General features: G+C 69.8%; 49 protein-coding genes and 2 tRNA genes. 24 read left to right on the top strand and 27 right to left on the bottom strand.

What is annotated here, in order from left to right; translation table 11 throughout:
• The 4 genes from VGV06_12350 to VGV06_12335 form a co-directional block, all read right to left on the bottom strand.
• Positions 1-278: hypothetical protein (locus tag VGV06_12350; GenBank protein ID HEV2055947.1), on the bottom strand; the 278-nt coding region annotated here is incomplete at its 3' end.
• 4 nt (positions 279-282) lie between these two features.
• Entirely contained in the window at positions 283-807 is a 525-nt protein-coding gene (locus tag VGV06_12345; GenBank protein HEV2055946.1) for a hypothetical protein, read from the bottom strand.
• Between the two features lie 117 nt (positions 808-924).
• Positions 925-1,869 (bottom strand): replication-relaxation family protein, encoded by a 945-nt coding sequence (locus tag VGV06_12340; protein ID HEV2055945.1) that lies wholly within the window; start codon positions 1,867-1,869, stop codon positions 925-927.
• Positions 1,870-1,997: 128 nt separating this feature from the next.
• Positions 1,998-2,075, bottom strand: a tRNA-Asp gene (locus VGV06_12335).
• Between the two features lie 202 nt (positions 2,076-2,277).
• Here VGV06_12335 and VGV06_12330 point away from each other — a divergent pair.
• From VGV06_12330 to VGV06_12305, 6 genes are read left to right on the top strand one after another with little or no spacing between them, the layout of a single operon-like run.
• Positions 2,278-3,003 (top strand): GntR family transcriptional regulator, encoded by a 726-nt coding sequence (locus VGV06_12330; GenBank protein HEV2055944.1) that lies wholly within the window; start codon positions 2,278-2,280, stop codon positions 3,001-3,003.
• 52 nt (positions 3,004-3,055) lie between these two features.
• Positions 3,056-4,342, top strand: a complete 1,287-nt coding sequence (locus VGV06_12325) for an ABC transporter substrate-binding protein (GenBank protein ID HEV2055943.1) — start codon at positions 3,056-3,058, stop codon at positions 4,340-4,342.
• 58 nt (positions 4,343-4,400) lie between these two features.
• Positions 4,401-5,276: a branched-chain amino acid ABC transporter permease gene (locus tag VGV06_12320; GenBank protein HEV2055942.1), complete on the top strand. Its 876-nt coding sequence runs from the start codon at positions 4,401-4,403 to the stop codon at positions 5,274-5,276.
• A gap of 4 nt (positions 5,277-5,280) precedes the next feature.
• Positions 5,281-6,282 (top strand): branched-chain amino acid ABC transporter permease, encoded by a 1,002-nt coding sequence (locus tag VGV06_12315; GenBank protein ID HEV2055941.1) that lies wholly within the window; start codon positions 5,281-5,283, stop codon positions 6,280-6,282.
• Positions 6,279-7,046, top strand: coding sequence for an ABC transporter ATP-binding protein (locus tag VGV06_12310; GenBank protein HEV2055940.1), 768 nt, complete (start codon positions 6,279-6,281; stop codon positions 7,044-7,046). Before VGV06_12315 ends, VGV06_12310 begins: the two co-directional genes overlap by 4 nt.
• Entirely contained in the window at positions 7,043-7,771 is a 729-nt protein-coding gene (locus VGV06_12305; GenBank protein ID HEV2055939.1) for an ABC transporter ATP-binding protein, read from the top strand. The genes VGV06_12310 and VGV06_12305 overlap by 4 nt, the downstream gene beginning before the upstream one ends.
• Positions 7,772-7,781: 10 nt before the next feature.
• Here the strand turns inward: VGV06_12305 and VGV06_12300 are convergent, their stop codons facing one another.
• Positions 7,782-8,468 (bottom strand): TVP38/TMEM64 family protein, encoded by a 687-nt coding sequence (locus VGV06_12300; GenBank protein ID HEV2055938.1) that lies wholly within the window; start codon positions 8,466-8,468, stop codon positions 7,782-7,784.
• Between the two features lie 165 nt (positions 8,469-8,633).
• On the opposite strand from VGV06_12300, the gene VGV06_12295 reads away from it, so the two are divergent.
• On the top strand, positions 8,634-9,302 hold the full coding sequence (locus tag VGV06_12295; protein HEV2055937.1) for a cyclase family protein: 669 nt from the start codon (positions 8,634-8,636) through the stop codon (positions 9,300-9,302).
• A 23-nt stretch (positions 9,303-9,325) separates the two neighbouring features.
• Here the strand turns inward: VGV06_12295 and VGV06_12290 are convergent, their stop codons facing one another.
• From VGV06_12290 to VGV06_12260, 7 genes are all read right to left on the bottom strand, one after another.
• Positions 9,326-9,568 carry an ABC transporter substrate binding protein gene (locus VGV06_12290; GenBank protein HEV2055936.1) on the bottom strand — a complete coding sequence of 81 codons (243 nt, stop codon included), beginning with the start codon at positions 9,566-9,568 and terminating at the stop codon, positions 9,326-9,328.
• 34 nt (positions 9,569-9,602) lie between these two features.
• On the bottom strand, positions 9,603-10,217 hold the full coding sequence (locus VGV06_12285; GenBank protein HEV2055935.1) for an intradiol ring-cleavage dioxygenase: 615 nt from the start codon (positions 10,215-10,217) through the stop codon (positions 9,603-9,605).
• Positions 10,218-10,221: 4 nt separating this feature from the next.
• Positions 10,222-11,271, bottom strand: coding sequence for a potassium channel protein (locus VGV06_12280; GenBank protein HEV2055934.1), 1,050 nt, complete (start codon positions 11,269-11,271; stop codon positions 10,222-10,224).
• Between the two features lie 45 nt (positions 11,272-11,316).
• Positions 11,317-11,916 carry a PqiC family protein gene (locus VGV06_12275; protein ID HEV2055933.1) on the bottom strand — a complete coding sequence of 200 codons (600 nt, stop codon included), beginning with the start codon at positions 11,914-11,916 and terminating at the stop codon, positions 11,317-11,319.
• Positions 11,913-12,899, bottom strand: coding sequence for an MlaD family protein (locus tag VGV06_12270; protein ID HEV2055932.1), 987 nt, complete (start codon positions 12,897-12,899; stop codon positions 11,913-11,915). Before VGV06_12270 ends, VGV06_12275 begins: the two co-directional genes overlap by 4 nt.
• The gene (locus tag VGV06_12265) at positions 12,896-13,666 is read right to left on the bottom strand and encodes an ATP-binding cassette domain-containing protein (protein HEV2055931.1); all 771 of its coding nucleotides are present in this window, start codon (positions 13,664-13,666) and stop codon (positions 12,896-12,898) included. The genes VGV06_12270 and VGV06_12265 overlap by 4 nt, the downstream gene beginning before the upstream one ends.
• A gap of 73 nt (positions 13,667-13,739) precedes the next feature.
• Entirely contained in the window at positions 13,740-14,873 is a 1,134-nt protein-coding gene (locus tag VGV06_12260) for an ABC transporter permease (protein ID HEV2055930.1), read from the bottom strand.
• Between the two features lie 36 nt (positions 14,874-14,909).
• Here VGV06_12260 and VGV06_12255 point away from each other — a divergent pair, with 36 nt between their 5' ends.
• Entirely contained in the window at positions 14,910-16,301 is a 1,392-nt protein-coding gene (locus VGV06_12255) for an FAD-binding oxidoreductase (GenBank protein ID HEV2055929.1), read from the top strand.
• Positions 16,302-16,331: 30 nt separating this feature from the next.
• On the opposite strand, the gene VGV06_12250 is transcribed toward VGV06_12255, so the two are convergent.
• From VGV06_12250 to VGV06_12215, 8 genes are all read right to left on the bottom strand, one after another.
• Entirely contained in the window at positions 16,332-16,688 is a 357-nt protein-coding gene (locus VGV06_12250; protein ID HEV2055928.1) for a hypothetical protein, read from the bottom strand.
• A gap of 23 nt (positions 16,689-16,711) precedes the next feature.
• Positions 16,712-17,695 (bottom strand): ABC transporter substrate-binding protein, encoded by a 984-nt coding sequence (locus VGV06_12245; GenBank protein ID HEV2055927.1) that lies wholly within the window; start codon positions 17,693-17,695, stop codon positions 16,712-16,714.
• Positions 17,695-18,678, bottom strand: coding sequence for an ABC transporter substrate-binding protein (locus VGV06_12240; GenBank protein ID HEV2055926.1), 984 nt, complete (start codon positions 18,676-18,678; stop codon positions 17,695-17,697). The genes VGV06_12245 and VGV06_12240 overlap by 1 nt, the downstream gene beginning before the upstream one ends.
• On the bottom strand, positions 18,675-19,655 hold the full coding sequence (locus VGV06_12235) for an ABC transporter substrate-binding protein (GenBank protein ID HEV2055925.1): 981 nt from the start codon (positions 19,653-19,655) through the stop codon (positions 18,675-18,677). The genes VGV06_12240 and VGV06_12235 overlap by 4 nt, the downstream gene beginning before the upstream one ends.
• Entirely contained in the window at positions 19,652-20,635 is a 984-nt protein-coding gene (locus tag VGV06_12230) for an ABC transporter substrate-binding protein (protein HEV2055924.1), read from the bottom strand. Before VGV06_12230 ends, VGV06_12235 begins: the two co-directional genes overlap by 4 nt.
• 63 nt (positions 20,636-20,698) lie before the next feature.
• Positions 20,699-20,774, bottom strand: a tRNA-Val gene (locus tag VGV06_12225).
• A gap of 12 nt (positions 20,775-20,786) precedes the next feature.
• The gene (locus VGV06_12220) at positions 20,787-21,611 is read right to left on the bottom strand and encodes an endonuclease/exonuclease/phosphatase family protein (GenBank protein ID HEV2055923.1); all 825 of its coding nucleotides are present in this window, start codon (positions 21,609-21,611) and stop codon (positions 20,787-20,789) included.
• Between the two features lie 122 nt (positions 21,612-21,733).
• Positions 21,734-23,554, bottom strand: a complete 1,821-nt coding sequence (locus VGV06_12215) for an aldehyde ferredoxin oxidoreductase family protein (GenBank protein HEV2055922.1) — start codon at positions 23,552-23,554, stop codon at positions 21,734-21,736.
• 59 nt (positions 23,555-23,613) lie between these two features.
• On the opposite strand from VGV06_12215, the gene VGV06_12210 reads away from it, so the two are divergent.
• Positions 23,614-23,742 carry a hypothetical protein gene (locus VGV06_12210; protein ID HEV2055921.1) on the top strand — a complete coding sequence of 43 codons (129 nt, stop codon included), beginning with the start codon at positions 23,614-23,616 and terminating at the stop codon, positions 23,740-23,742.
• Positions 23,743-24,144, top strand: coding sequence for a peroxiredoxin-like family protein (locus tag VGV06_12205; GenBank protein ID HEV2055920.1), 402 nt, complete (start codon positions 23,743-23,745; stop codon positions 24,142-24,144).
• 12 nt (positions 24,145-24,156) lie between these two features.
• Here the strand turns inward: VGV06_12205 and VGV06_12200 are convergent, their stop codons facing one another.
• Both VGV06_12200 and VGV06_12195 read right to left on the bottom strand, forming a co-directional pair.
• Positions 24,157-27,138, bottom strand: a complete 2,982-nt coding sequence (locus tag VGV06_12200; protein HEV2055919.1) for a tetratricopeptide repeat protein — start codon at positions 27,136-27,138, stop codon at positions 24,157-24,159.
• Positions 27,135-28,505, bottom strand: a complete 1,371-nt coding sequence (locus VGV06_12195) for a tetratricopeptide repeat protein (GenBank protein HEV2055918.1) — start codon at positions 28,503-28,505, stop codon at positions 27,135-27,137. The genes VGV06_12200 and VGV06_12195 overlap by 4 nt, the downstream gene beginning before the upstream one ends.
• Before the next feature lie 175 nt (positions 28,506-28,680).
• Between VGV06_12195 and mgtE the strand changes: the two genes are divergently transcribed.
• The 9 genes from mgtE (at position 28,681) to murG (ending at position 37,557) form a co-directional block, all read left to right on the top strand.
• Positions 28,681-30,027: a magnesium transporter gene (gene mgtE, locus VGV06_12190; GenBank protein HEV2055917.1), complete on the top strand. Its 1,347-nt coding sequence runs from the start codon at positions 28,681-28,683 to the stop codon at positions 30,025-30,027.
• Between the two features lie 137 nt (positions 30,028-30,164).
• Positions 30,165-30,371, top strand: a complete 207-nt coding sequence (locus VGV06_12185) for a hypothetical protein (GenBank protein HEV2055916.1) — start codon at positions 30,165-30,167, stop codon at positions 30,369-30,371.
• A gap of 9 nt (positions 30,372-30,380) precedes the next feature.
• Positions 30,381-31,451 carry a GntR family transcriptional regulator gene (locus tag VGV06_12180; protein ID HEV2055915.1) on the top strand — a complete coding sequence of 357 codons (1,071 nt, stop codon included), beginning with the start codon at positions 30,381-30,383 and terminating at the stop codon, positions 31,449-31,451.
• Positions 31,452-31,455: 4 nt separating this feature from the next.
• Positions 31,456-32,091 carry an HAD family hydrolase gene (locus VGV06_12175; GenBank protein HEV2055914.1) on the top strand — a complete coding sequence of 212 codons (636 nt, stop codon included), beginning with the start codon at positions 31,456-31,458 and terminating at the stop codon, positions 32,089-32,091.
• Between the two features lie 76 nt (positions 32,092-32,167).
• On the top strand, positions 32,168-33,490 hold the full coding sequence (locus VGV06_12170; GenBank protein HEV2055913.1) for a replication-associated recombination protein A: 1,323 nt from the start codon (positions 32,168-32,170) through the stop codon (positions 33,488-33,490).
• Entirely contained in the window at positions 33,487-34,785 is a 1,299-nt protein-coding gene (locus VGV06_12165) for an MFS transporter (protein HEV2055912.1), read from the top strand. Before VGV06_12170 ends, VGV06_12165 begins: the two co-directional genes overlap by 4 nt.
• Before the next feature lie 9 nt (positions 34,786-34,794).
• Positions 34,795-35,904, top strand: a complete 1,110-nt coding sequence (locus tag VGV06_12160) for a D-alanine--D-alanine ligase family protein (GenBank protein HEV2055911.1) — start codon at positions 34,795-34,797, stop codon at positions 35,902-35,904.
• Positions 35,905-36,098: 194 nt separating this feature from the next.
• Positions 36,099-36,413 carry a hypothetical protein gene (locus VGV06_12155; GenBank protein HEV2055910.1) on the top strand — a complete coding sequence of 105 codons (315 nt, stop codon included), beginning with the start codon at positions 36,099-36,101 and terminating at the stop codon, positions 36,411-36,413.
• Between the two features lie 22 nt (positions 36,414-36,435).
• Complete coding sequence (gene murG / locus VGV06_12150) at positions 36,436-37,557, top strand: undecaprenyldiphospho-muramoylpentapeptide beta-N-acetylglucosaminyltransferase (protein ID HEV2055909.1); 1,122 nt, start codon at positions 36,436-36,438, stop codon at positions 37,555-37,557.
• On the opposite strand, the gene VGV06_12145 is transcribed toward murG, so the two are convergent.
• Positions 37,532-38,197, bottom strand: coding sequence for a hypothetical protein (locus VGV06_12145; protein HEV2055908.1), 666 nt, complete (start codon positions 38,195-38,197; stop codon positions 37,532-37,534). The genes murG and VGV06_12145 overlap by 26 nt on opposite strands.
• A gap of 11 nt (positions 38,198-38,208) precedes the next feature.
• On the opposite strand from VGV06_12145, the gene VGV06_12140 reads away from it, so the two are divergent.
• Positions 38,209-39,192: an ABC transporter substrate-binding protein gene (locus VGV06_12140; protein ID HEV2055907.1), complete on the top strand. Its 984-nt coding sequence runs from the start codon at positions 38,209-38,211 to the stop codon at positions 39,190-39,192.
• Here the strand turns inward: VGV06_12140 and VGV06_12135 are convergent.
• Genes VGV06_12135 through speD form a run of 3 tightly spaced genes read right to left on the bottom strand, consistent with a single transcriptional unit; the run spans position 39,189 to position 41,148 of the window.
• Entirely contained in the window at positions 39,189-39,770 is a 582-nt protein-coding gene (locus VGV06_12135) for a Maf family protein (protein HEV2055906.1), read from the bottom strand. The genes VGV06_12140 and VGV06_12135 overlap by 4 nt on opposite strands.
• Complete coding sequence (speE, locus tag VGV06_12130) at positions 39,767-40,687, bottom strand: polyamine aminopropyltransferase (protein ID HEV2055905.1); 921 nt, start codon at positions 40,685-40,687, stop codon at positions 39,767-39,769. Before speE ends, VGV06_12135 begins: the two co-directional genes overlap by 4 nt.
• Positions 40,688-40,689: 2 nt before the next feature.
• Positions 40,690-41,148, bottom strand: a complete 459-nt coding sequence (gene speD, locus VGV06_12125) for an adenosylmethionine decarboxylase (protein HEV2055904.1) — start codon at positions 41,146-41,148, stop codon at positions 40,690-40,692.
• Between the two features lie 315 nt (positions 41,149-41,463).
• Here speD and VGV06_12120 point away from each other — a divergent pair, with 315 nt between their 5' ends.
• The 4 genes from VGV06_12120 to VGV06_12105 all read left to right on the top strand — a co-directional run bounded on the left by VGV06_12120 (position 41,464) and on the right by VGV06_12105 (position 44,894).
• Complete coding sequence (locus tag VGV06_12120) at positions 41,464-41,946, top strand: arginine decarboxylase, pyruvoyl-dependent (protein ID HEV2055903.1); 483 nt, start codon at positions 41,464-41,466, stop codon at positions 41,944-41,946.
• 126 nt (positions 41,947-42,072) lie between these two features.
• The gene (gene speB, locus VGV06_12115; GenBank protein ID HEV2055902.1) at positions 42,073-42,930 is read left to right on the top strand and encodes an agmatinase; all 858 of its coding nucleotides are present in this window, start codon (positions 42,073-42,075) and stop codon (positions 42,928-42,930) included.
• A 4-nt stretch (positions 42,931-42,934) separates the two neighbouring features.
• Positions 42,935-43,708: a class I SAM-dependent methyltransferase gene (locus VGV06_12110; protein HEV2055901.1), complete on the top strand. Its 774-nt coding sequence runs from the start codon at positions 42,935-42,937 to the stop codon at positions 43,706-43,708.
• Positions 43,709-43,733: 25 nt separating this feature from the next.
• On the top strand, positions 43,734-44,894 hold the full coding sequence (locus VGV06_12105; protein ID HEV2055900.1) for a class I SAM-dependent rRNA methyltransferase: 1,161 nt from the start codon (positions 43,734-43,736) through the stop codon (positions 44,892-44,894).
• Positions 44,895-45,035: 141 nt separating this feature from the next.
• Here the strand turns inward: VGV06_12105 and VGV06_12100 are convergent.
• Positions 45,036-45,366, bottom strand: a 331-nt coding sequence (locus VGV06_12100) for a copper resistance protein (protein ID HEV2055899.1), incomplete at its 5' end; no start/stop codon positions are given.

Below are 45,366 nucleotides of genomic sequence, written 5' to 3'. Positions count from 1 at the left end.
CCGGACACCGCGTCCCAGAACGCCTCTTCCGGTTTCTTCCCTTCTTGCACGCCCGCGCGGAATGGCTCGCGGAGGAACGGGAAGTAGCGGTCGAGATCTTCAAGGATCTCTTCCCTGGCCCGCTCCGTTTGCTCCTGCTCGTGGGCGGCACGGCTCGCTTGGCGTTGGGCCTCGTCGGCGGCTCGCTGATGTTGGCGCACGCGATAGATTAGTACCGGCACGCCGATGAAGAGCGCGCAGATGAGCGCGAGCGAGAGAAGTGCCCCTAGGGCTTCCACGCGCTCATGCCGACGCGAGCCCGCTCCGGCTCCGGCGCTCGAGCCTCGTCAGGTCCAGGTTCCGCTGCTGCATGACTTCCTCGACAGACCGGAGCACCGACGAGTGCCCTACGGTGACCCAGCCTGAGAGATCCTGTTGGTCGAAGACGTCGAGCGCCTTGGCTAGGAGATACATGCCGGCCGGCGCGCCCGCCCAGGGTATCCGCGCCAGCATCCGCACGAGATCACTCCGTTTGGTGCCCGTGAGGTACCACGAGACCTGAAGGTTGCTCCCGTAGTCGCGTGCGCTGATCGCCATCAGGTAGTCCTTGAATCGCTTGTGGCTCAGGAGCAGGAAGTCGCGCCGCTTGCCGAAGAATCCTTTGAGCCAGCCCGGCGCGATGTTCTCGCGGCGCCAGGTCAGACCGGGGGCTTTGTGTTTCCGGAGGCGCCCGTCGATGGCCTGCAGGAGTGCTTCGGCCTCGCCCTGGCTCTGCTCGATCAAGGTGGACCACTCGTCGACGATCCGACCGCTCTTGAGGGTCACCATGGCCGGCCCCTCCGACGCCGCTCCGAGTTCGCGAAGCTGCACGGCAAGATGATGGCGGGGGATGCTTCGGCGAGACGATCAGGGCTGACCATCGCCTTCGTCGCCTCCTACGGCCGATCAGGGAAGGAGACTCTGGGAGTGTCCTGGGCGGTCCGCTGTCTCCCAGATCGCCCCTAAAATAGCCGATCCGCTGGGTGGAGTAAAGCGGGTTTCTGAGGTGAACCAGAAGCGGGCGAGATCGCGGCGGATCCCCCCGGACCCCGCGGCGGCCGACACGAGGCTTCTCAGCCGCTCCTCGGATCTGGTAACCGTGAGCACGCGGAAGTTCTTGATCCCGAGCTTGGCGGTATGGCCGCCCGCGTCGCACCAACCTTGGTACGCGACGAGCTTCTGGACGAATCGTTCCCTCGTCATGGTCGACCGGTCGGCCTCGAGCATGAAGAAGGCGCGGTTCCGTCCTTCCGGCAAATCGGGAAACTGAAGGCTGAAGAAGCCATCAGGGCGGACCGGTGAATCCCGCCCGTCGAAGGTCTTCCACGTGAAGGCGAGCTTCTCCTCGTTCGCCGCCAGCGTGAGCGCGATCCGGGCGTTGCCGATCATGAGCTGGTGGGGCACGTACCCGTCGCCGACCTCCTTGCGGACCGGAACCTCCAGAACGTCGGCGCCGCGTCTCGCGAGCGCGTACAGCATCGGTGCGTTCGGATTCGTCCCGATCCGATCGAGATACCCGTGATGGAAGAGCTTCTGGAGCCTACGGTAGATCCCGTCTTTGCTGTCGTCTCGGTAGAGCTGTAGGAACTGAGGAGTGGTGATGAGACGGTACTCGTAGGCAGTCCGGAGGAGGTCGAGGTCTCGGTCTTGAAGTGCGAGCGGCGGTCGGTGCGAGCGCTTCGCACGGATGAAACGAGGTAGACGACGGTGAAACGAAGGAGTAGGTCGAAGTCGGGGGGTGGAAACGTCCGAGAACGATCGATCCGACGTGGAGTTGTGCGGAGAAACGGTTTCGAGAGTGGTTTGGAGGGTCGTTTCCGGACCACGCGCAGTCGTCTGCGGCGCGGTCATTCTCTTGTGCCCGCCTTGTGCCCAACCGAGCCGGAAACAGCCGGATGAGGGCGGATCACTCGAGACAGAGCCTGAAAAGAGAAACGGCCCAAAGCCCTTGATTCTTGAGCTTTAGGCCGCGTTTTGAATGGCGGGCTCGACGGGATTTGAACCCGCGACCTCTGGATTGACAGTCCAGTGTGCTAACCAGGCTGCACCACGAGCCCACAGTGGGAGATCGATTTATACCATGCGTGCCGCATCGTGTCTAGGTTCGGCCGCCTGCGGCGCCCCAGACCTGCGTGAGATTGCGCAGGCTCTCCGTCGCGATGCGCTCGGGGCCCGGCGTGAAGTCGAACGCCCTGACGACCGGCGGTCCGGCGGAGGGGCTTGACAAGCCCCCAATCGTATATTGTATACAATCAGTCCATGCGGGCCCGGGCGGCGACACGGCGGCCGGCATCATTAAAGAAGGGCGCCTCCCGCGCGGTCGGGCGCGACCTCTTCCCCGCCCTGGCGCAGCACCAGACCCTCGAGGGCTCGGCCTACCACGACATCCGCCGCGCCATCGTCGGGGGGCGCTTCGCCCCGGGGCAGCGCATCGTGGCCGCGGCCGTGGCGGCGGCGGCCGGCGTCAGCCGCATCCCCGTCATGCAGGCGCTCCGCCGGCTCGAGGCCGACGGTTTCGTGCGCATCACGCCCCACAAGGACGTGGTCGTGACCGGCCTCTCCCCCGCCGAGTTCCGCGAGCGCTTCCTGCTGATGGCCGCGCTGGAAGGGCTCTGCGTCCGCGAGTCGGCGGGCAAGATCACGGCGGACCTGCGGGCGCGCCTCCACGCGCTCCAGAAGGAGATCGCGGCGGCGCGGGCGCAGCAGGATGCCGCGCGCGCCGTCCACGCCGACAGCGAGTTCCACCGGCTGCTGTGGGAGGTGTCCGGCCTGCCGCAGGTGATCCAGATTCTCCAGAACGTCTGGGACCGCGGCGAGTACTACTGTGTCATCATGCATGCCCGGCGCGGCGGCTTCGCCAAGGAGTCCCTGGCCGAGCACGGGCAGATCCTCAAGGCTCTCGACGCGGGCGACCCCGCCCGCGCGGCCAAGGCGATGGAGCACCACCGGATGCGGTCGATGCAGCGGCTGCAGCAGACAACGTGAGCAGGCGGGCCGCCGGCTCCGGCGGCCCCGACACCCACAAAGGAGGGGTCTCATGGACGAGAACGGTTACCGGCTGACACGGCGCGCGCTTCTCAAGACGGTGGTGGGCATCGGCGCCGGCGTGGGCTTCATCGGCCCGTGGCGCTGGGCCCGCGCGCAGGCGAAGAAGCCCATCGTGATCGGGCTCACCTGCGACGCGACCGGCACCTTCGCCGACAGCGGCCAGGCCGACCGCCGCGGGATGATCCTCGCCATCGAGGAGTTCAATGCCAAGGGCGGCGTCCTCGGCCGGCCCATCGAGCACAAGTGGGAGGACACCGAGACGGACGCCTCGGTGGCCGTCCGCAAGGCCCAGCGGCTCATCGAGCGCGACAAGATCGACTTCATGATCGGCGCGCTGTCGAGCGGCGTCGCGGCCCCGCTGTCCGAGCTGGCCCAGCGCTACGGCCTCATCTACTTCAACAGCAACTCGAGCGCCGACACGGTCACCAACGAGAAGTGCCAGCGCGTGAACTTCGTGTGGGACGCGAACAACTGGATGTTCGCCAACGCGCTGGGGCCGCTGGTCGCCAAGAACCTCGGCACGAAGTGGTTTATCCTCACGCACGACTACGTGTGGGGCAAGAACGCCACGGGGGCCACGCGCGAGAACATGAAGAAGGTCGGCGCCGAGGAGCTGGGCGAGCTGATGGTGCCGCAGGGAACGCGCGACTTCAGCGCGCAGCTCCTGCGCATCCGCAGCGCCAAGCCCCAGGTGGTGATCGCCAACGTCGCGGGCATCGAGCAGACGGCGCTCCGGGAGCAGGCCTACGAGTTCGGCTCCGACAAGGACGCGGCCTGGGTCTTCCCGCAGCAGGACTTTCCCGACATGGTCACGCTCGGGCCCAAGAAGGCCTTCGGCTACTTCTGCACGACCTGGCACTACACGCTCAACGAGCCCGGCGTCAAGGAGTTCACCGAGCGCTTCAAGAAGCGCTGGGCGAGCGCCCCGATCCCCGTGCCGGACAATGTCTCCTCGAACGGCTACATCGCCACGCGCGAGCTGCTGCGGGCGATCGAGCGCGCCGGCACGACGAAGAACCACGACGTCATCAAGACCCTCGAGGGCCACGTGATCAAGGACAATTTCCGCAAGTACCCCTCGACCATCCGGCCGTGGGATCATCTGGTCGGGCAGATGCTCTACCTCGCCAAGACCAAGAAGGAAGGCGAGATGAAAGAGAAGTGGGACATGATCGAGATGATCAGCGAGGTCGCGCCCGAGGTGGCGGCGCCGCCGCAGAGCATCAGCAAGTGCAAGATGCAGTCCCTCGCCGAGACGCCGGTGTACGGCGGGTAGGGCCAAGCCCCCTCACCCTAGGCCGCAGGGCCGGGGTGAGGGGGCACGACCACCATCCATGCCCGATCTGGCCGAGCTCGTCACGCAGCTCCTGAACGGCGTGGTGCTGGGCCTGCTCTACGCCCTCATCGCGCTGGGCTTCATGCTTATCCTCGGCACCATGGAAGTCATCAACTTCAGCCACGGCGTCCTCTTCGCGCTCGGCGGCTACTCGGCGCTGGCGCTGGGCCCGTACGTGGGCTGGTGGGGCGCGCTCCTGCTGGCGCCGGTCATCGTGGGCGGCGTCGGCCTCCTCCTCGAGTTGGGCGTCCGGCGCACGTACGGGCGCGACCCGCTCTTCGGCCTGCTCTTCACCTTCGGCGCCGCGCTGGCGCTCGAGGAGATCATTCGCATCGTGTGGGGCCCGCGGGGCTACACCGTGAGCGCCCCCGCGTTCGTCGCCGGCCCCTTCCACTGGGGCTTCCTCTTCTACTCGAAGTACCGGGTGCTCGTGGCGGTGCTGGCGATCTTGCTGCTGGTGCTCGTGTGGGCCTTCCTCGAGCGCTCGCCGTACGGCGCCATGATCAAGGCCGGCGCGCACGACCACGAGATGGTGCGGGCGCTCGGCATCAACCTGACGCGGCTCCGGAGCCTGGTCTTCGCGCTCGGCGCCGCCATGGCGGGCGTGGCGGGCGTGATCGCCGCGCCGATGTGGAGCCTCAAGCCGACCGTGGGCGCCGAAGCCGTCATGCCGGCCTTCATCGTGGTGGTAATCGGCGGCATCGGCTCGTTCTCGGGCGCCGTGATCGCGGGCCTCTTGCTCGGGCTCACGAGCGGGCTGAGCAACCTGGTCGTGCCGCGGGGCTCGATCCTCGTGATGTATCTCCTCATGACAACGGTTCTCCTCTGGCGCCCGAGGGGCCTCCGCGGCCAGAAGAGCATGCTCGAGCTCTGAGGCCGTGCGCGCCGCCCTCGACGACTGGACGCCGCCGCCGATGCTCGCCATGTTCGGCGTCTTCCTCGTGCTGCCGGCCATCCTGCCGTGGATCGGCGGCTACACCTACCTCGGCACCGAGGTGATGATCTGGGCGATCTTCGCCCTCGGCTACAACCTCCTGCTGGGCTACACCGGGCTGCCCGCTTTCGGCCACGGCGCTTTCTTCGGCATGGCCGGATACTTCTTCGCCGCGAGCCAGAAGTGGGTGACGGGCGGCCTCTGGCTCCCGCTCCTGATCGGCATCCTCGCCACCGCCGCCTGCGGCGGTGTGGTCGCCCTGCTGGTGGCGCGCAAGCGCGGCATCTACTTCTCGCTGCTCACGATCGCCTTCGGCGTGATGTTCTGGTTCCTCGTCTTCGTCCTCGACACCTGGACCGGAGGCGAGGACGGCCTCACCGGGCTCCAGCGGCTCTCGGTCGGCGGCATCGACCTCCGCGGCAACCTCCCCCTCTACTACTTCGTGTACGCGTTCTTCGTGGCCTCGACGATCCTCCTATGGCGCATCGTGCATTCCCCCTTCGGCCAGGTCATCGGCGCCATCAAGCAGAGCGAGACGCGCGCCCGGGCCGTCGGCTACGACACCCCGCGCTACAAGTGGGCCGCCTTCACCCTCTCGTGCGCCTTTGCGGGTCTGGCCGGCGGCCTCTACGCGCTCGCACGCTTCGGCGCCTTCCCCGAGCCCATGAGCCTGCAGCAGTCGGGCAATGTCGTGCTCATGTGTCTCATCGGCGGCGGCTTCGCAAGCTTCTACGGACCCGTCTTGGGCGTGGCCGTATTCCTCGTGCTGCGCGACGTCTTCTCAACCCTCACCGACCACTGGATGCTGCTGTACGGCGGCCTCTTCATGGCGATCATCCTGTTCATGCCTGAGGGCATCCTGGGCGTGGTCAAGCGCCTCCGCCAGCCGCCGGCGTTCCACGACACGGACGAGGCCGAGGCGGCCCGCACGGGAGAGGCGCGGTGAGCGCGCCCCTCCTGGCCGTGCGCGGACTTCGCAAGGCCTTCGGCGGCCACGTCGTGCTGGACGGCGTGGATCTGGCGTTCGCGCCGCGGCGGCTGTCGGCCCTCATCGGACCCAACGGCGCGGGGAAGACCACGTGCTTCAACCTGCTGACCGGCTTCCTCGCCCCGGACGCGGGCCAGATCATCTTCAACGGTGGGGATATCACGAGGCTCAGCCCTGACCGGCGGGCGCGGCTCGGCATCTGCCGCTCCTTCCAGATCCTCAATCTCTTCGACCACTTCACCGTGCTCGAGAATGTCCGCGTCGCGGTGCCGGCCATGCGACGGCGCGGCCTCGACTGCTGGACGCCGGCGGGCGCGGTCAGCGAGGCCGAGGACAGGGCCGCCGCCATCGTCCGCCTCGTGGGCCTGCACGGACGCGAGCAGGTGGCGGCGCGTTTCATGTCCTACGGGCAGCGGCGCCTGCTCGAGATCGGGGTGGCCCTGGCCGGCGAGCCGGAGGTGCTGCTGATGGACGAGCCGACGAGCGGCCTCGGCAGCCGCCCCATGGAGACCCTCCGCGAGCTGGTGCAGCGGCTCGCCGAGGACCTGACCATCGTCGTCATCGAGCACGACATGGACTTCGTGCTGCGGCTCTCGCACCACGTCGCCGTGCTCCACCGCGGCCAGGTCATCGCGGAAGGGCCGCCTGAGGCGGTACGCGACCACCCCGAGGTGCGCGAGGCCTATCTGGGCACGCTCCGGTACACGAGGACTCGGACGTGAGCGCGGCCGGGCCGCTCTTGGCCCTCGAGCGCATCAGCACCTTCTACGGCGGCGCGCGCGTCCTCGACGGGCTCTCCCTCGAGATCGCCGCCGGCGAGACGGTGTGCCTCCTCGGCCGCAACGGCCGCGGCAAGACCACGACCATCAAGAGCATCCTGGGTCTGGCGCCCGTGCGCGCGGGGCGCATCGTCTTCGACGGCGCCGACATCACGCGTCTGCCCACCCACGAGATCGCCCAACGCGGCATCGCCTGGGTGCCGGACAACCGGCGGATCTTCCCGACCCTCACCGTGGAGCGCAACCTGGCCATGGCGCTGAACCGATCGCTGCCGCGAACGGCGGCAGGTGAAGGCTGGACGCTCGGGCGGGTCTACCAGCGGTTCCCCATCCTCGACCGGCTCAAGCAGCGGAGCGGCGAGCACCTGTCGGGCGGTGAAGCCCAGCTGGTCGCGATCGCCCGGGCGCTGCTGATGCATCCACGCCTGGTGCTGCTCGACGAGCCGTCGCAGGGCCTGGCGCCCAGGATCGTGGAAGACATCATGGCGGTGATCGAGGAGATTCGCGACGAGGGCATCGCCATCCTGCTGGTCGAGCAGAACTCGACCATGGCGCTCAGCATCGCCCACCGGGCCTACGTCATCGACGACGGTCGCATCGTGCACAGCGCCCGCGCGGCCGACCTCGAGGCCGACCAGGCGCTCAAGCACCGTCTCCTGGCCGTCTGAGGCCGCGGCGTCAGCGAGAGAGCGTTCGCCTGCTCTTGGCGAAGCGCACGGCGAGCTGCGGCAGGACTGCGAGCATGCCGAGCGCGGTCAGCGCGAGGAGCACCCGCACGAGCGTCTGCGAGATCGTCCCCTCGCCCGCGATCGCCTCGCCCCCCGCCCAGCCCGCGTAGACGTAGACGGCGGCGGCCGGCGCCATGAAGACGAACGAGGCCAGCACGTAGGGCACGAGTCGGATGCGCGTGAGGCCGAGGGCGTAGTTGAGCAGGTTGAAGGGGATGACAGGCACGAGGCGCACGAAGGCGACGAACTCCCAGCCGCTCTTGTCCACGCCCTCCTTGAGCTTCTTCAGAGGCCCCGAGAGCTTCTCCTCCGTCCAGTCCCGCCCGACGGTGCGCGCGGCGAGGAAGGCGACGGTGGCGCCGGCGGTGGCGCCGACGAGGGAATAGACCGTGCCCCAGACGGGCCCGAAGAGGATGCCGGCCGCCAGGTCGAGGGGCAGGCCCGGCACGAGGAAGGCGGGGCCGACCATGTAGACGAGCATGAAGGCCAGCGGCCCCCAGGGGCCCAAGCTCGCCACGAAAACCTGGATCTGGGGCACCGTGAGGTAGCGGCGCCAGGTGAATGCGCAGGCGATGCCGGCCAGCAGCACCGCCAACAGGACGAGCCGCCTCACCGTGACGCCGCGCGGTCGTGGCATGGAGCCGCCATTGTCGCGCCACGGCGGTGAGGAACGCAACCGCCGCCGCCACGCCGCCGTAGGAACTCACAATTGAAGGTTACCCTCCTGTTCTCGTCAATTCATAAGTCAGGGTTACTAGGGCGCGATTGACAAGGGCAGTCCCCGCGCGGCACCATGCGGCCCGTGCGCATCGTTGACCTTTCCTTCCCGCTCAAGCCCCACTTCCGCTGGACCGTCTCGAGCGAGCGCCGCTCGACCCACGAAGGGGGCGCGCTCTTCCAGTCCACGGTGTTCACGGCGAGCTGCCACGCCTACACTCACGTGGACGCGCCCGTGCATTTCCTGCCCGGCGACCGCGACATCGCGCAAATGCCAGTAGACCAGTGGATGGGGCCGGCGGCGGTGGTGGATCTCACGCATCTGGCCGAGAACGGCGAGGTGACGGCCAGAGACCTCGAGCGGCGGGCCGCCCACGTCGAGCCCGGCGACATCGTGCTGCTGCGCACGGACTGGCCGAGGAAGTGCCCGGTGGAGAGCGAGCGCTTCTGGCGCGAGGCGCCCTTCACGGGGCGGAGCGCCTGCGAGTGGCTGGTGGCGAGGCGGGCGAAAGCCGTCGGCTACGACTACCCACCCGACTACTCGATCCGCACCATGATCTTCGAGCCTGGAACAGCGGTGACGCGGCACGACTGCACCACGCACGACGTCTTCTTCCCTGCCGGCATCACCGTGATCGAGTACTTCAACAACCTCGACCAGATTGGCGCGCCGCGCTGCCGCTTCCTCGCCCTGCCCCTGAAGCTCGAAGGCGCCGACGGCTCGCCGGTCCGCGCCGTTGCGATCGTAGACTAGGCGCCCCGGGGCCGCGTCGTCAGCTACCGGACCACTGTATCCGCCCGCGCCAGGATACTCTGGGGGATCGTCAGCCCTATCGCCTTGGCGGTCTTCTCGTTGATGGCCAGCTCGAACTGAGTGGGCTGCTCGACGGGAATCTCCGCGGGCTTGGCGCCTTTGATTATCTTGTCTATGAAGACAGGCACGCGCCGGATCATGCCCACGAGGCTCGGCCCATAGGACATGAGCCCGCCTTCGTTCACGAACTCGCGGACCTCGTACATGGCCGGCAGCCCTGCCGTCGTGGGGCGGTCATGCTCACCGCGCCGGGACGAGCACGATGTCGAAGCGCGCGCTGAGGGCGCCCGGCTCCGCGCCGTCGGCGGGGTAGAGCGTCACCGAGAGCGCGTCGCGGACCCGCTGGCCTCCGAAGTAGGCGGGGTTCTCGCGTCCCGGCTCGCCCACCACGTACATCTGGGTCACGAGGGCACGGAAGCGCGAGTGCGTGACCTGGAAATGGATGTGAGGAGGCCGGGACTCGTACGGCACCGGTCGGATCGTCCGAAACTTGTACGCGCCCGCGGCATCGGTGCGGGCCTGCCCGTAGCCCTGGAAGTTCGGGTCCCGCTGCCCCGGGGTGCCATCCTTCGGGGGCAGGTAGCGGCCATAGACGTCGCTCTGCCAGATTTCGACCCGCGCGTCGGCGACGGGGTCGCCGCTCGTGTCGGTCACGCGCCCCGTGAGGTGAAGCACGGTGCCCTGCGCCCGGGCAGCCCGGCCCTTGATCACGAGGAGGTCCGCGTCGCGGTCCTCGGGGAGCACGCTCGGGTAGAAGGGGCCGACCGTCTGCTCCGGAGTCGGCGCGAGCGACGCCGCCCACGCGGCTCCCGCGAGCAGAAAGGCGACCGCCAGCGCGACTATTATGCTTCGCATGGAATCAGCTCCGCCCGGCGAGCACGCGCTCGACGCTTGCGAGCTGCTCCCGCGTGCCGAGCGCCAGCAGCCGGTCGCCGGCGGCCAGCGCCATGTCGCCCGGCGGGTTCACCACGGGGTTGCCGTCGCGCATGATGGCCAGCACCGTCGCCCCCGTGGCCTGCCGGACGGCGAGCGCTTCGAGCGTGCGGCCCGCCGCCGGACTTTCGACGCCCACGGCCAGCGCCTCGATGTTGAGCGCCTCGTTGCCCCGGCGCAGGGCCGTCTCGAAGAAGTCCACGACCGTGGGGCTCAGGATCAGGTGCGCCAGCCGGTGACCACCGATGGCGTACGGGCTGATCGCGCGGTCGGCGCCGGCGCGGGTGAGCTTGGACACGCTCGACTCGTCCACGGCGCGCGAGACGATGTAGAGCTTCGGGTTGAGGACACGCGCCGAGAGCACGATGTACATGTTCGTGGCGTCGTTGGCCGTGGTGGCGATGAGCCCGCGCGCGCGCCGGACCCCGGCCCGCTCGAGCACCGCGTCGTCGGTGGCGTCGCCCTGCTGGCACAGCCAGCCGCGTTCCTCGGCCTGATGCAGGGTCGCATCGGAGGGGTCGACCACCAGGAAGGGCACGCGCGCCTCGGCCAGCTCCTGCGCGGCCTGCCGTCCCACGCGGCCGAGGCCGGCCAGGATGATGTGTCCGCTCAGCGCCTCGATGTGCTTCTCCATCTTGCGTCTCCCCATCGGATCGGCCAGCCGCACCGCGACGAGGTACTCCATCACCACGCCGAAGGTGTAGAAGAGGCTGCCGACCCCGACGATCGCGATGAACATCGTGAAGATGCGGGCGGCCGAGTCGAGCGGCTTGACCTCGCCGTACCCGACCGTGGTGATGGTCGTCACCGTCATGAAGAGCGCGTCGAGCCACGTGCCGCCCAGGTCGCGCCAGAGCCAGAAGTATCCCAGCGTCCCTCCGACCACCACCGCCGCCACGAGCGATAGCGGCAGGATGAGGCGAGCGCGGAGCCTCGGGATGTCTGCAACGGGAAACGCCTGGCCACCGTCCGCCACGGCCCTACCCTACTCCATCATGTCGAGGAGCGCGCGCCGCCGCCGCTACTTGGGCAGCGCCGCCAGCGCCTGGGCGATCTCGCGGCTGAGGGCCGCCAGCACCCGGCTCATGGCCGACACCGTCGCGCTGTACCCGGCGCCGCCCGTGGGCTCGGCGAGGCGCGTGGTCTTGACCGCGACTTCCTTGCCCGCGGCGTCCAGGATACGCCAGCGCGCCTCGAGGGCGAGGTCGCCGCCCGCCGGGCCGTCCAAGCGCGTCACGTCCACGATTACCTGGTAGCGAACGCTCTCCAGGCTCCGCCACGGGAAGATCGAGATCCGCGCCGAGGGCATCTGGCGCGCCAGATCCTCGGCGAGCACGCGGGAAATCCCGTCACGCAGCGGCTCACCCCACTGGTCGAACTCACCCAGGTCGATCTTGTCCGCCGCCGGCCGCGTCACGATCTGCGGCCTGTCGAGATAGCCGGGCACGCCCACGGGGCCGACGCCGACGGACGTCGCGCCGGCCACCGGCACGGCCGGGATCTCGCCCGGTGCGAGCACGTAGAAGCGGGTCGCGGCGCTGCCGCCGCCGAGGCAACCGGCGCCGACCAAGGCCGTGACGAAGAGGAGCGCGTAGAGGGGACGGCGGGCCGGGGTGATCATTCGCTGTCTGAGCCTCCCTTGCCGCGAAGAAGGGCATCCGGGTGCCGCTCGAGGTAGTCGGCCAGCGCCTTCAGCGACCGGGCGGCGTCCGCGACGTCCCGGAGGGTGCGGAGCGCCTCGTAGCCCAGGCGGGAGTCGCCATCCACCGCGCGGTCCACGGTGCGGAGCGTCCCCTGGGCGGACGTGCTGGCGTCCTTGATCGAGGCCGCGAGCGGACCGATCTGCGCGTCGACGTTCGCCAGGAACTTCCTCGTCTCGGCCAGGAGCTCGCGCGTCTCGACGAGCGTGGCGTCGGTCTTCGAGCCGAGAAGCTCGAGCTGCGCGTCGAGCCGTTTCAGCGTCTTGTCGGCCTGCTGGAGCGCGGTGTTCGCCGAGACGACGGCGGCCTTCAGCTCGGGAGAGGCCATGAGATCCTTCGCGCCCTTGAGCGTCAGGCTCACGTCGTTGATCAGTTCGTCGAACTTGACCTTGTCGAGCTTGTTGAAGATCGCCTCGACCTGCGCCTGCAGTCGCGCGAGCGTCGTCGGGACCGTCGGAATCTCCGGCACGTCTGGGTCTAGCCCGACCAGCGCGACCGAAATGCCAGGAAAGAAATCCAGGTAAACCAGGAGCTGCCCCGTCAACATGCTCTGCGTCTTGAGCTGAGCCCTGAGACCCTGCTTGATCAGGTCCTCGACGGCCTCGGCGTTCTGTCTGACCTTGCCGCCCCTGGGCAGGAGCGAGGGGTCGATGTTGACGTAGACCCCGATCCTGTTGGTGTTCGCGAAGAGGCGGATCTTCGTGACCGCTCCGATCTTGACACCCCGGATCTCGACCGGAGCGCCGACGTCGAGCCCGCCGAGGTCGCCGTCGAAGAACATGACGAAGGGCAGCTCCTTCTTGAAGATCTGCATCCCGCCGAGAGTGATGATGCCCACCACCGCGAGCGCCACGGCGGATACCACGAAGGCGCCGATGGCGGTCGGGTTCGCGCGCTTGCTCATGACTTGCCTCCAGTCGACCGCCCCGAGGATGCGCCGGCCGGTGCGGCGCCGGCCTCCTGCCCGCCGCGCGTCAGGAACGCGTGGATCCTGGGATCCTTCGACTCCGCCAGCAGGGTCCGGGGGTTGCCCTGGGCGAGCATGGTCCGGGTCTCGGCGTCGAGGTAGACGGAGTTGTCGGCGATGGTGAAGATGCTCGCCAGCTCGTGCGTCACGGCGACCACGGTGCAGTTGAGGCTCTCCCGCAGCTCCAGGATCAAATCGTCGAGCAGACGCGAGCTGACCGGGTCGAGCCCGGCCGAGGGCTCGTCGAGGAAGAGGATGTCGGGGTCGAGCGCCATGGCCCGCGCGAGGCCGGCGCGCTTCTGCATGCCGCCGCTGATCTCGGACGGGTAGAAGTCCTCGAAGCCGCCGAGCCCCACCAGCGAGAGCTTGAGCGAGGCGACCTCGCGGATCTGGTCGGGACTTAGGTCGGTGAACTCGCCGAGCGGCAGCCCGATGTTCTCCGCGAGCGTCATCGAGCTCCAGAGCGCCCCGCTCTGGTAGAGGACGCCGAAGCGGCGCGTCATCAGCTGGCGCTGCTCGTCGTCCGCGCCCCAGAAGGTCTCGTCGTCGAAGAACACGTCGCCTTTCGCCGGCCGTATCAGCCCGATGAGGTGCCGCAGAAGCGTGCTCTTGCCGCAGCCGCTGCCGCCCATGATGATGAAGACTTGGCCGCGCGCGACGTCGAAGGTCAGGTTGCGCTGGATGACGAAGTCGCCGTAGGCCATCGTCAGATCCACGACGCGGATGCGCGGCCCGGCCGCGCCGCCGTTGGAAGCCCCGCGGTTAGAATCCCCGCTCTTAAAATCCGATGGCATCGTAGACCACCGTGAGGATGGCGTCGGAGACGATGATGAAAACGATGCCGGTCACGACGGCAGACGTGGCGGCCAGCCCCACCGCGGCCGAGCTGCGCCCGCACTGCATGCCACGCAGGCACCCGGCGATGGCGATGAGCACGCCGAAGACGACGCTCTTGATCATGCCGGCGGAGAAGTCGGCGAGCGACGCGGCGGCCCAGGTGTGGTTCCAGTAGGGAATGATGCCGACCTTGAGCATGCCGACCCCGACCACGGCGCCGCCCGCGATGCCGACCAGGTCCGCGTAGATCGTCAGGAGCGGCATCATGAGGATGAGGCCGAGCATGCGCGGCAGCACGAGGAACTCGAATGGGGAGATGCCCATGGTGCTCAGCGCGTCGATCTCCTCGTTGACCCGCATCGTCCCCAGCTGGGCCGCGTAGGCCGCCCCCGTGCGGCCGGCCATGATGATGGCCGCCATCATGGCGCCCATCTCCCGGGCCATGCCGATGGCGACCAGGTCCGCGATGTAGATCTGGGCGCCGAACTGGCGGAGCTGGATGGCGCCCACGAAGGCGAGGATCAAGCCGATCAGGAAGCTGATGAGCGAGACGATGCCGAGGGCGCTGACCCCGGCCTCCTGAATGTTGAGCACGAGGTCCACGCGCCTGAAGCGCGCGCGGCCGACGGCGGCGCGCGCGAGCGCGAGCGAGGCCTCGCCGACGAAGGTGACCATCTCCCGAGCGCCGTCTCCGGCGCCCGCGGCCGCGCTGCCTACCCTGGCGAGAAGGGGCTGCTCCGCGCCGCCGCGCTTCGTGTCGCGCTCCGGCACCGCCGCAGCCAGGTCGAGAAGCTTACGGACGCCCTCGGGCAGCCCTGTGCGGTCCGCCGTGATGCCGCGCGGCGTCCCCGCCTCGATCACCTTGAGCACGAACACCAGGAGTCCCGTGTCCCACGCGCTGACCTCGCGCGTGTCGAAAGCCAGCCGGCGCGCCGAGGACCGGGCGCCGATCTTCGTCTCGACCTCTGCCGCGGATGGCAGGTGATCCTGCATTCGCCAGGAACCGGAGAGGCGGAGGACGAGGCTGCCGTCGGCGGCGGGGTCGAGACTCCAGCTCCAGGGCGCATCGGGCATGAGGTCGTTAAACTACCACGGCGGCGAGCGTGAGGTATGCTCGCGGACACGATGGCACAGGCTTCCGCGGACGTCGTGATCTGCGGCGCGGGCATCGCCGGCGTCGCCGCCGCCTATCACCTGGCGGTGCGCCGCGGTGTGCGCCGCGTCGTGGTGGTCGATGAGAGGCCGCCCCTCACGCTGACCAGCGACAAGTCCGCCGAGTGCTACAGGAACTGGTGGCCCGGGCCCGGCGACGACCAGGTCGCCCTCATGAACCGCAGCATCGATCTCCTCGAGGAGCTGGCCCGCGAGAGCGGCAACGTCTTCCGGCTCAACCGCCGCGGCTACCTCTTCGCCACCGCCGAGGCCGGGCGCGTCGCCGAGTTCGAGCGAGCGGCTTCGGCTGCGGCCGCCCTCGGCGCGGGCCCCCTGCGCCTGCACGCAACGGCGGCGAGCGACTACCAGCCGGCGGCGGCCGAAGGATTCGACTCGACGCTCAGGGGCACGGACGTCATCACGGAGCCGTCGCTCATCAGGCGCCACTATCCATGGCTGGCGCGCGACACCGTGGCGCTGCTTCACGCCCGCCGCTGCGGCTGGTTCAGCGGCCAGCAGCTCGGCATGTACCTGCTCGAGCGCGCGCGCGCGCACGGCGTCCGGTTGGTCGAGGGCCGGGTGGAGCGGATCGACACGGCGGGCGGCCGCGTGCGCGGCGTGACGGTGCGTGGGACGTCCGGCACGCAGACGATCGGGACGGCGCGCGCCGTCGTAGCCGCTGGGCCGTACTTAAAGGACGCCGGACGGCTGCTCGGCGTCGACCTGCCGGTCTTCTGCGAGCTCCACGCGAAGATCGCCTTCAACGACACGCTGGGCGCCATGCCCCGCGGCGCGCCGATGACGCTCTGGGCCGATCCGATGAGGATCGACTGGTCCGAGCAGGAGCGCGCCGAGCTGGCCGCGTCCGTCAAGCACCGGCGCCTGGTCGACGAGCTGCCGCCGGGCGCGCACGGCAGGCCGGAAGGCACGGGCGAGAGCACGTCCGTCCTCGGCGTCTGGACTTATGACGTCGAGCCGGTCGAGCCCACCTTTCCGCCGAACTTCGATCCAGCGCACCAGGAGGTGGTCCTGCGCGGACTCGCGCGGATGATCCCCGCGATGGCGCCCTACCTGGACCGCATGCCGCGCTGCTTCGTGGACGGCGGCTACTACACCAAGACCCGGGAGAACCGCTTCCTCGCGGGTCCATTGCCCGTCGAGGGCGCATACGTCATCGGCGCGCTCTCGGGCTACGGGATGATGGCGTCCAACGGCGCGGCGGATCTGCTCGCCGACTACATCGCCGAGCGCCCCCTGCCCCGCTACGCCCCTGCCTTCCGCCTCGACCGCTACGACGACCCCGCCTACGTCAAGCTCCTCGAAAACTGGGGCGACTCCGGCCAGCTCTGAGCGGCCGTAATGATGGGTGGGCCTGCCTCTCTAGCGGACTTCGAGCATCGTCCTCAGCTCGCCTCGGTTGCCGCCGTGCTCGCACGTCACCACGACGGGCCACTGGCCCGGCGTGGTCTTGGAGCCGACCCGCCACCGCCACGTGACGAAGCCGGAGTGGTCGGCCAGCTTCGGATCGAGCCCCTTCGCTCTCGACGGCCCCGACTTGTAGAGCACCGTGATGGCGCAGGAGGCGGCGGGGGCGGTCTTGACGGTGATCGAGGCGTCGGTGAACCGCTCCACGGGTGACGACAGCTGAACCAGCGAGACGGGCAAGCCCGCAGCCCAGACGAAACCGTGAAGGACCACGAGCAGCAGTGCAACCAGGGTGAACCGGGGCGCTCGCATCAGTGGAATCACCCGCCCGCCGCTTACTCGATCACTCGGTCCGCTCGCACCAGCAGCGACGGTGGGATCGTCAGGCCGAGCGCCTTGGCGGTCTTGAGGTTGATGACGAGCTCGAACTTTGTGGGCCGCTCCACCGGCAGGTCGGCGGGCTTGGCGCCTTTCAGGATCTTGTCCACGTAGGTGGCGGCCCGTCGGAACAGGGCAGCCCTGCTCGCGCTGTAGGCCATGAGGCCGCCGGCCTCCGCGTGCTCCGACAGCCCGTATACTGCCGGCAGGCGGCTCTTAGCCGCGAGGTCTGCGATGCGTGTTCGGTGGTCAGTGAACATCACGTCCAACAGGACAATGAGTGCCCCCGCCTGCTGCCTGATCATCGCCGCGAAGGCGCCGTCGAAGTCGTTGGGATCACGCGCCTCGACGGGTTGAAGCCGCACTCCCAATGTTCGGGCCGCAGCCTCCGCCTCTCGCAACTGTGGTGCGTTGCCTGGATTTGCCGGATTCCAAAGGACGGCCACCCGGGAAGCCTTGGGAACGACCTCCTTGAGCATCTGCAACTGCTTTCCCACGAGCTCGGGGGCCATATTGGACAGCCCCGTGATGTTCCCCCCCGGCCGCGCGAGACTGGCGACGAGGCCAGTCGCCACAGGATCAACAACGACCGCCATGACGATGGGGATCGTGCTCGTCGCTTCTTTGGCTGCCCGGATCGCTGGCACAGCCGCGGTAACGATGACGTCCACCTTCAGACGGACCAGCTCGGCCGCGAGACCCGGGAGCCGGTCGTACTTGCCCTCCGCCCAACGGGACTCAATGGCGATGTTCTGACCTTCTACATAGCCCAGCTCGCCCAATCCGTGCCGGAAGACTTCGAGGGAGTGCTGCATTGGCGGGTCAGAAGGAGAGCTCGGCGATAGAAAGCCTATTCGGGAGATCTTCGCCGGCTGCTGCGCCTCGGCGGCGAGCGGCGCGGCGAGAAAGCCCAGGACGCTCAGAAATGTCCGCCGATCCATCACTGGACCACCTCGTCCGCCCGCAGCAGGAGGGACTGCGGGATCGTCAGCCCGAGCGCCTTCGCCGTTTTCAGGTTGATCACCATGTCAAACTTGATCGGCTGCTCCACCGGCAGGTCGGCGGGCTTGGCACCCTTGAGGATCCTGTCCACGTACACGGCGGCGCGCCGGTACATCTCGGGAACGCTGCCGCCATAGAACATGAGGCCCCCGGCGTCCACGAACTCCCTGCCCGGGTACATGGAGGGCAGGCGATTCTTCGCGGCGAAGTCGACGATGCGTGTGCGATAGGAGGCGATGAGTGGATCGGCCGTCGTCATGAGCGCATCAGGCCGCTTCCCGGCGATCGCCCCGAAGACGCGCTCGAAATCCTGCGGACCCCGGAACTTGTGAGGCTCGAGCCTGACACCCAAGGGGGTTGCCCACCGTTGCGTCTCTTGGAGGGCCGAGACGTTCCCGGGATTGTCGGGGTTGTAGATCAGCGCGACACGAGAGAGCCTGGGACGGGCCTCCTTGAGCAGCTCTAACCGCTTCCCGTATTCAGGGCCGATGAACGCGACCCCCGTGATGTTGCCCCCGGGGCGCGGGTAGCTGGCGACGAGGCCCGACTGATCGGGGAACGCGACGTTCGCAAACACGATCGGGATCGTGGACGTCGAGTGCTTGGCCGCTCCGGCGGCTTGCGAGCCCGCAGTGCAAAGGACCTCCACGGGGAGACGAACCAGCTCAGCGGCGAGCTGGGGAAGGCGCTCGCTGCGCCCATCGGCCCAGCGGGCCTCGATGGTGATGTTCTGGCCTTCCACGTACGCGAGCTCGCGCAATCCAGCCCGAAGGGCCTCCAGGTTAGGGAGGCCGTCGGCGGCCGAGGCGGGTGATAACCATCCGATTCGGCGCATACCCCTGGCCTGCTGCGCGTCGGCTGAGCGCGATGCCAGGAGAGCGCCGACGGCGACGCTGGTGACGAACGCGCGCCGGTCGATCACTGGATGACCTCATCGGCCCGCAGCAGCAGGGACGGCGGGATCGTCAGGCCGAGGGCCTTGGCGGTCTTGAGGTTGATGACCAGCTCGAACTTCGTCGGCTGCTCGACGGGCAGGTCGGCGGGCTTGGCACCCTTGAGGATCTTGTCCACGTAGGTGGCGGCGCGTCGTAACTGGTCGTAAAAGTTCACCGCATACGACATGAGGCCGCCGGCCTCCACAAACTGCCGTTCGCCCCACATCGCCGGTATCCGACTCTTGGCAGCGAGGTCTACGATGGCTTTTCGGTGCTCAGTGGTCAGAATACCCGCAGCCCCGAACAGCGCGTGGGCGCGCTTCCGGCTCATCGCGACAAAGGCGCCCTCGAACTCGCCAGGTCCTCGCACCGCGAGCGGTTGCAGTGTCAGGCGCAGTGCCGGGGCCGACTCCTGCAGCTCCTTCAATACCAGCACATTGGATCGGTCGGCCGGATTATAGAGGACCGCCACGCGGGAAGCCTTGGGGGCAACTTCCTTCAGGAGCTCCAACCGTTTCCCGCCTAACTCGGCGCTGATACCTGTCAACCCCGTGATGTTCCCACCCGGTCGCGCGAAGTTGGCGACGAGCCCGGCGCCTATCGCATCGGCAACGCCCGCGAAGACGATGGGGATCGTGCTGGTCGCCTGCTTGGCGGCCAGAGACGGTGGCGTACCTGGGGTGACGATCACGTCAACCTTGAGACGGACCAGCTCGGCCGCGAGCTCGGGCAGTCGCTCTACCCGCCCGCTTGCGAATCGGACCTCGATGGCAATGTTCTGCCCCTCGATGCAACCGAGCTCACGCAGCCCTTGCCGGAAGGCGTCGAGTTCTGGCGAGGGCCCGGGAGAGCCGTAGAACAAGAAACCGATCCGTGGGACCTTCCCTTCCTGCTGCGCTTCGGCGGCGAGGGGCAAGGCGAGCGTTCCCAGCGTCAGCCCGCAGAGGAAGGTTCGCCGATTCATTGGATGATCTGGTCGGCTCGCTGCAGCACCGACGGCGGAATCTTCAGGCCGAGCGCCTTGGCGGCCTTGAGGTTGATCATCAGCTCGAACTTGGTCGGCTGCTCGACGGGCAGGTCGGCGGGCTTGGCACCCTTCAGGATCTTGTCCACGTAGTAGGCGGCCCGCCGGTGCATGTCCGCGTAGCTTGGCCCGTAGGACATCAAACCGCCCGCCTCGACCAATTCCCGGTACGCATACACTCCGGGCAGGCGGTGTTTGGCCTCGAAGTCCACGATGCGCGCGCGGTTGTGCAGGAAGAGACGATCCGCCAGCACGAGGAGTGCTCCTGGCCGCTCTTTGAGAATGGCCGCGAACGCGGCTGGGAAGTCTTCAGAGACTCGTACCCCAAGGGGCTGCACCTTGATTCCCAACACCTGAGCGGCAGCCCGCGCCTCCTTCAAGGAACCGGCATGAAACGGATTGTCCGGGTTCCACAGCACGGCGATGTAAGAGAGCTTGGGCACCACTTCCCTGAGCAGCTCCAATCGTTTCCCTTCCAGTTCCGGTGCGATCGCGGTCAATCCGGTGCTGTTTCCACCGGGCCGCGCGAGGCTCGCGACGAGGCCCACGCTGATCGGATCGCCAACGGCCGCAAAGACCAGAGGGATCGCCGTTGTCGCCTTCCTGACGGCGAGCGAGGCGGGCGTCCCAGCGGTCACGATCACGTCCACCTTCAGGGCGATCAGCTCGGCGATGAGAGCAGGAAAGCGTTCATACTGTCCTTCCGCCCAGCGATACTCGATCAGGATGTTTCGCCCCTCGACGTAGCCGAGATCACGCAGCCCTTCCCGGAACGGCCCGACGAGATTGGCCTCAAGGGCAGCGGTCGAGTTCCCGAGGAAACCTATCCGGGGCACCTTCGCCGCCTGCTGCGCCTCAGCGGGCAGCGGCGCGGCGAGAAGGCCGCCGGCGATCACCCCGATGAACGTGCGCCGCTCCATCACTGGGTCCTCCCGCAGGCGATCTGCGAGTCTGGGATGCGCTCCCCGACTGCCTGATGAGAATGGTGGGCGGAGCAGGGCTCGAACCTGCGACCCCGGCCTTGTAAGGGCCGTGCTCTTCCAGCTGAGCTATCCGCCCGTGTCGGCCCTACTATACCCCCTCGCCCTTATGCCCCCTCACCCTGCCCTCTCCCCCGGTGGGGGAGAGGGGCGAGCGATCCTGCGCGTCGAGGTCGATCAGTAGCGCGGCGTGGTCGCTGAGCGCGTGCCGGTTCGCGCGCCGGGTGCGCCGGCCGGGCGCCGCGCCCCATTCGTGGCGAGCTTCGCTGAGCCGCGGCCGGAGCGCGCGGTTCACGAAGGCCTGGTCGATCCTGAAGCCGTTGCCGCCGCTCGGTGAGTACCACGTGTAGGCGCGCTCGCTGCCCCGGAGAAGACGAAACGCGTCGGCCCAGCCTGCGGCCTCGAGGCCGCGGATCCAGCCGTCCTCCTCGACGATGAAGGCCGGCACCTCTTCGTCGAGGTCGATCAGCCCCGAGTTGGTGTCGCCGACGAGGAGCGCCGGCCCTCGGCGCCAGGTGTGGGCGAAGCCGAGCACCGCGTCGAGGAAGGGGAACTTGCGGCCCGTCACGCGGTTGGGCACGTGCATCGCTCCCAGCGTGAGGGCGCAGGGCCCGGCGATGCGTGCGAGGAGCCAGCGGCCCGACTCGGCGGCGGGCGCGGTGACGAGGCTTACCAGCGCGAGCGGCCAGCGTGAGGCGATGAGCAGGCTGTTGGCCCGAGGGAGCGCGGCGGACGCGGTGCTCAGCTGGTGCAGGAGCCCCTGTCCGGCGAGAGCGCCGGCCAGCTCCGCGCTAGGCGGCGTGGCGCGGAACTCGGAGAGCGCCACGACATCCGGCGCCCAGCGCGCGATCTGGTCGGCGATGCCCGGGACGCGCCGGCCGCCGCCGGCGCGAATGTTCCAGGAGACGATGCGCATGGCGCTCACGCGGCGTGCATCCCCCTCGCCTCCACCCCCCTCGCCTCCACCCCCCTCGCCCTCCCCTCTCCCCCACTGGGGGAGAGGGAGGTGAAGGCCCGCTCCGCATTGGGGAGAGGACGTCACGCGAGGCCGAGAGAGGCTAGGCGCTCCTTCGTCGGCACGCCGTCCGTGTCCCAGCCGCGGAGCGCGTAGTAACGGCCGAGCATGGCCGACAGCTCCTCGGGCGGGCAGTACATGCCGGCCGAGGGGCCGTCGGGGATGGGTTCGTGCATCACGCGCCAGGGCAGCACGTCGTCCTTGCGCCGAACGCCCTCGCGCACGTTGAAGAGGCGCTCGAGGTTGATCACGCGCTCGCCCACGCGCTCAAGCTCCTCCACGCCCATGTCCCAGCCGGTGACGGCGCGCACCATGCGCGCGTAGGGCTCTTCCACGAAGAGCCCGAAGCCGCGCTCGGACGTGAAGCGGCAGAGCACGAGCGAGTCGTCCACGGCCGTGAAGTGCTGGCTGCGCACGGCGAACTCGGGCTTGCCCTCCGTTCCGCGCCGATCGTAGCCCTGGGCGTACTGCGGCGTCGGCCGCGTGTCGTGGTGGCTGCCGCCGCGCGTCGCCGTCGCGTAGCCGATGGACATGCCCTTGAGCGCGCGCGCCGAGTGCGCGGGCAGCTCGAGCCGCTTGACGGCGTAGACGGTCTTGGTCGCCTCGGGATGGACGGACTCGGCCAATCGCCAGCCACCCTCGGCAAGGCGGTCGCCGAAGCCCTCGCGCGCCGCCGTCAACTCGATGAGGCGCAGCATGCCGCGCCAGTCGCCCCAGCCGAACGGCACCCCGATCTCGTCCGGCGTGAGCCAGCCGCGCTCGAGCGCCTCGGCCACGAAGGACAGCGTCACGCCCATGGTGATGGTGTCCATGCCCAAGAGATCGCAGAGGTCGTTCGCCTTCGCGAGCGAACCCGCGTGCGCGTTGCCTAACATGGACCCGAAGGCGAAGATGGTCTCGTACTCGGGCATCTTGGCCTTGAGGCCGCTGAGCTCGCCGTCGCGGATCTCGTACTGCTTGCCGCAGGCGACAGGGCACTTGAGGCACGTGGTATCGCGGTCGTGGTAGCGAGCGTGCATCTCCTCGCCCGAGATTGCCAGGGCCTCGGCGAAGGTCTCCTGGCGCAGGTTGTAGGATCCCAGCGCCCCCAGCGTGTTGATCGGCTTGACGAGGAAGGACGTGCCGTACGTCGAGAGCGCCTTGGTGCCCGTCGTGAGCGGCTCCCGCTTCTCCTCGAGCAATGCCTTGAGGGCCGCTGGATCGGCGATCCCGGTCTTGAGCCCGCCCGTGACGACCACGGCCTTGACGCGCTTGGCGCCGAGCACGGCGCCGATGCCGCCGCGTCCCGCCACGCCCTCGCGGTTCTTCCAGTACGTCGCGAGACAGGCGAAGCGCACCCGGCGCTCCCCCGCGGGGCCGATCGCCATCACGTCCGTCTCGGCGCCTTCGACGGCCTGGATGGCGTGCACGGTATCGCGGGTCGTCTGCCCCCAGAGGCCGGCCGCCGGCTTCACCTCGACCCCCGCCTCCCCTACCTTTAAATAGACGGGCGCGGCCGCCTGTCCCGTGATGACGATGGCGTCGAAGCCCGTGCGCTTCATGGTCGCGGGCCAGCGTCCCCCGAAGGTCGAATCGAAAAAGAGACCGGTCAGCGGCGACTTGGAGGCGACGCAGGCGCGGCTGTTGCCCGGCACCGTCGTGTCGGTGATCGGTCCCACGGCGAAGACAACCGCGTTGGCCGGGTCGTAGGGGTCCGTCCCAACGGGCACGTGATCGAGCAGGAGCCGCGCGGCGAGCCCGTTGCCGCCGAGGAGCGCCCGCGCGGTCTCCTCGCCCAAGGCCTCGACGCGGCTCGTGCCGCGCGTGACGTCGACGAAGAGAATGCGTCCCCCGTAGCCCTTCATAAAGTGGCGCCCATTGTACTCGTCGGGCAGGCCCCCGCGGAAGCGGGTAGAGTCGCGCCATGTCCGACACCGTGGCATCGCGGCTCGCGCGCCTCACGGTCCTCGACGCCGAGGGTCGCGCCGTCACGCTCGGCGGCTCCTGGGCCGACCGGCAGGCCGTCCTCGCCTTCGTCCGCCACTTCGGCTGAATCTTCTGCCGTCAGCAGGTCGCTGACCTGGCCGCCGCGCAGCCCGGGATCGAGCGACGGGGCGCCGCGCTCGTCGTCGTCGGGCCGGGCAGGCCCGAGCACCTGAAGGGTTTCCGTGAAGTCACGGGCTACGCGGGCCCGCTCTACGCGGACCCGTCGCTCCAGACCTTCCGCGCGGCGGGCCTCGCCTATGGCTGGGGCAGGACCTTCCATCCCGGGAGCTTCTTGAAGGGTCTGCGGGCCATTGCGAAGGGCTTCAGGCAGGGAGCGCGGCGGGGCAATCCGGTGCAGCAGGGCGGCGTCTTCGTGCTGGGGCCGGCGGATCGCGTGCGCTACGAATGGCGCGACCGCTTCGCGGGCGACCACGCGCCGATGTCCGACGTCGTGGCCGCCTTGGGTTAGCCCCAATTGGGGCTAGTTCACCCCGAGGGCTCGCAGTCCCTTCTTCGCGGCGTCGGCCACGTCAGGCTCGACGCTTTTCCCCGCCAGCAGCTTCTTGTATACGATGATCGCCGAGTCGGGCTGCTTGAGCGCGGTGAAGGACTGCCCGGCGCCGAGGAGCGCGCGGCGCGCGAGCGGCGTGTCGGGCGCGACGTAGGCCGCCGTCATGTACGAGTCGACGGCCTGCTGGTGACGGCCCGCGCCCCGGAGCCCCTCGCCCAAGCGGTATGCGGCCTCGACGGCCACGGCCGCATCCCCCGCCGCCACCGCGCGCTCGAGGAGCGGCCGCGCCTCGTCCCAGTTGCCCGCGAGCAGGAGCACGCGGGCATTGCCGAGGAGCGCCGCGCCCTCGAAAGCGGGGTACTCGCGCCCCACGCGCTTGTAGACGTCGAGCGCCGAGGCCCCGTCGCCGCGGGCCTCGTGGGTGCGGCCGAGCAGTATGAGCGCGCGCGGCAGCTCAGGGTCCCTTGGCGAGGCGTCGATGATCTCCTGGAGCTTCGCGGAGGCCTCGGCGAGCGCGCCCGTCCTGTAGAGCGCCTCGGCGTAGTCGAGGCGCGCCTCGCGCCCGGTCTTGTAGCCGGGGTAGCGCTCGGTCAGCAGCTGGAAGGTCTCGCTCGCCAGCGGCCATTCGCCGCCGCGCCCGGCCGCCGTGCCTACGAGCGACAGCGCCGCCGGCGCGGCATCGGTCGTCGGGAATTCGCCGACCGTGCGCATCGCCAGCGTGCGCGCGTCCTTCCATCGTCCCTCCTCGGCCGCCAGCGCCGCCGCGGCCGCGAGCACGTTGGGCGTGTTGGCCGGGTCGGGCGGCCGAGCGAGCAGCGCCTGGGCGAATCGCTTGAACTCGTCGGTCTTGCCCTGGTTCCACAGCACGGCGGCGATGCCGTACTCGGCCGAGGCCGCGACGGCGCCCGCCCCCGTGTCGCGCGCCTCGACGAATTCCCGCTCGGCTTCGTCCCACTGCCCGCGATCGAAGGCGACGCGCCCGAGCCCCAGGTTCGCCGAAGCGCCCTCGCCCTGCCCCTGCGCACTCTTGAACTCGCGCGCGGCCTCCGCCCCCTTGCCGTCCGTCACGAGGACCACGCCGCGCGCGAGCCGCATCCGACCCGTGTAGGGAGACAGCGGCGCGCGGCGGATCAGCTCCGTGAGATCGCCGAGAGCGCTCGAGGCCCGGCCGGCGCGGATGGCGAGAATCGAGCGGTTGAGCCGCGCGATGTCCGCGTACTCGCCTTCCGGGTAGCGCGTGACGAGCCCGTCGAGGAGCGCGCGGGCGCCCACGGTGTCGCCCGAGCGCGCCGCGAGCTCCGCCGCCAGGAGGAGCGCGGCGGGCGCCCGCGGATCGGCGCGGTTGATCGTGGCGAAGCGCGTCCAGGTGTCGCGCGCCGCCTCGAAACGCCCGCGACGGAACTCCGCCCAGCCGAGCGCCAGCATGACCGAGGGCGCCTGCGGCGAGGTCGGGAACTCGGCGAGGAACCGGCTGTAGCGCGCCGCGGCCTCGTCCCAGGCGCGACCGGCGTAGGCGGCCTCGCCGGCGAGCGCGAGGGCCGCGCCGCGGAGCTCGGCCGACAGCGGCTCGTTGAGGAGCGCGTCGATGCGCGTCCGCGCCTGGGCGATCTCGCGGCTCTCGAGATCCATCTGCGCAAGGCGCAGCCCCGCGAACCAGCCGAGCGCCGGCGCCCCGGGACGCGCCAGGACCAGCTCGAAGCGGCCGTGGGCCTCCGACATCTGGCCGGCGTCGCGTTCGACCTCGCCGGCCAGCAGGAGGACGTAGGCGCGGGTGGCGGGCTCGAGGGTGCGTCCGAGAAGCTCCTGCTCGAGCGCCCGCGCGTCATCGGCGCGGCGCTTTTCCGTCGCCCAACGATCCACTGCCAGGAGCACAGGCAGGCCGAGCGCGCCCGTCTTGTCGGCGGCGTCGAGGGTGCGCGCTTCGTCGAGGGCGGCCGCGTAGTCGTCGAGGTCGAGGAGGGCCAGCACGAGCCCGGCCCTCGCCCAGAGGATCTCGGGCAGCTTCGGATAGGCCGACATCGCCCCGCGGTAGGTCTGCACGGCCGCGAGCGGCTCACCTGCCGCCCGGCTCCACCAGGCCAAGCGCAGGAGCCCCGTGTCGATCAGGAGGCGCGGGCCGCCGCCGGTAAAGGTCTTGAGCCGCGCGACGGCGTCCTTGTACTCGCCGAGCCGCCCCAGCGTGTCGCCGAGCCAGAAAGGCGCCTCGCCCGCCACCGGCACGGGTAGCGTTTGGCCGAGAAGCCGGGTCCAGACCTCGCGCGCTTCGGCATAGCGCCCGAGACCGTAAAGCGCCACGGCGCGGCCGTGCTGAGCCCAAGGCACGAGTGCGGGCGAAGGGCCGACCTTGACGAGCGCGTCCAGCGTCGCGAGCGCGCGCGCCGGATCGCCCGCCATCAGCGACAGCCAGCCATACTTGAGCGCGGCGTGAAAGCCCACGTCCGAGCGCGGGTCGGCGTGGACCACGAGAAGCATCGCTTGCGCCGCCTGGTCGGGCCGGCCGAGCCGGATCAGGGTCTCGCCCAGCCAGTAGCGCGCTTCTCGAAGCAGGGCGGCGTCGGAGGCGCGCTTGACGGCGCCGTCGAGCGCTTCGCGCGCGTCCTCGTACTCGCCGCGCTGGAAGCGCGCGCGGCCGCATTCGACGAGCTCGGAGACGACGCCGAGCACGGTGCCGAGCGGGTTGCACGCGAGGAAGCGCGGCGGCGGCGCGGCCGCCACGGGCTGGACCGCGAGGTCGGTCTCCACGCGGGCCCGCGGCAGCGGCGGCACCGGTTGGGGCGAGGGCGGATACGCCGCGAGCGAGCCAGGAAGCGCCGGCTTGTCCAGCGCCGGCGAGACCAGCGGCAGGACCTGGGCCAGGTCGGGCGGCGGCATCTTGAACTGCGGCTCGGCGGCGGCGGCAGGAGGCGCAGCGGACAGCAGCAGGATCGCGATCGAGAGGAGCGCGCGGGTCATCGCTTCTTGTCCGCCCTGGGCGCCGGCTTGAGGTTGGCGGCGATGGCCGCGCGGCGCGTCTTGGCCCACGTGGCCAGCGTCTTGTCCGGGCTCCTCTCGGCGACCTCCTCGTAGTACTTCGCGGCCTGCGCCCACTGCTTCTGGTCCTCCTGGGCAAGCCCGCTGCCTGCCAGCGCGCGAAAATGCAGCGCCGGCTCGAGCCCGGGCGTGTCCGCCGCGGCCTGGAAGGCGGGGAGCGCCTGGGCGGGGTGCCGGAGCTTCATCTCGCTCTCGCCGACGACGAGGAGCGCCTCGCCCCGCACGGCATCCTCGGGGCTCTTGGAGGCGGCGCGCCCCAGCGCCGCGGCGTCCTTGAAGTTCTTCTTGCCGAACGCCGCCTGAGCCTGCTCCAGCGAGGCGCGGGCGGTCAAGACGTGCTCCGGGAATTCTTTCCTGAGCCGCGCCCACGCGGCGTCTGCGTCGCGTGGGCGGTCGAGGGCCGCCGCGATGGCGCCCGCGTCGTAGAGGCCTTCGGGCGCCGGAGGCTTCTGGGCGAGGAGCGCCGCGTACTCTTCGGCGAGCTCCTTCTTCTTGCCGGCCTTGATCTGGGTGTCAAGCGCCACGCGGCGCGCGGCGGGCGCCAGCTCGTGCCCCGGGTTGGCCCGCGCGAAGGCTCGGAGCTCGGCCACGCCCTTGTCCATGTCGCCCGCCGCCAGCCGGGCGCGGGCCAGGTAGTAGCGCGCCTCCGGCGCCAGCCGGTGCTCCGGGTACTTGGTCGGGAACGGCTCGAGCACGACGATAGCCTCGTCAGCGCGCTTCATTTCGATGAGGGCGCGGGCGAGCTGGATCGCGGCCGAGGGCGTCGCCGAGTGATCCGGGAATTCCATAACAAGCCGACCGAAGTCGAGCGCCGCCGCGTCGCGCCGCTTGAGCTCGAGGTCGGCCCAGCCCATCGAGTAGAGGGCGTCGGGGAGGAGCGGCGAGGCGGGCTCGGCCGAGATGACGCGGGCATAGGCCGCGCGCGCGTCGGTGAAGCGCTTCAGCCGGTAGAGCGTCTCAGCCTCCCAGAAGCGCGCCTCCTGAGGCTTGCCGGGAACGGGAGTGAACCCTTCCGTCTTTCGGAAGGCCTCGAGCGCGGCGTCGAGCGACCCCTGGGCGAGCCGGGCCTTGCCCAGAAGGAGGATCGCCTCGCCGGCCCGCTTGTCGCCGGGGAAGCGCTCGAGGAAGCGCTCGAGCGTGCGACGGGAGAGCGCGTAGAGCCCGTCCTCGTAGGACTTCTCGCCTACCAGCATGAGGCGATCGGCCTCTTCGAGGGCCTGCGCGGGGCCGGCGGAGACGGCCACGAGTCCCGCGAGGAGCAAGCCGGAGAACGCGCGGAGGTGCGCCATACGGATACCGTCAGGCTACCACGGCCCCCGGGCACGGCCCTACTCGGCCGCGAGTCTGTAGCCGACGCCCCACTCTGTGAGGGGTATCGCGGCTGCGCCGGCACGACCTCTACTGGTCGTTATTCCGTCGCGGCGACGCGGGCGGCCCGGTACAATCGATTCCGGATATCACATCATGGACACGAACCAGCGCCTGCTGCGCGCAGCCGAAGAGCTGCTCCAGAACCGCGACGACCCTCGCGCGGCGCAGGCGCTCGTCGAAGCCCACGCGGCCGACATCGCCCACGTGCTCCAGCAGCTGCCGCTCGCCGACCGCGCGACGATCTTCCGCTCGCTCCGGCAGGACCAGGCCGGCGACGTCCTGTCCGAGCTCGACGACGCCACGCTGCTCGAGCTGGTGCGCTCCCTGGACGACGTCGAGGTGTCGATGATCCTCGACCGGATGCCGGCGGAGCACGCGGCCGACGTCGTGGACGAGCTCTCGAGCGAGCATGCGGAAAAGATCCTGGACCTCATGGAAGAGGAGAAGTCGGAAGAGATTCAGGACATCCTCGAGTATCCCGAAGACTCGGCGGGGCGCCTCATGTCCCAGGACGTCGTGGCAATCCGCGAGACGCTGACGGTCGAGGAGGCCATCCAGCACATCAGGAAGACCGTCACCGAGGAGCGCCCGTTCGGCGTGTACGCGGTGGACGATCACCAGCACCTCATCGGGCGGGTGCCGCTGCGGCGCCTCCTTCTCGCCGATCCGCGCAGCCTCATCCTCGGCATCCTCCAAGAAGAGGAGGTCGTGAGCGTTAACGCGACGATGGACAAGGAGGAGGTCGCGCGGGTCGTCGCGAAGTACGACCTCGTGACCGTCCCGGTCGTGGACGACCAGAACCGGCTGGTGGGCACCATCACCGTGGACGACGTCATGGACGTGGTCCAGGAGGAAGCATCGGAAGACATCTTCCGCATGGCCGGCTCGGATGCCGCCGAGCTCGAGCGTCGCTCCCCGCGCCAGGTCGCCATGCTGCGCCTGCCATGGGTGCTGCTGACGCTGCTCATCGAGATGCTGGCGGGCGTGGTCATCCACTACTTCGATCAGACCCTCGGCAAGGTCATCCTCCTGGCTTCCTTTATGCCGGTGATCCAGGCGATCTCCGGCAACACGGGCCTCCAGTCGGTAACGATGGTCGTGCGGGGGCTGGCGACCGGACAGGTCCAGCTCAGCCGCTGGTGGGAGCCGCTCTGGCGGCAGATCCAGACGTCCGCAATCCTCGGGGCCGTCTGCGCCGTGGTGGTCGGCTCGATCGGGCTCTTGTGGCACTCCTTCACCTTCGGGTTCGTGGTCGCCACCTCCATGTTCGTCTCGGTCAATCTCTCGGGCTGCGCGGGGACGGCGATCCCCATGCTGTCCAAGCGGCTGGGCTTCGACCCCGCCCTCACGGCCGGCCCGTTCGAGACCGCCTTCCAGGACGTCCTAGGCGTCACGATCTTTCTCTCTCTCGCCACGCTCCTGCTGCGCTGGCTCGTCTAGAGAGCGGGGGTGTTTTCGGGCCCGCCCAGTTGTGTCGCCGGGACTTGCGTTTGGCCTGTTAATAGTGTATCAATGTACCAACACACTATTACGGAGACCGCGAGACGGGCAGTAGGCCCGAAAGGAGGATGAACGTGATGAACTATTACCTGGCCGAGCAGATAGCGAAAGACCGGCTGGCTGAGGCGCGGGCCATGGCAACCCAGGCGAGACTGATGGGATCCATGCGCCCGACCCCCGATCCCCTGCGGGTAGCCCTGGGGCTGGCGCTGATCCGGGTGGGCCGGTCCCTCGCGGGACAGGCTGTCAAGAGCGCCACTGGGCCGCGACGCGCCACGGTCTAGCACCGCCTCATGGCGCGTGAGTCGTCACGCATAGCGCCGCCCTCGGGGCTCCGGGTCAACCGCAAGAGCGCCGTGCCTGTGCACGTGCAGCTCATGACCCAGATCCGCCACCTGATCTCGACGGGCGCGTTCAAGCCGGGGATGCAGCTGCCCACTGTGCGCCAGCTGGCGGGCTTCCTCCGCATCAATCCCAACACGGTCGCCCGCGCCCTCGCCGACCTCGAGCGCGACGGCTATGTCGAGGGGCAGCAGGGACGCGGCACCTTCGTGGCCGACCGCCCGACGCGGGAGGGACGCGCGGCGCGCAGCCTCGAACGCCTGGTCGGCGAGAGCCTCGAGCGCGTGCGGCGGCTCGGCTTCACACAGGACGAATTCCTGGCCGCGCTGGCCTCGAGCGCGCCGGCGGGCCTCCCAGGCAAGGTAGCGCGCCGCCGCGCCATCCTGGTCGAGTGCAACGACGCGGAGCTGGCGCGCTATCGAGACGAGCTCGAGGCGGAGCTGCCGCTGCAGGTGGACCGGATGCTGGTGGACGAGTTCGAGGCGAAAGCCGCCCGTGATCCCGGCTTCCTCAAGGGTTACCGGGCCGTGATCACGACCTTCTTCCACATCCACGAGGTCAAGCGCATCATGCCGCCGGACGGCCCGCCTACCGTGGCCCTGCTGGCCGAGGCGAGCATCAAGACGCTGCTGCGGCTGACCGAGCTGCCCGAGGGCTCCACCGTGGGACTGGTCTGCACGACGGCGACCGGCGGCCAGAACCTCCTGCGCTCCGTCCAGTCGGCGGGGCTCATGCACGTCACACCTGTGCTCGCCTCCACGGACGACACCTGGTCGATGGACCGCATGCTGGAGCGCACGCGCACCGTCGTCTGCTCCGAGCAAGCCGCGGCCCGCATCCGGGAAAGCCTCCCTAAGGACGTCGAGCTGATCGTGGCCGACCGCTCCCTGGACCGCGGCGGCATCGAGCTCCTGCGCGATCTCCTCTACCAGCCCGAACGCGGGCAGCCCGACCGCGGGCAGCCCGAACGCGGGGAGCCCGACCGCGGGCAGTCCGACGGCGGGGCCGCGCACGGCGGCTGAGGCGGTGACGCAGAGCCCTCCCGTCTGCGTCTTCGACCTCGACCACACCCTCGTCAGCTCGCCGCTCGACCTCAAGGCGGTGGGGCGCGAGATGGAAGCCTTCGTGCGCGAGCGGGGCCTGCCCCTGCCCCGGCGCGAGCTGCGCTGGTCGGGAACCGAGCTGTTCGCTTTCGTGCGGGCCGAGGCGCCCGCCCTTGAAGGAGAGATTCTCAAGATTCCCCAACGCCACGAGCGGCGCGCCATGGAGCAGGCGGTGCTGGAGCCCTTCGCCGACGAGGCGCTCCGCGCCATGAAACGCCTGGGCTTCGCCACCGCGATCTGGACCAACAACGACCGCGTGGTCGCCAACTTCGTCCTCGCGCGCTTCGATCTGCTGCCTCACCTGGACCTGGTCGTGACCCGCGACGACGTCACCGCGCTCAAGCCGGATCCCGACGGCCTCCGCGTGGTCCGCCTACGCTGGCCCGCGGCGCCCTACATCGTAATGGTGGGCGACGCCTGGGTGGACGGGCTCGCCGCCCAGGCCGGCGGCATTCCCTTCATCGCCTACCGCGCGGACGCGGCCGAGCTCGACCGCCGCGGCGTCAGCGTCACGGCCCGCATCACCTCGCTCCTCGATCTTCCCGCCGCGCTGGCGTAGCCCACCACTCTCTCAGCCCTCGCCTCACCGCCCGAGACGGGCGTCTCGGCTCGAACTGCGGGCGTATAATTCCGCCGTGGATCTCTTCGATCCCCCGCCGTCCACCCCGCCCGCCGCTCCCGCTCCGCTCGCGGATCGTATCCGGCCGCGCACCCTCGACGAGGTCGTGGGCCAGCAGCACCTGATCGGCCCGGACAAGGTCCTCCGCCGGGCCCTCGAAGAGGGGCAGCTTCACTCCATGATCCTCTGGGGCCCGCCGGGCACCGGCAAGACGACGCTTGCGTCGCTCATGGCGCACGTCGCGGGCGCGCGCTTCGTGCGCTTCTCGGCGGTGCTGGCCGGCGTCAAGGAGATCCGCCAGGTCGTGGCCGAGGCGGAGGCGGACCGGGCGCGCGGCGGCAAGCGCACTATCCTCTTCGTGGACGAGATCCACCGCTTCAACAAGAGCCAGCAGGACGCCTTCCTGCCCCACGTCGAGAAGGGCACGCTCATCCTCATCGGCGCCACCACGGAGAATCCGTCCTTCGAGGTCAACGCCGCGCTCCTCTCACGCTGCCGCGTCTACGTGCTCCAGCCGCTGTCGGAGGACGACATCGTCGCCATCCTCGAGCGCGCGCTGCGCGATCCCGAGCGCGGGCTCGGCGGGACGTCCGCCGCCGCCGAGCAGGACGCGCTGAAGCTGATCGCGCGCCTCTCGGACGGCGACGCGCGAGGCGCGCTGAATATCCTCGAGCTGGCGGTGACGCTCCACGCGGGCGCGGTGACGGAGGGCGCGATCCGCGACGCCGTCCAGAAGAAGGCGCTCCTCTACGACAAGTCGGGCGAGGAGCATTACAACCTGATCTCCGCCCTGCACAAGTCGCTGCGCGACTCCGACCCCGACGGCGCGCTCTACTGGCTCGGGCGCATGCTGGAGGCCGGCGAGGACGCGCTCTACGTCGCGCGGCGCCTCGTGCGCTTCGCCTCCGAGGACGTGGGCAACGCGGACCCGCAGGCGCTGCGCCTGGCGCTCGACGCCAAGGAGGCCTATCACTTCCTGGGCTCGCCTGAGGGCGACCTCGCGCTGGCGCAGGCGGCCTGCTACCTGGCGCTCGCGCCCAAGTCGAACGCGGTCTACGCCGCGTGGAACCAGGTCCGCCAGGACATCCAGGACAAGCCCGCCGAGCCCGTGCCGCTCCACCTCCGCAACGCCCCGACCGGGCTCATGGCGAACCAGGGATACGGCAAGGGCTACCAGTACGCGCACGACGCAGCGGAGGCGCGCGTGAGCCAGGAGCATCTTCCCGAGGCCCTGCGCGGCCGCGTCTACTACCGCCCCGTGGATCGCGGGCTCGAGAAGGAGTTGGCAGCGCGCCTCGAGGCGTGGAGGAAGTGGCGGGAGCACCAGGGCCTCCGGTGAGCGCCCGCGGCCGGGTTGCCTACAGCGACCGCGCCTGGCTCGCCGCCATCTGCGCCTCAGAGCTCGGGACACTGCTGGTCTTCTCCAACTTCTCGGCGCTCCTGCCCATCCTCCAGGAGGACTGGGGGCTCAGCAACAGCGAGGCAGGGCTGATCGTCTCCTTCTACCAGTTCGGCTATATCGGCGCGGTCATGATCCTCGCGACCCTGACCGACTACATGCCGCCGCGCCGCATCTATCTCTCGAGCGCGTTCTGGACGGCCGCGGCCAGCCTGGCCTTCGCGTTCTGGGCGCAGGGGTTCCTCTCGGCCATCCTCCTGCGCGGCGCCGTCGGGTTCGGGCTCGCCGGCACGTACATGCCGGGCATGCGGATGGTCGCCGAGCGCTTCGCCTCAGGCCGGCGCGGCTTCGCCATGGGCTGCTACATCGGCAGCTTCACCCTTGGCACATCCGTGTCGCTCCTGCTGACGGGCTGGGCCAATGGGCAGTGGGGCTGGCGCTGGGCCTTCACGCTGACGGCGGCGGGGCCGCTCCTGGCAGGGCTGATCGGCTGGCTCGTCCTGCCGCGCGGGATGGCGGCTGCGCCCAAGCACGTCCCGGAGGCCGCGAAGCCAGGCGCCGCCAGCATCAACCCAGGCGCCGCCAGCATCAACAAGGACCGGCTGGGCCCGGTGCTCAAGAACCGCCCCGCCATGCGGCTCATCACGGCCTACGGTGCGCACGCCTTCGAGCTCATGGGCATGCGCGGCTGGATCGTCCCCTTCTTCACCGCGAGCCTCGTCGCCTCCGGAACGGCCCTGGCCGAGGCCAACCAGCGGGCCGCGCTCGCGGCCTCGGCCGTGCTGGCCATCGGCGCCCTGCCCCATCCCTTCACGGGCCTGGTCTCCGATCGCTTCGGCCGCGCGCGGCCCATCAGCGTGCTCATGCTGCTCTCGGCGGCGTGCTCGTTCGCGATCGGCTGGGGCCTCGCCTGGCCCTTCCCCGCCCTCGTCGCGCTCGGGCTCCTCTACGGCGTGCTCATCACGTCCGAGTCGGCCATCGTCTCGACGGGCATCGCCGATGCGGCCGAGTCCACCTATCTCGGGCGAACCATGGCGCTCCAGTCCACGGTAGGCTTCACGGCCGGCGCGCTGTCACCATGGGCCGTGGGACTCGTGCTCGACTGGGCGCCGCGCTGGGGCGCCTCGGCCGAGTCCAAGTGGATCTGGGGCTTCGGGCTCCTCGGCGCCGTGGCGCTCCTGGGGCCGCTCACCGTGCGCTTCAAGGAGTTCACGCGCAGGCCCCGGCAGGTTTAGAGTAAGGCGATGGCGAAGAAGCTCCGCGTGGGCGTGGTCTTCGGCGGCGAATCGGGCGAGCACGAGGTGTCGCTCGCCGGCGCGGCGTCCGTGATGACCGCCATGGACCGCGAGCGCTTCGAGCCGGTGCCGATCGGCATCACGCGCGAGGGGCGCTGGCTCGTGGGCGGCGACCCGCTACGGGCGCTCTCCCAGGAGGCCGCGGGCAAGGCGCTCGGCGAGGGCGGGGCGGATGCGTCGGTCAAGCAGGAGCTCGCGGTCCGCGCGGGCGACGCGGCGTCCTCGACGGCGCTCCAGCGCGTCGAGTCGAGCGAGGGCCTGCCGCCGGGCCTCCGTGAACGGCTCGACGTGGTCTGGATCATGCTCCACGGCCCCCGCGGCGAGGACGGCACGATCCAGGGCCTGCTCGAGCTGGCGGGGCTGCCGTACGTGGGCGCGGCCGTGCTCGCCTCCGCGATCGGCATGGACAAGGCCGCAATGAAGGACATGTTCCGCGCCCATGGTCTGCCGGTCGTGGACTATCTCGTCGTGAAGCGCCACGAATGGCGGCGCGATCCCGCCGCGGTCGAGCGCGCCGTCGCCGAGGCCATCGGATTCCCCTGCTTCGTCAAACCCGCCAACCTCGGCTCGAGCGTCGGCATCAGCAAGGTCAAGGCGCAGGAGGACCTGGCCGCCGCGCTGGCCCTCGCGGCCGGACACGGCCGCCGCGTGTTGGTCGAGCGCGCCGTGGAGGGGCGAGAGGTCGAGGTCGCCGTGCTGGGCAATGACCAGCCGCAGGCATCCGTCCCGGGACAAGTCTGCTTTGCTCACGAGTGGTACGACTACGAGACCAAGTACGGTGCCGGCCGCACGACCTTCAAGGTGCCGGCGCCCCTGTCCCCCGAGGTGACGGCGCGGGTGCGCGAGCTGGCGATCCGCGCGTTCAAAGCCATCGACTGCGCGGGGCTCGCGCGGGTGGACTTCTTCATCGAGGGGGAGGCGGGCGTGCTCGTCAACGAGATCAACACCCTGCCCGGCTTCACCGCAACGAGCGCCTACCCCAAGCTGTGGGAGGCCTCGGGCATCTCCTACACCGAGCTGATCTCCCGCCTGATCGATCTCGCCCTCGAGCGCCGGTGAGCGCATGCAGCGCGGCTTCGGCCTCATCTCCGTTCTGATCTCTCTCCTGATCGTCAGCGCTCTCACGGGAGTGATCCTCCGGGGCTATTTCCAGGCGACCGTCGGGCCGCTCACGCGGGATCTTTCCGGGCAAAAGCGTCCGTCCGGACCAGGGCGCGCGGCTCGCCGACGCCCAGGGGCCCCTCACCCGCACCATGGTGGTGCTGGCCCACTGCGCGCAAGCCAAGGACTTGGCCGGCCGCTCGTGCTCGTTCGCCGAAGTCACCGGGAACGCCGGGGTCGGACCGACGGGCCTCAGCGCCGACAGACGCTGGCAGATCACCGTCGCACACCTCTGCACGAGCGCCGCGGGGTCCGTACCCGTCGGCCAAGTCTCCGTCGCGGGCGTCGGCGGCAATGCCAAGGGACCCTCCGTCTCCCTCTTCGCCACGCCGGACGGCAACATCACCCGCTGCGACGCCTCGGGCGGCCCGCCGCCGTCGAGCCCGTCCTTGGGCCAGGGCTGCTGATGGGCCAGGGCTGCTGATCGGCGTGCGCGTCGTCATCGCCGGCGGCGGCACCGGCGGGCACACGAGCGCGGGGCTGGCGGTGGCGGCGGTGCTCGTCCGGGACGGCGCCGACGTCCACTGGATTGGCAGCCACGAGGGCGTCGAGGCGCGGCGCGTGCCCGAGGCGGGCCTGCCCTTCCATCCCATCTCGACGGGCAAGCTCCGCCGCTACTGGGACCGCCGCAACGCGAGCGATCTCCTTGTGCGCGTGCCCGCGGGCCTGGTCCAGTCCTGGAGGCTCCTGCGGAGCCTGAGACCCGCGGTTCTTTTCTCCTTGGGCGGCTTCGTCAGCGTGCCGCCCGCGCTCGCGGCCCGCGCTCTCGGCATCCCCATCGTGATCCACGAGCAGACGGCCGTCCCCGGCCTCGCCAACCGCATAACGGCACGCTTCGCCGCCCGGATCGCCTTGTCCTTCGCCCCGTCATCGAAGGGGTCGGGCAGCGGATTCCCGAGGGACCGGGTCGTCCTGACGGGCAATCCCGTGAGAGAGGAAATCCTGGGAGGCAGCCGCGAGGCCGCGCTCGGGCACTTCGGCTTCGACGCGGCCTTGCCGCTCGTCTATGTCACGGGCGGCGCCCAGGGCTCTCACCGGATCAACCGCGTGGTGGGCGAGGCGCTGCCGCGGCTTCTCGCGATCTGCCAGATCCTCCACCAGTGCGGCGACAACGCCGAGACCGGCGATCGCTACTGGCTCCAGGACCGGGCCCGCGCCCTGCCGCCTGCGATCCGGCCGCGCTACGCCGTGAGAACGTATGTCGGCGCCGAGCTCCGCGACGTCTACGCGGCGGCGACGCTGCTCGTGGGGCGCAGCGGGGCGGGCACGGTCATTGAGTGCTGCAATCTCGGCGTGCCGGCCGTCTTCATCCCGCTTCCGGGGGCGAGCGGTGACGAGCAGGCGGCCAACGCCGGGCTCGTGGAGGCCGCGGGGGGCGCCGTGGTCCTTCCGCAGGCCGATCTCACGGCTCAGCGCCTCGTGGACACGCTCACACGCCTCCTGGCGGATCGCGCGGCCCTCGAGGCGATGGGCGCGCGCGCTCGGGCGCTCGCCGTCCCCGACGCCGCCCAACGTCTGGCCCGGCTCATCCGCGAGGTCGCCGCCCCCTGAGGTCGAAGCGCAGCGGGCAGCCCTCGCATCGGGGCCGCGCGCGGCAGTGAGACTTGGCGACGGCCACCAGGAGCGCGTGGAGCTCGTTGAAGAGCGCCGGATCCCTGGGCAGTCGCGCCTCGACGACGCGCCTGAGCTCCTCGTAGCCGATGTCGGCGGGTACCATCCGGTGGCGCGAGAGCACGCGGCGCGTGTAGGCGTCGGCGACGAAGACCGGCCGTCCCAGGGCGTAGAGCAGGATGGCGTCGGCCGTCTCGGGGCCGATGCCAGGCACCGCGAGGAGCTGGGCTCTCAGGCTCTCGAGAGGCGCCCCGCGCAGCCGGTCGAGACGCCCGCCGGCTCGCGCCAGGAAAAAGACCGCGATCGCGCGGAGACGCCGCGCCTTGAGGCGCCAAGTCCCCGCTGGGCGGATGAGCCGCCCGAGCCGCGGCATCGCCAGCCGGGCCAGCCGACGGGGCCCGAGCCTTCGCGCGGCGCGGAGATTGTGTATGGCCCGCTCGACGCCGGTCCAAGCGGTATGCTGGGTGAGGACAGCACCCACGGCGACTTCGAAGCGGTTCCGGGCCGGCCACCAGTCCTGGGGGCCGTAGCGGGCGTGCAGTGCTGTATAGACGCGCAGGAGACGGTGACGCAGGCTCACGGGGAGGCTTGATGACGGCAGCGGGCTTGGGACTCTGGGCCGCGATCACGATCGCTGTGGCGGGACCGGCAACCTCGCCAGAGTACCTGCCGCTCTACGTCGCCCAGTCGGAGGGCTACTTCGCCCAGGAGAAGCTCGAGGTGACGCTCACGACCGAGCGCTCGGAGAGCGACGCCGCGCAGGCGGTGGCGCGGGGCCGCGCCGATATCGCCGCCACCTCGCTCGACGCGGCCTACCGTCTGGGGCATGTCAAGGGCGCCCTGCCGCCGCTGCTCATCGGCCTGACGGCGGCGCCGCCTGTCGCGATCCTCGTTTCTCCGAGCCACAAGGAGACCGTCCGCTCTCCTCGCGATCTGCGCGGCCAGCCCGTGGGCCTGCCCGGCGTCGGCACGCCCGAGCAGGCGATGCTCGCAACCATTCTCGCGCGGGGGGGGGTCAAGATCCACCATGTGCCGCTCAGAAGCTTCTCCAACCGTGCGCTTGCCGGCGCGCTCGAGCAGGGTGAGGTGGCGGCCGCCGTCATGGCCGACCCCTGGGTCACCCGCTTGGTAGACGAGAACGTGGCCACCATCCTTGTCGATCTGCGAACCCGATCCGACGCCGCCCGCTGGCTCGGTGTCGAGACGGTCCACGCGGCCCTTTTCCTCCGTGCCGACGCCGCAGTTGGAGAGCAGGATCTCGTCGCCCTGGCCAAGGCACTCCTCCGCGCAGTGGCCCGGGTCAGCGACACCCCCGCGGAGACGCTCGCCGCCGGCCTCCCGGCGTCGGTGATCGGCCAGCCCGGCGACTTCGCACTGCGCGTGGCCGGCGCGCGGCAGAGCTATCTGCCCCGTGGGCGGGTCACGCAAGACATGCTCAAGGCCAGCCTTCGCCAGGCCCGCGAGCGCACCGAGATGCCCGCCGCGGTCAAGCTGCCCTGGTTCCGGTGGTCTCCCCTGCTCCTCACCGGCCCGCTCGAGCGGGCCACGGTTGCGGGAGAGCCGCCGGCCCGCTAGACGAGCCCCCACCGCTTCAACAGCCGCCGCGTCGTCTCAACCGGCAGGCCGACCACGTTGGTGAAGCAGCCGTCCACGCGGGCCACGAGCCGGGCGCCCTGTCCCTGGATCGCATAGGCGCCGGCCTTGTCGAGCGGCTCGCCGGTCGCCACGTAGGCCGCGATCTCCTCGGCGCTGGCGTCGATCATGGTCACACGCGTCGTCACCGCGAGAGTCTCCTCCCGGCCGGACGGCGCGTCGACGAGGGCGAGGCCGGTGACAACCTCGTGGGTGCGGCCGCTGAGCTCCCGGAGCATGCGGGCGGCGTCGGCTGCATCGCGGGGCTTGCCCAGGTAGCGGCCGTCCAAGACCACCTCGGTGTCTGCACCCAGGACAACCGCCGGGCCGCCCGTCCACTCGCGCGCGACGGCGCGCGCCTTGTCCAGCGCGACGGCAGCCACTGCCGCCGCCGCCGGCCCCGGCGGATGGACCTCGGCGACACGGCTCGGCTGCACGGTGAACGGGATGCCGAGCCCCGCGAGGAGATCCTGACGGCGGGGCGAGGCAGAGGCGAGGACGAGGGCTGGCTTGCTGCTCAGCTGACGATCAGGGGGTTCTTGTCCGTAATGACCCGGTCGTTCTTGGCCAGGGCATTGGTCAGGAACTTGGGCAGGTTGAATGAGTGCAGGTGCGCGGCCCCGTTCCAGTAGCCGAGAGTATCGGGGTTCATTCGCGAAGAAATCAGCCCGTCGATTTCGCGAGCCGTCTGCTTGCGCGGGTCGGTGCCCTTGGAGGCCAGGATGAAGCCCCAGGGAGTCCCGAAGCAGGAGATGAAGCCCTGGTAGGGCGCGACGACCGGGAACACCTCGTGGAGGGTCCGGTTGACTGCGCCGTAGAAGAACAGCTCGTTGATCTTGGTCATGCCCGCCTGCATGGTCATGATCCCGTTGTCCGTCAGCCGGTCGCGGACCAGGGTGTAGAACTCGGTCGTGAAGAGCAGGCAGGCCGGGCCCTCCTCGAGCGGCTCCGGCAAATCCACCACGATCAGGTCGAAGCGCTCCTTGGTCTTCTCGAGGTAGGCTCGGGCGTCCTCGTGGAGCACCCGGGTGCGCGAGTCCTCGAAAGCGCCCTGGTGCATCTCGGGCAGGTGCTTCTTGCACTCCTCGACCACCTCGCCGTCGATGTCCACCATGAGGCAGTCGGTGATGCTCGGATGCCGCAGGATCTCCCTGACCGTGGCGCCCTCGCCCCCGCCGATGACCATGGCGCGGACCGGCTTTGGGTGTGCCAGGAGGCCCGGCTGGACCAGGATCTCGTGGTAGATGAACTCGTCGTGCTGGCTCGACTGGATGCGGCCGTCGAGGACCAGGACCTTGCCGTAGGAATGGGTCTCGAAGATCTCCATGAACTGGAACTTGGTCTGGCGAGTGGCGATGGTGCGGGCGATGGCGTGCATGTGGCCTTCAACCGGCGTGGTGCTCTCGAAGAACCACTTGTACTGCGGGGGACCGCTCATCCTCAGACTGACACCTTCGCGCCTGGCACCTTGGCGCCTGGCACCTTGGCGACTGCCGCCCTGGCGCCGGCCGCCCTGGCGCCGGCCGGCTTGTGGGGCATGGGTGAGGCCTGGAGGAAGATGCCGCGCTGGAGCTCGACGACGGAGGCTCGGGCGGCCCCGAACTGCTCGACCAGGTAGTTGGCCGCCGTCTGGGGCTGGAGCACGTCGCCGCAGGAGAAGATGTCCACCGCGGCGAAGCGGTACTCGGGCCACGTGTGGATGGCGAGGTGCGACTCGGCGATAACGACAACGCCGCTGATGCCGAACGGGTTGAACTCGTGAAAGACGACGTCGACGATGGTGGCCTGGGCGCGCTTCGCCGCCTCCACCATGGACGCCTTCACGGTCTCAAGGCTGTTGAGCGCTTCCGCGTCGCAGTCGAACAGCTCGAGCAGCAGGTGTCGCCCCAGTGCTTGCACTCTCTCCCTCCTCTCCGTTCGTTTCTCGCTCGCGAAAAACCCGCGAATGCGATTTTTCTGAATGTAGGGCCATGCTTTTGGCATTGCAAGGAAAAAATGCCCTCTCCGGAGGCTCTCGGCGAGGCCGAGGCGCCCGCCGCGGGCCCGATCGGCAGTCGTCAAGCGGCGGGATGAGCCGCCGTGGAGCCGCCGCCCGAGCGATCGGAAGCCGCCCGGAGGCCACTTTTCTCTTGCGTTCCACTCCCGACTCGCTAACATGGGCGAAGAAAAAAATTCTGCGGCGTTTCACTTCAACCAAGGAGGCGAGGAGGAGAAATGGGCTGGAAACCGGTGACCAAGGCAGCCACGACGTCCGGAAGCGCTGAGGGTACAACCCCGCTCAACGCCTTCGACAACGCCCTCCTGGCGGCGGGCATCGGCAACATCAACCTCGTGAAGGTCTCCTCGATCCTGCCGCCCGAGGCCACGGTTGTGGACCTGCCCAGGCTCCGGCCCGGCGCGATCGTGCCCACGGCCTACGCCGCCATAACCAGCGAAGTGCCCGGCGAAGTTGTCGCCGCCGCTGTCGGCTGGGCCCGCCCCACCGATCCCAAGGCCAACGGCGTGATCATGGAGTTCCACGACAAGGCCACCCGGGAAGAGGCCGAGCGGGCCATCGTCCATATGCTGAAGGAGTCCTTCACGGTGCGCGGCTGGACGATTCGCGACATGAAGGTCTGCGCCGTGGAGCATCGCGTCGAGCGCACCGGCTGCGCCCTGGCTGCCGTGACGCTGCTCTCCGACGACGACGTCGTCTAGTTTGCGAGGTGCGAGCTGCAGGACGTCGCGGGGCTGGGGCCCCGCCGTCCGAGGCGAGCTACCCGACAGTCCGAGCTGCAGGACGTCGCGGGGCTGGGGCCCCGCCGTCCGAGGCGAGCTACCCACGTGACGCCAGCCGACCCACGCTTCATCGCGTGCCGGGCGCCCTACCCGGACGCCCGCATCGTCCTCTTCGGCATCCCGTTCGAAGGCTCCGTCAACCTCCGCACCGGCGCCGACCACGGCCCCCGGGATCTCAGGATCGCCTCGGACTCCATCGAGACCTACTCGCCCGCCCTCGATCGGGATCTGGAGGACCTCCATATGGCCGACCTGGGCGACTGTGAGCTGGGCGGAGGCGGTCCCCGGGAGCAGCTGGCCAGGGCCCGCGAGGAGGTCCGCGGCTTCTGGCGGCCCGGCCTCCTGCCCGTGATGCTGGGCGGTGACCACACGGCGACGTTGCCCGTCATCGAGGTGCTGGCGCCCGCCATCCCCGATCTCCGCATCCTTCAGCTGGACGCCCATCCGGATTTGAGAGAGGAGTTCCTCGGTGAGCGCTACAACTACGCCTCAGCCATGGCCAGGGTCATGGAGGTGGTCGCGCCCGAGCGGGTCTACCAGGTGGGCATGCGGACGGGCGCCCGGGAGGAGTACCGGCGGAAAGCGCCGCACCTCTACCCGGCGCACGCCATCCACCCGGTCGAGGCCGTCCGAAGCCTCTTGCCCGAGCTCAGCCGGCACCCGCTCTACGTCACGATAGACGTGGACGTGCTCGACCCATCGGAGGCGCCCGGCACGGGCGCGCCCGAGCCGTGCGGGCTCACGGCCAGGGAGCTCGTCGAGATCGTCAGGCTCCTTGAGCCCTGCACCGTCGTGGGCACGGACCTCATGGAAGTGGCGCATGCCTTTGACCCGTCGGGGCGCACGGGCATCACCGCCTCCTGGATTCTCCGCGAGGCGATTCTCACCTGGTGGGGAAAATGAAGCCGTGAGCCAGAAGGGCCGGTACTCGGCGCCGCGCTACTACGAGATCGCGTTCGACATGAACCGGAAGCAGGAGGTGGACTTCCTCGCCCACTGCTTCCGCCGCTATGCGAGGCGCCCCGTGAAGACCGTGCTCGACATCGCCTGCGGCACGGGCCCGCACCTGATCAGGCTCGGCCGGCGCGGCTACCGCATGTCGGGCCTTGACCTGTCGCCCGAGAACATCGCCTTCCTCCGGGAGCGGGCGGCGGAGGAGGGCCTCGACGTAGCTCTCCACGTGGCGGACATGACCCGCTTCACGCTGCCCCGCCCCGTGGACGCCGCCATCTGCATGCAGGACTCGCAAGGGCACCTGCTCACGAACGAGGCAATCCTGGCCCACCTCCGCTGCGTGGCCAAGGCCGTCCGCAAGGGCGGACTCTACGTCTTCGACCGCTACATGTGCTCGTCGTGGACCGACCCGGCGCGGCGCTGGTCCTGGACGAGACAGCGCGGGCGGGCGACGGTGCGCGCGACGTTCGAGGCCCTCAAGGACCTCAACCCGGTGACGCAGACCTTCTACGAGGACATGGAGCTCGAGGCGCACGAGGACGGCCGCCGGCACGTCTACCGCCAGCGTCACGCCTCCCGCATGGTTTTTCCGCAGGAGCTCCGGGCGCTGGTCGCATTGGCCGGAGGCTTTGACCTGGTCGAATGGTTCTACGGCTTCAAGCCCCACCTCAAGCTCGACCGGGCCCACCACCCGCTCCTGATGGTCGTCGTCCTCCGGAAGCAGTAGCGGCGTTCGAGGCGTCGGCACGCCTATGGCCAGGCTCGTTCTCAAGCGCGGCGCCGAGCATCGAGTCAACGCCGGCCACCCCTGGATCTACCGGACGCAGGTCGCCGACCTCAAGGGCTTCTCCGAGGCCGGCCTAGCCGTCGAGGTGCTGGATGCCGGCGGCCGCTACCTCGGCCAGGGCTTCTACAATCCCCGCCCGTCGCTCTGCTGTCGCCTCCTCACGCGGCGTGACGAGGCCATTGACGCTTCGTTCTTCAGGCGCCGACTCGAGGCCGCCTGGGAGTACCGCCGGACGGCAGGCCTGGTCTCCGATGCCTATCGCCTCTGCTGGAGCGAGGCGGACGGGCTGCCCGGTCTCGTGGTGGACCGTTACGGCCCCGTGAGCGTGGTCCAGTGCCTGACGCTGGGGATGTCCAAGGCGGAGGGCTTGATCACCGCGGCCCTGGAGCGGCAGTTTCCCAATGGCAGCATCCACCGGCTCGACGAGCCGACGGCGGCTCGCCTCGAGGGCTTCGACGCCCGCCGGGATCCAGCGGGGCAAGAGCTCGTGGTCACCGAGGGTGACTGCCGCTTCGGCGTCACCCCCGGCGCGGGCCACAAGACCGGCCTCTACCTCGACCAGGCGGAGAACCGCGCCCTCGTAGCTCGGCATGCCGGCGGGCGCCGCGTGCTCGACGCCTTCTGCTTCTCGGGCGGCTTCGCCTGCCACGCGCTTCGGTCGGGCGCGACCCAGGCGCTCCTGCTCGACTCGTCGGCCGACGCGCTCGCGCTGGCGCGCCGGAATCTGGAGCTGAACGGCGCGACGGCCCGGGCGGAGCTGAGGGAGGGCAATGCCTTCGACCTCCTGCGGGCTCTCGAGGCGGCAGGCGAGCGCTTCGGCGTGGTCGTTCTCGATCCCCCGCCCTTCACGCGTCGGAAGGACGCGATCGAGGCGGCGGCGCGCGGCTACAAGGAGATCAACATCCGGGGTCTCAGGCTGCTCGAGCCCGGCGGCGTGCTGGCGACTTTCTCCTGCTCGCACCACATCACGCCGGGGCTCTTCGAGGAGATCTGCCGCGAGGCCGCCGGCGACGCGGGCGTCAACGTCCGCGTCCTCCGGACGCTCTCCCAAAGCCGCGACCACCCCGTCCTACTGACGGTCCCCGAATCCCGCTATCTCACAGGCCTGCTTCTAGAAGTCGTCTGAAGTTTTGCCTGAGGTGGAGGGCGTCGAGAAGGGTCCAGATGCGAGGCGGCGCCCGAGAGCCGTGCGCGAGGCGTAGCCCTGCTACGTTGAGCGCACGGCCGAGGGCGCCAACGAAGCAGATGGGCCCTTATCGGCGGCCGCCTAGCTCTCGCGGTAGAGAAGCAGCAGCACGCCGACCATCGCAAGACCGACTGACCACACTCGCCCGGGCAGCGCGGTTTCTCCAGGCGGGAGGCGCAGCTCGAGCCAGCGCCCCCAGCCCACCAGCATGGCGATCACGCCCAGGGGCGCGTGCGTTACTTCGATCAGGTACTCCGCCTTGATGTTCAGCGAGGCGTGAGAGTGCGTGAGGAGAAGGGCGCCGCCCACCGAGCAGAGGATGGGGAAGACCAGGGCGGCGCGGGGCGAGCGGATACGCCCCGTGCGCACCATCCACTCGAAGGTGCCGAAGCCAAGCACGAGGACGACGAAG

The organism is Candidatus Methylomirabilota bacterium, from assembly GCA_035936835.1.
Lineage (GTDB): Bacteria > Methylomirabilota > Methylomirabilia > Rokubacteriales > CSP1-6 > AR37.
This window is presented reverse-complemented; position numbering and strand designations above follow the sequence as displayed.

What these genes read in the sequence shown, in the direction of transcription:
- VGV06_12320 (HEV2055942.1), top strand. Translation starts at nt 4,401, where the DNA reads ATGCCCGATCTGGCCGAGCTCGTCACGCAGCTCCTGAACGGCGTGGTG.
- VGV06_12285 (HEV2055935.1), bottom strand. Translation starts at nt 10,217, where the DNA reads ATGCGAAGCATAATAGTCGCGCTGGCGGTCGCCTTTCTGCTCGCGGGA.
- VGV06_12235 (HEV2055925.1), bottom strand. Translation starts at nt 19,655, where the DNA reads ATGAATCGGCGAACCTTCCTCTGCGGGCTGACGCTGGGAACGCTCGCC.
- VGV06_12160 (HEV2055911.1), top strand. Translation starts at nt 34,795, where the DNA reads ATGGCGAAGAAGCTCCGCGTGGGCGTGGTCTTCGGCGGCGAATCGGGC.
- VGV06_12265 (HEV2055931.1), bottom strand. Translation starts at nt 13,666, where the DNA reads ATGGCCTACGGCGACTTCGTCATCCAGCGCAACCTGACCTTCGACGTC.
- VGV06_12330 (HEV2055944.1), top strand. Translation starts at nt 2,278, where the DNA reads ATGCGGGCCCGGGCGGCGACACGGCGGCCGGCATCATTAAAGAAGGGC.
- VGV06_12210 (HEV2055921.1), top strand. Translation starts at nt 23,614, where the DNA reads ATGTCCGACACCGTGGCATCGCGGCTCGCGCGCCTCACGGTCCTCGAC.
- VGV06_12185 (HEV2055916.1), top strand. Translation starts at nt 30,165, where the DNA reads ATGAACTATTACCTGGCCGAGCAGATAGCGAAAGACCGGCTGGCTGAG.
- VGV06_12300 (HEV2055938.1), bottom strand. Translation starts at nt 8,468, where the DNA reads ATGCCACGACCGCGCGGCGTCACGGTGAGGCGGCTCGTCCTGTTGGCG.
- VGV06_12195 (HEV2055918.1), bottom strand. Translation starts at nt 28,505, where the DNA reads ATGGCGCACCTCCGCGCGTTCTCCGGCTTGCTCCTCGCGGGACTCGTG.
- VGV06_12215 (HEV2055922.1), bottom strand. Translation starts at nt 23,554, where the DNA reads ATGAAGGGCTACGGGGGACGCATTCTCTTCGTCGACGTCACGCGCGGC.
- VGV06_12290 (HEV2055936.1), bottom strand. Translation starts at nt 9,568, where the DNA reads ATGTACGAGGTCCGCGAGTTCGTGAACGAAGGCGGGCTCATGTCCTAT.
- VGV06_12260 (HEV2055930.1), bottom strand. Translation starts at nt 14,873, where the DNA reads ATGCCCGATGCGCCCTGGAGCTGGAGTCTCGACCCCGCCGCCGACGGC.
- VGV06_12250 (HEV2055928.1), bottom strand. Translation starts at nt 16,688, where the DNA reads ATGCGAGCGCCCCGGTTCACCCTGGTTGCACTGCTGCTCGTGGTCCTT.
- VGV06_12180 (HEV2055915.1), top strand. Translation starts at nt 30,381, where the DNA reads ATGGCGCGTGAGTCGTCACGCATAGCGCCGCCCTCGGGGCTCCGGGTC.
- VGV06_12105 (HEV2055900.1), top strand. Translation starts at nt 43,734, where the DNA reads ATGGCCAGGCTCGTTCTCAAGCGCGGCGCCGAGCATCGAGTCAACGCC.
- VGV06_12340 (HEV2055945.1), bottom strand. Translation starts at nt 1,869, where the DNA reads ATGACCGCGCCGCAGACGACTGCGCGTGGTCCGGAAACGACCCTCCAA.
- VGV06_12140 (HEV2055907.1), top strand. Translation starts at nt 38,209, where the DNA reads ATGACGGCAGCGGGCTTGGGACTCTGGGCCGCGATCACGATCGCTGTG.
- VGV06_12275 (HEV2055933.1), bottom strand. Translation starts at nt 11,916, where the DNA reads ATGATCACCCCGGCCCGCCGTCCCCTCTACGCGCTCCTCTTCGTCACG.
- VGV06_12345 (HEV2055946.1), bottom strand. Translation starts at nt 807, where the DNA reads ATGGTGACCCTCAAGAGCGGTCGGATCGTCGACGAGTGGTCCACCTTG.
- VGV06_12255 (HEV2055929.1), top strand. Translation starts at nt 14,910, where the DNA reads ATGCTCGCGGACACGATGGCACAGGCTTCCGCGGACGTCGTGATCTGC.
- VGV06_12220 (HEV2055923.1), bottom strand. Translation starts at nt 21,611, where the DNA reads ATGCGCATCGTCTCCTGGAACATTCGCGCCGGCGGCGGCCGGCGCGTC.
- VGV06_12270 (HEV2055932.1), bottom strand. Translation starts at nt 12,899, where the DNA reads ATGAGCAAGCGCGCGAACCCGACCGCCATCGGCGCCTTCGTGGTATCC.
- VGV06_12245 (HEV2055927.1), bottom strand. Translation starts at nt 17,695, where the DNA reads ATGGATCGGCGGACATTTCTGAGCGTCCTGGGCTTTCTCGCCGCGCCG.
- VGV06_12155 (HEV2055910.1), top strand. Translation starts at nt 36,099, where the DNA reads ATGGTGGTGCTGGCCCACTGCGCGCAAGCCAAGGACTTGGCCGGCCGC.
- VGV06_12325 (HEV2055943.1), top strand. Translation starts at nt 3,056, where the DNA reads ATGGACGAGAACGGTTACCGGCTGACACGGCGCGCGCTTCTCAAGACG.
- mgtE (HEV2055917.1), top strand. Translation starts at nt 28,681, where the DNA reads ATGGACACGAACCAGCGCCTGCTGCGCGCAGCCGAAGAGCTGCTCCAG.
- VGV06_12120 (HEV2055903.1), top strand. Translation starts at nt 41,464, where the DNA reads ATGGGCTGGAAACCGGTGACCAAGGCAGCCACGACGTCCGGAAGCGCT.
- VGV06_12230 (HEV2055924.1), bottom strand. Translation starts at nt 20,635, where the DNA reads ATGGAGCGGCGCACGTTCATCGGGGTGATCGCCGGCGGCCTTCTCGCC.
- speE (HEV2055905.1), bottom strand. Translation starts at nt 40,687, where the DNA reads ATGAGCGGTCCCCCGCAGTACAAGTGGTTCTTCGAGAGCACCACGCCG.
- VGV06_12200 (HEV2055919.1), bottom strand. Translation starts at nt 27,138, where the DNA reads ATGACCCGCGCGCTCCTCTCGATCGCGATCCTGCTGCTGTCCGCTGCG.